Raw genomic sequence first — 57,671 nt, 5'->3', positions numbered from 1 at the left:
GAGCGGACCCTGCTGGCCGCCGAGGACACCTCGGACATTCTGCTCGCCGTCGACGACGTGAAGTCGCTGGCGGACGAGGAGATGAAGGTCACACTGGAGGACGGCCGGCTGAAGCGGATCACCAAGCTGATGGACCCGGCCGAGGCGTACGGCGAGTACATCGGCGCCACGCTGATCCGGCCGGGCGCGGCGGAGCGGCTCGCCGACGCGCTGAAGGCCACGTTCGAGCGCGACCCGCAGCTCTACTACGAGGACGGCTACCAGGAGATGGTCGAGCGCGGCGAGAAGATCGCCGTGGCGCCGATCGGCAAGGTCGAGTGGGTCGAGGTGGACAACCACGACGACCTCGCGAAGGCCCGTGAGATCGCATGTCGTTACTGATTTCCGCGGTCTTCTGAGGAGTTCGCATGCCGATTCTGGCAAGGATGCTCCCCGCGCCTCTCACGATGGAGGTGCGGCGGGGCGCGATCGCGCAGCTCGGCACCCTGCTGGCCGACAGCAGGGTGGCCACCTCCGGCCGGGTCGCGGTCGCGGTCGGCGTCGGGCAGGGCGACCGCATCGCGGAGGTCATCGCGCCGTCGCTGGGTGAGGCCAAGGTGCTCCGGGTGGCGGACGGCACCGTGGACGCGGCCGTGTCACTCGGCGCGGACCTGCGCAAGGGCAACTACGAGGCGGTGGTCGGCGTCGGCGGCGGCAGGACGATCGACGCCACCAAGTACGCCGCGTCGCTCGCCGGCATTCCCATGGTCGCCGTCGCCACCAACCTGTCGCACGACGGCATCTGCTCGCCGGTGGCCTCGCTGCTGTACGAGGGCGGCAAGGGCTCGTTCGGCGTCCCCATGCCGCTGGCGATCATGGTGGACCTCGAGTTCGTCCACGACGCCCCGCCCTCGCTCGTCCGGTCCGGGATCGGCGACGTGCTCAGCAACCTGTCGGCCATCGAGGACTGGCAGCTCGGCAACACCGAGCGGGGCGAGCCCATCGACGGGCTGGCGATCTCCATGTCGCGCACCGCGGCCGAGGCCGTGCTAGGCCGGCCGGACTCGATCGAGTCGGACGCGTTCCTGACCGTGCTCGCCGAGGCGCTGATCCTGTCGGGGATGTCGATGGTCATCGCGGGGTCAAGCCGTCCGGCGAGTGGCGGCGATCATGAGATCCTTCATGCTGTGGACCAGCTTTTCCCCGGCACTTCCAATCACGGTGAGCTGGCCGGCATCGGTGCGGCGTTCTGCTACTTCCTCCGTGAGGACGCGCACAGGCTCGGCCAGGTGACCGGCTGCCTCGAACGGCACGGCCTGCCCGTCGTGCCCGGCGACGTCGGCCTGACGACCGAACAATTCACGGCCGCGGTGATGCTGGCCCCCAGCACCCGGCCCGGCCGCTACACCATCCTTGAGCACCTCCGGCTGTCGGAGCACGAGGTCCGGGAAAGAGTTGAGGACTATGTCCGCGCCGTCGGTCGCTGAGCTTCGCGCGGTCGCCCAGCCGCAGACCACCATGGACCGCCGCAGCGGCGAGCACTGGGCCGGCCTGCTGTACATGCGGCGCCTGTCCATCTACGCCACCTGGCTGCTGGCCAAGACCCCGATCTCACCGAACCAGGTCACCGGCCTGATGATCGTGTGCGGGGTGGCGGCGGGCGCCGTGCTCGCCCTCCCCGGCTTCTGGGCGGCGCTGGGCGCGGCCCTGCTCATCCAGGTCTACCTGCTGCTCGACTGCTCCGACGGGGAGCTGGCCCGGTGGACCGGCCGCACCTCGATCACCGGGGTCTACCTCGACCGGGTCGGGCACTACTTCGCCGAGGCGGCGCTGCTGATCGGGCTGGGCTTCCGGGCCTCGGAGACCCTGCCCGACTGGTACACCGTGATCGGCGTGGCGGCGGCGCTCGGCGCGATTCTGATCAAGTCGGAGACCGACCTGGTCGACGTCGCGCGCGCTCGGTCGGGCCTGGTGGCGACCACCGAGGCGGCGGCGCAGCAGTTCACCTCGCCGCGGCTCGCGCTGGCCCGCAGGGGCGCGGCGGCGCTGCGGTTCCACCGGGTGATCCAGGCCGTCGAGCTGTCGCTGATCGTCGTGGTCGCGGCGGTGCTCGACAACTGGTTCTCCGCCACCCGGATCCTCGTGGTCGCCTGCGTCGTCATCGCGGTGGTCCAGCTCTTGCTGCACCTGGTCAGCATCCTCGCCTCCCGGCGGCTGTCATGAGCGCGCCGGTTCCCGCGCGGCGTGCCGATCGGCCGTACATTCGCGGTTGGGTAGGGGTTTGGTGGCAGTTCCGATACCCTTATTCCACGGTAAACCAGGCAGATTCCGGATTGCCCGGCCATACAGACTCGGTGATCATGAAGTCGTGTGTAGTGCGCCCCACGTCGAGGCGATGACGCGGTGAAAATCTCCTGTGTCATCCTCACCATGGGCAACAGGATCGCCGAGCTCGACCGGGCCGTGGAATCCGCGCTCACGCAGACCGACGGCGACATCGAGGTGGTCATCGTCGGCAACGGCGCGGACGTGCCGGAGCTGACCGCCCAGCCGCTCCCCGGCTCCGCCGCGACGATCAAGACCGTACGGCTGGAGCACAACGCTGGCATCCCCGAGGGGCGCAACCGCGGCGTGCAGGAGTGCTCGGGCGACATCGTCCTGTTCCTTGACGACGACGGCTGGTACGCCAACTCCAAGGTCGCCGCGCACGTCCGCGAGCGGTTCACGCACGAGCCCGACCTCGCGGTGATCAGCTTCCGCGTGATGGACCCCGAGGGCGGCTCGGTGCAGCGGCGGCACGTGCCCCGCCTGCGGGCCGGCGACCCCGAGCGGTCCTCCCCGGTGACGACCTTCCTCGGCGGTGCCTGCGCGATCCGCAAGTCGGCGTTCCTGCAGGTCGGCGGGTTGCCCGAGCGGTTCTTCTACGCCCACGAGGAGACCGACCTCGCCTGGCGCCTGCTGGGCGAGGGCTACCGCATCGAGTACGACGCCGAGCCGGTCATGTACCATCCGCTGGTGCTGCCGTCCCGGCACACGGACTTCTATCGGCTGAACGCCCGCAACCGCGTCTGGCTGGCCCGGCGCAACCTGCCGTGGCCGCTCGCGATGTTCTACCTGCTCAACTGGGTCGTGCTCACGCTCGTACGCGAGCGGTCGATGCCCGCGATCAAGGCGTGGTTCCGCGGCTTCTTCGAAGGGCTGCGCGAGCCCGCGGGCGAGCGCCGTCCGATGGCCTGGCGCACCGCCTGGCGCATGCTCCGCCTCGGCCGCCCTCCCATCGTCTAGCGATTCGCCGTTCTCGCCCCGGCGACGGCCGGCGCGGGCCGGCGCCGGCGTACGCGGTGACCGGGGCACGCGGCCGGAGCGCTGGGGTGCCGACACCTAGGGCAACCGTAGCCAGCCCCAAACTGTAGGATTTCGGGCGTTTGCTCTGCCTGATCTTCTGGGGTGTGGGTTTGCCCGTTTTTCATCGCGAACGGCTCCGCGTCTTCGTCGACTCTCCGGTCTTCCAACGTGCGGTCATCGCCGTCATCGCGCTGAACGGGATCGCGCTCGGGCTGGAGACGTCGCCGGAACTGGCCGACCGCCACGCGACGGCCTTTCTCGTGATCGACCGGGTCATCCTCGCCGTTTTCGTCGTCGAGATCCTCCTGCGGATCGTCGCGCACGGCAAGGCGTTCTTCCGCGACCCCTGGAGCTGGTTCGACCTGGTCATCGTCGCCGTGGCCCTCGTGCCGGCCTCGGAGTCGTTGTCGATCCTGCGGCTCTTCCGGTTCTTGCGCGTCCTGCGGCTGATCTCCGTGGTGCCGGGCATGCGACGGGTGGTCTCGGCGCTGTTCGCCGCGATTCCGGGACTGGCCTCGGCAGTGGTCCTCCTGCTGCTGTCGCTCTACACGGCGTCCGTGATCGGCGAACAGCTCTTCCGCGAAGCGGCCCCGCAGTACTTCGGAGATCTCGGGAAGTCGCTGTTCACCATGTTCACGGTGCTCACGGTCGAGAACTGGCCGCAGGTGGCCGAGGACGTGATGGCCAAGGAGCCGCTGGCGTGGATCTTCTTCGCCACGTTCATCGTGATCACGGCGTTCTTCGTCCTCAACCTGCTCATCGGTGTGATCGTCTCCGCGATGGAGGCGGAGGTCAACGCCCAGCGGTGGAAGGAGGACCAGGAGTTGGAGCTGGAGCAGCACACCGCGGTCATGAACGAGATCAGGGCGCTGAGCGAGAAGGTCGACCGGCTGGCGGCCGGCCCGCCGGTGCCCGTGGAGCGGCCAAGATCCGTGACAGGCCGGGCGCACGCCCGATATGTACGAACGTACACGTGGGGCCGTGGTGGACTACTTCGCAGGCGACCCCCGTACAAACCGCGAGCGGATGCTCGCCGGTGACCTCTACATCGCCGACGACCCCGAGAGCGCCAGGCGCGCGGGCCGCCGCGGCCGAGGCGATCGTCGCGTTGATCCACGGGGACCTGCAGCGGTTCCGGACCCTGACACGAGCCGCCGTCGCCCGTCTCGTGTGCGACGGCTGAGCGTGATCACGCCGCGTCAGCGGGCCGCGTGACGGGCGGTGCGGACCGCCAGGGCGGCGAAGAGCAGGGCCGCGGCGAGGCCGGCCACGGCGAGCGGGGACGGACCGGCGGTCAGCCCCTCCACACGGACCGCGCCCATGTAGTCGACGGCCGCCGTCCCGTTGACGGCGAGGTACCACAGGCCGAGGTAGACGACCTGGAAGACCCGGTGCGTACGGCAGGCCGCGCCGAGCGCCAGGGCGAGCGAGGGCACCAGGAGCGCGCCGCCCGCCCATGACCCCACTCCGGGCCAGTCGGCGGCGACCGCCATGCGGACGAGGGGTCCCACGCCCGTCACGGCCGTGAGGACGACCCCGGCCGCCCACTCCGCGAGCAGCCCGCGCCAGGGTGCGGGATAGGCGCCGAGCAGCCCCTCCACGCCGTACTCCACCCGCTGGGTTCCCAGCCGCGACCAGACCAGCACCGGCCATATCCAGGCGAACGGGAGCATGGTCGCGGGGTCCGGCGTGGCGAAGGCGGCCGCCGTCACCCCGGCGGCCACGAGCCACCACAAGCGCGAGACGCCCTGGAGGAGGATGCGCAGCTCACCGGAGAGAAGCCGCCGCAACGCCCGGCCCGGACGCGGCGCGACCCGGGGCGCGGTCCGGAGGGTCGTCAGGAAGGCCGGTCGCCTGCCCTCGGCGGTGACGCCCGGCTCGTACGGCGTGACGGCCGGGGCGGTGAGCCGGCGCGCCGGGTCGAACCGGGCGAACCAGAGGCACGGCAGCAGCGCCAGGACGACCGCCATTAGGACCACCAGGAGCCGCCCGCCGAGGAACGCGCCGGCGACGGAGAAACCGTCCCAGTGGAAGGTGCGCAGCGGCCTGGCGACGGAGGTCAGGCCGAGGCTGAACTCCCGGCCGTGCACGTCGACGCCTTGGGCGGCGAGGGCGGCGCGCATCGAGTCGGCGGCCCCCTGAGTAGCAGCGTGAACCCCGAGCCCGCCGAGAGGCGCCCTCCGCGACTGTCCGCCGATCAGGAGGACCAGGGAGACGACGAACCAGACCACGTTTCCCACGCCGCCCCGAAGCAGCGGCACGGTCTCGAACAGCACCGCGGCCGCGGCCGTCAGCGCCAGCGGGGGCAGTGTGATCGTCACGAAGGGCAGCAGGAGCGCGACCGGGTCCACGGCTCCGGACTCGCCGCGGGCGAGCTGCATGATGAGCGCGGTCACCGCGAGCACGCCGGCCATCGAGGCGAGCACCAGGAAGTCGCTGAGGAACTTTCCCAGCAGGTAGGCGGACGTGCGCAGTGGCGTGGCGGCGACGAGCTGGCCCACGCGGGTGCGCTCATCCCGGCCGATCGCGTCGCGTACCAGGTAGAACCCGCCCAGAGTGAGCCAGAGGGCACCGGCGAGCGCGGTCGCCGTCCCGACCCAGGCGCTGGTGTAGACGCCGCGGTAGCCTCCGACGTCGAGGATCACCCACCGGGAGTCCGCGGGCGGGACGGCCAGCCGGGCAAGGCCGACAGCCGCCAGCAGGATCACGGCGTACGCGGGCCGCCGGACCCGCTCCCGGAAGTCGGCGACGGCGAGCGCGATCGTCGCCCGCGCCGTGACACGTGCCGTCATCGGGCCGCCTCCCGGACGCCGCCGCCCACGACGGCGAGGTACAGGTCCTCCAGGTCGGGGGGCACCCGTACGGCGCCGGCGACCGGCGGCGTGTCCGACAGGAGCCGCAGGCGGACGCCGTCCACCGTGCGGATCACGCGGCTGACCGGGTGGCGCTCCCGCAGGGCGGCGGCCTCGGAGGGCCCGGCGACCGTCTCCCAGACGTGGCCGTCGACCTCAGCGAGCAGCGCCTCGGGGGTGCCGCGCCGCAACAGCCGTCCCGCGGTCACGACGGCGACGTCGGACGCGACGGACTCGATGTCGGACACGATGTGCGTGGACAGCAGGACCACCCGGTCCTCCGCCAGGTCGGCGAGCATGGCGCGGAACCGCACCCGCTCCTCGGGGTCGAGCCCCGCCGTCGGCTCGTCCACGATCAGCACCCTCGGGTCGGCCAGCAGGGCCTGGGCGATGCCGACCCGGCGCAGCATGCCGCCGGAGTATTTGCCGAGGGGCGTGCGGACCGCCTCCGTGAGGTTGACCAGTTCGAGCAGCTCGTCGATGCGCGCCCGTGCCGCACGCGCCGCCAGCCCCTTGAGCGCGGCGAGGTAGGAGAGGAACTCCCGCGCGGTCAGGTGCGGGTAGACGCCGAAGTCCTGCGGGAGGTAGCCGAGGACCCCGCGCAGCGCGTCGGGCCGGGACACCACGTCGGTCCCGTCGAACAGGACCCTGCCGCTGGTCGGCCGGGTGACCGTCGCGCAGATGCGCATCAGCGTCGACTTCCCCGCGCCGTTCGGGCCGAGCAGGGCGAGCAGTCCCGGGCCGCACCGCAGGGTGACGCCGTCGACCGCGCGCTTGCCGCCCTTGTAGGTCTTGGTGACGTCCACCAGTTCGAGGGCCGGAGTATCGATCATCTCGTTCCTCACCCGGGCAGCCCGCGCAGATCGGTCGTGCGTCCGTCGCGCAGCACCCTGACCTCGCGGGGCACCTCGACCCTGAACCGGGCCGAGCAGTCGGCCCACCCGGAGCATCCGGCGTTGAGATCGAGCGTGTTCCCGTCGAGGGTCTGGCTGGAATGGGGGTTGGTGCCGTGCACGTCGAACCACAGGGTGACCTTGATGTCCTTCCTGTCCGTCGCGACGAGGTCGGCCGGGGTGTCGTGTGCCCGTACGTTCAGCGTCCTGCCGCTGAACGAGAAGGTCTGGGACACCGGTGTGGCCTTCGACGCGTCCGCGCAGCCGCTCAGAACCGCCGCCGCGAGCACCGTCAAGGCACACCACACCGTCTTGCGCGTAGTCATCGGATCCTCCGGGGTGAAACCGTCCCGAGCAGGATCCGCTGTGGGCGGCCGGGCGGGCATCTGCCGTTCGGCAGATATCCGGGGCCCGATGACGCGCCGCTCAGCGGCCGGCGCGGCTCGTTCCCCGGGTGCCCACCGGAACGGGGAGGACGGCGCTGACTTGCCACCCCGCCGCCTGGCGCCCGGCGTTGAGCGCGCCCCCGAGCGCCCGCACCCGCTCGGCCAGGCCGATCAGGCCGGTGCCTCCGCCGTGCCGGTCGTCTCCCGCGAGGCCGTTCGGACGGGCGCCGCCGCCGTCGTCGGTGACCGACACCCGCAAGGCCGCACCGTCGACCGCGCCCTCGACGGGAGCGACCGCGACCATCACGCGGGTCGCGGAGGAGGCGTGCCGCCGCACGTTGGTCAGCGCCTCGAGCACGACGGCGTACGCCGTGCTCCCGATCTCGGGGGCCACCGGGAGGACGAGGTCGCCCGGCATGTCGAGCCTGGCCGGGATCCTTCCGGTGGCCGAGAAACGGCCGACGAGGTCGGGCAGGTCGGCCAGGCCGTAGACGCGGGTCGGCGGCGGCTCCTCCGCCGCCCGCTCGTCCGGGTCGCGCAGCGCGCTCACCATGCGGTCCATGGACGCCAGCGCGCGCAGCCCCGCCTCCTCGACGCGTGCGGCGAGCTCGCGCGCCTGCCGCGGATCGAGCTCGCCGAGCTGCGCCGCCTGCGCCTCCAGGACGATCCCTGTGACCTCGTGGGCGACGAAGTCATGCAGGTCGCGGGCCGTCTCCAGCCGCTGGGCCCGCCGCGCGTCCGCCACCGCGCGCACCCGACGGTCGTCCAGCGACCTGAGGTACAGCGCGACGGCGGCCACGGCGACCACGGCGATGAACGACAGGAGGCAGGCGATGACCGAGGCCTCCGCCGTCGGGCGGGGCATGCGCAGCGTCAGCCGCAACGGCAGCGCGACGGCCGCCGCGACCCCGAGCGCCGTCCCGATGAGCGCCGCCCGCCGCCCCGGCAGCCGCCGTACGACCCGTCCGAACAGGAGCAGCAGTGCCCCCGTCTCGACGGGCAGCCACAGCCCGGCGAACTGGTGCCGCCCCTGGTAGGCGAACGTGACCGCGTAGGAGACCAGCACGACGACGGTCGCCGCCGTGTCGAGGCCGATCCGCCGGTAGGGCCAGCGGGTCAGCGCGACGGCGACGGCCAGGGCGGCCGACAGGGCGACGACGAGCGCGTGCGGGGGAGCGAGGATCGCCGGCGCCGGCACCGTCACCACGACCACGGCGCACAGGAAGGCGCGCATCCGGGACCTCGTCATGCCACCGAGGGTACGCACGCGGCGGAGACCGTCACCGCGCCCTGTTCACCGCGCCGTGTTCACCGCGCCCTGTTCACCGCGCCCTGGCGTACCCCAGCTCCCAGGCGCGTACGGCGATGCCGACCCGGTTGCGCACGCCGAACTTGCGCTGGATGCTCGCCACGTGGGTCTTGACCGTGCCCGGCGAGATGAACAGCTCGGCGGCGATGTCGGCGTTGGTCTTCCCCTCGGCCACCTGGCCGGCGATCTCGATCTCGCGCTCGGTCAGCGGTTCCGGCGGCGGCGTGTGCCGGGGACCGTCGCCCGTGACGTGCTTCAGCAGCCGCACCGTGACCGAGGGACTGATCAGAGTGTCGCCGGCCACGGCGGCCCGGACCGCCTCGACCAGGAGCGCGGGGCCAGAGCGCTTGACCAGGAACCCGGACGCGCCGTGCCGCAGCGCCGGGTAGACGTACTCGTCCAGGTCGAAGGTCGTCACCACCACGACCTTCGTCGGCACCGATGCGCCGGGGCCGGCGAGAGCCCGGGTCACCTCGAGCCCGTCCATTCTGGGCATGCGGACGTCGACGAGAGCCACGTCCGGCTGGAAGCGCCGGGCCATCTCCACCGCGGCGACTCCGTCGGCGGCCTCGCAGACGACCTGGATGTCCGGCTGGCTCTCCAGGATGCGGCGCAGGCCCCGCCGCACCATCTCCTGGTCGTCGGCGATCAGGACACGAATCACCCGCCGATTCTTCCAGCCCCGCCGGGAGCGGCTCGCGGCGGCGTCACGCCCGTCCCGGCTCCTCGAACGTCATCGACACGTGCTCGGCCGCGGCCGACATCAGGGCCCGCCGGGGCAGGCCGAGCTCGCTCAGCTCCTTGGCGATCGGGTGGTTGCCGAGACGGATGAGCGCGCCGCCCGGCCGCCAGCGGATGCCCCGGGCCCGCACCGTCCAGGGGATGCGGCGGGTGACCCCGTCCAGATGGGCGTAGGCGTCCGGCACGGGCAGCGCCCCGCCGAGCAGCGGCGCGGGCGCCGCCGGGATGCCCGGCCTGATCAGCAGGTCGACGACCATCCGGCCGTCCCTGCGCAGCAGACACCGCTTGTACGGCGAGCCCAGCCGCAGATCCACGTCGGCCAGCTCCTTGGGGAAGCCCCAGATGGCCCGCCCGGCCTCCAGTGTGAACGCCTGGTCGACCGGCAGCCAGTGGACGAAGGCGCCCGACCCCGCCCCGCGCAGATCCTTCAGCCCGGCCAGCGGCCCGCGCCTCGGCGGGGGGCCCGCGTCGGCCGGCCGTACGAGGAAGGTGACCCCGAACTCGTTGTAGGAGCCCAGGTCGGAGTCGTGGTAACGCACGAACACCAGCGAGCACAGGGCCTTGCCCGGCAGGACCTCGGTGACGTCCATCCTGGAGTACGCGAGGACCGCGCGGGCGGCGTCGGCCCGCACCAGGTAGGCGGCGAGGCAGACCGAGGCGTCGCGGACCTCCACCGGCGTCTCGACCCTGCGACCCTGGACGACGTGGCTTGCCATGTTTCCAGTACAGCAAGCCCGGCGGCCGGGCGACAGCCGTACGGCGGCAAGGTTGTCCCACACCTGCTTTCCGGCGGATGTCGATATCCGGGGCGGCCGTTCGTGTAGAGGGTGGGAGGGCCCGCGCCGGGCGGGCCTGGCCGAGGAGGTGTACGAGACCATGAGGCACTATCTGCTCAGCATCCAGCAGCCCGACGGCGGGACGCCCCCGCCGGAGGTCCTGGAGCCGATCATGCGGGACCTGGCGGTCCTCAACGAGGAACTGCGCGCCGCGGGCGCGTGGGTCTTCTCCGGCGGGCTGCACGATCCGGGCACGGCGACCGTGGTGCGGGTGCGCGACGGGGAGGAGCTCGTCACCGACGGCCCGTACACCGAGGGCAAGGAGCACGTCGGCGGGCTGACGATCATCAAGGCGCCCGACCTCGACGCGGCGCTCGAGTGGGGTCGCAGGCTCGCCCGCGCGACCACGCTCCCGGTGGAGGTGCGCCCCTTCGCGGGCGTCGTGGAGGGCGATGACGACCGGCGGTAGGGACCCCGACGTCGAGCGGGTGTTCCGCGAGGAGTACGGCAGGGCCGTCGCGGTCCTGGTCCGCCACTTCGGCGACATCGACGTCGCCGAGGAGGCGGTCCAGGACGCGTTCGCCGAGGCGGTGCGGCGCTGGCCGCGCGACGGGACGCCGCCGAGCCCGGCCGGCTGGATCATCACGACCGCCCGCAACCGGGTGATCGACCGCCACCGGCGGGAGTCCCTGCGTGCGGACCGGCACGCGCGGGCGGCCCTGCTGCACGCCCCTGACGACGCTGACGACGAACCGGCCGAGGAGGGTCCCGTGCACGACGACCGGCTCCGCCTGATCTTCACCTGCTGCCATCCCGCGCTCGCCCCGGCCGCCCGGGTCGCGCTGACGCTGCGCCTGCTCGGCGGCCTCACCACGGCCGAGATCGCGCGGGCGTTCCTGGTCCCCGAGCCGACCATGGCCCAGCGGCTGGTCAGGGCCAAGGCCAAGATCCGCGATGCGGGGATCCCGTACCGCGTTCCGCGGGAGGCCGACCTGCCGGACCGCCTCAGGGCCGTGCTGGCCGTCGTCTACCTGATCTTCACCGAGGGGCACACGGCGAGCGCGGGCGACCGGCTGGCCCGCGACGACCTGTGCGCGGAGGCCGTCAGGCTCGGCCGCCTGCTGGCCGCGCTGATGCCAGACGAGCCGGAGGTGATGGGGCTGCTCGCGCTCATGCTGCTCGTCCACGCGCGGCGCGACGCCCGCACCACCCCGGCCGGCGACCTCGTGCCGCTGCCGGAGCAGGACCGCGACCGGTGGGACCGCGCGCTCGTCGCCGAGGGCCAGGACATCGTGCGCGCGTGCCTGCGGCGCGGCCGGCCCGGGCCCTACCAGATCCAGGCGGCGATCAACGCGGTCCACGCCGACGCGCCGATCGCCGCCGCCACCGACTGGAGGCAGATCCTGAGCCTGTACGACCACCTGCTCGCCCTCGCCCCGAACCCGGTCGTCGCGTTGAACCGGGCCGTCGCGGTGGCCGAGGTGGACGGGCCGGAGGCCGCGCTCGCCCTCCTGGACGATCTCCGTCTGGACGGCTACCACCTGTTCCACGCGGTCAGGGCCGACCTGCTGCGGCGGCTCGGCCGGGCCGGGGAGGCCGCGCGGGCGTACGAGGCGGCGATCGCCCGCACCAGGAACGCCTCCGAGCGGGCCTTCCTCGACCGCCGCCTGCGTCAGGTGCGGGAATCGAGGTAGAGCAGGACGGCCAGCACGCGGCGGTGGTCCTCCTCCGTGCCGGGCAGGCCGAGCTCGGCGGGGGTCCTCTCGCGGACTAAGCGGCGGTCGTCGACGGCGCCCAGAGCGACACGTCGGCCGTCTGGGTGTTCCTGCTCTTCGTGCTCGGCAACCTGGTCGGCACGCTGCTGCCCGGGCCGGCCCTGCTCCGCGCCCGCGTGGTGCCGATCTGGGCCGCCGCCGGGATCACGGCATGGCCGCCGCTGCACGTGATCGGGCTCGTGGCCGGCACGGGTCGCTAGACGTTCTGCCCCGACAGGTTGGTCAGGCGGCCGGCGGGAGAGCGGTCCGTCAGGGCGGCGACGGAGCTCGGAGCCTGGGCCCACCGCTCGAGCAGGGCGACGAACTCCCCGGCCACGGCGGGCCAGTGGTAGTGGTTCAGCGCCTCGACGTAACCCCGCGCGCCCATCGCGGCACGCCGTTCGGCGTCCTCGCGCAGGCGGAGCACGCACTGCACGACCGCGTCGGCAACCGCGCCGGCCTCGCCGAACGGGACGATCGTCCCGCAGTCGACCCGCCCGACCAGGGACGCCGCCCTCGGCAGCGGGGTCGTGACGACGGGGATGCCGCGGGCCATGTATTCGATGACCTTCGTGGGCGTCGATTCGCGATAGTTGGGCACGTCGTGCAGCAGGGACAGCCCGGCCAGGGCCCCTTCGGCCATCCGCAGCGCGTGGTTGTTGGGGACGTACCCGAACCAGTCGAGCAGCCCCGCGCGCTGCGCGTCGCGCAGCATCGGCCGCACCGCGGCGTCGGCTGGTCCGATGAGATCCAGGCGGATGCCGTACGGCCGGAGCCGCCGGGCGATCTCCACCATCTCGGCCGCGCCGCGCGCGAGGGAGATGTGGCCCACGTAGACGACCCGGTGGTCCCCCGGCGGCGCGGGCGGCGTCTGCGGCACGTACGTGTGGTTGGGCACCACGGGATGCGCGCCGGGGAAGCGCTCCCGGTAGGACTCCTCGGCGAGGATGAGGTGGAGGCGCCGCTCCGCCCGGCCCTCGACCGCGCGGATCAGCGGCGGCAGGACGCTCCGCACCGGCCCCGGCAGGTACGTCTTGGCGTTCAGCGCGCCGATCGTGTCCTCGTGCACGTCCCAGACCGTGGGCGGCCGTTTGCGCGGCAGCGCGAGCAGCAGCTCGATGTCGTGCACGAGCAGCAGGTCGGCGTCTCGCGCCGCCGTGCGCAGGGCGGAGGTGGCGGCCCGCAGCGCCTTGCCGCGGTGCAGCCCCACGGCCCTCGGCACGTCGACGGCCCGGATGCCCGGCCGCGGCGTCACGTTGCAGTGCGTGAACGGCGCGACGAAGGTGACCTCGTGCCCGGCGTCGAGCAGCGCCCGGATCTGCCGGTGGGTGATCCGGGCGTCCTCGGGGTGATGGACTGTCGTGCCGACGCATACCCTCATATGGGGAGGCTGACCGCACCGTCCGAAATGACCGGATGCGCCGGGTGAATGCCCCTCGAAATGCCGCTTAACTTCCGGTGCTCGCCGGCTGCGGCGTCCGCCCGCTCGGCCTCCGGTACAACCAGGTCAGCCGGGGCTCGAGCAGCCACTTGAACGCCGTACGGGTGATCGGCAGGCACAGCACGATGGCCAGCGCGAAGCAGGAGCACGCGATGGCCGCCACGCCGAGCGGGCCGTACAGCCAGGAGAAGCTGAGCCAGCCCATCTCCTTGGCGATCATCACCGGCACGCCGTGCAGCAGGTAGCAGTAGAGCGTGCGGGTGCCGAGGTCGGTGAACCAGGTCTGCCGCCGGGGGATCAGCGACATCACGGCCGCCGACATGGCCAGCGCGGCCACCAGCAGGCCTGTCCGCAGCAGCATGCCCTTCCACCAGACCAGGTGGAGGTCCTTGTAGCTGTCCTTGTAGTAGATCGGGCCGAGCTTGATCGAGTAGTTCTTCACCAGGAAGATCGCCACACCCGCGGCGCCCACCAGGACGACCGCCGACAGCACCATCACCCAGCGCTGCTTGAGGAAGTCGAAGACCTCCGGCTTGAGCACGAGGCCGAGGACGAAGAACGGCATCAGGCCGAAGAAGCGGTCCATGCTGAAGTCGCCGGACAACTCGGAGAACCCGGCGAACAGGTATACGGCGACCGAGATGACGAACGGGTACTTCATTCGCTTCCACACGGGTGTGGACAGTCGCCAGAACAGCAGCGCGAGCAGATACCAGTTCAACCAGGCGGGATCTGTGATCGTGATGCTGAACTTGTGTCCGAAGGCGGTGCGCAACAAGGCGTACCCCAGCTCGACGATCACGTACGGCACGAGGAACGTGTCGACCAGTTTGTTGGTCTTCGCGTTGGAGTTCCAGAAGTTCCTGGACAGGTAGCCGCTGATGATGACGAACAGCGGCATGTGGAAGACGTAGATGAACAGGTACGCCGCCCGCGAGGAGTCGGCCGCCAGCGTCGGGACCAGCGAGTGCCCGATCGGCACCAGGGCGATGCCGACGAACTTCACGTTGTCCAGGTAGGGGTCACGCGGCTTCTTGGCCCGGGGCGCGGGCTCCTGCTCGGGCTCCTCCTCCAGGCCGTCATGCTGCCCCGTACCCCTGGCGAACGGGTCGTCCGGCCGGACGGGCACCTCGGCCCAGGCGGGCAGCGGAGCGCGCAGCGGCCTGCCGAGCGGACCGGTCTGGCGGGGGTCGGTCGCGCCGCCGGGGCCTTCCTGGGAGCGCCGCCAGGGGTCCCACTGGGCGGGGTCGCCGGCCTCCTGGCCGGGCCACGCGGGAGCCGGCGCCTCCGGCGCGGGGCTGAAGGCCGCGTTCGGAGCGGCCCCGGAGAAGGCGTCCGGCAGGCCCCGCCCGCCGCGCGGGCCGTGGGTGGTCTCGGGGAACGGCGCGCCGCCGAAGGGGTCGTCCGGTGTGAAGGCGGGGCCGGCGCCGGACGGGGGAGTGTCGAGGAAGGGGTTCGCCGTCCTGCCGGCGGCCGCCGGCGGCTCCGGGAAGCCCGGGGGTTCGGAAAAGCCTGGAGGTTCGGGGAAGCCGGAGAATCGCGTCCCGAGCGGCTCCGGCCCGGCGCCGAAGGCGGGGGTGGGGAAGGCCGGTGACTCGCCGAAGGGAGGCGTGGGGACGTCGGAGCCGTCCTGCGGGCTGGGGGCGGACGACCGCCGGGTGGCGCCGGGGAAGGCGTCCGCGAGGTTGCGGGGACCGTGCTCGGGGAACGTCTGCGGCCACGCGGGGGCGTCGGCGTCGCTCGCGTTCACTGCGGGACGCTCTGCGCCCAGACGATCTTTGTCCTTACGATCCGGGCCCCGGCCGGCGGAGAAGTAGTCGAAGCCCTCCGGCTGCGGGGCGGACGCGGGCGGCATGCCCAGGCGGGAGGCGCCCGGCTGGCGCGGCTTCCGTACGGGCAGGGGCTGCTTCTCGTACGGCGAGGCGCCTGCGGGCGCGGAACCGGTCGGCGCGGCGCTGCTCGACGAGATACCGGGCGCCCCGGCGCTGCGCGGCTTGCGCACGGGCAGGGGCTGCTTCTCGTACGGCGAGGCGCCTGCGGACGCGGAACCGGTCGGCGCGGCGCTGCTGGGCGCGGCGCTGGGGCCCTCGGAGCTCCCCGCTTCGGCGGCCGCGCCTGCCGCGCTCCCCGAGCCTGTCGTGCTGCCCGGGGCCGTCTCGCCGTTCTCGTGGCGCCCGTGCGCCGGTGCGATCGCGCCCTCGTCGCCGGGAGCCGGAAGACTCCCCTCGTGGCGCCCGTGCTCGTGCCGCTCGTGGGGCTGGGAGCCGGGCCGGCCCGCGCCCTGCTCCGTCTCCGGACCGCCCGCGGTCTTCGGCTCCCGCCGCGGCAGACCGCCGTCCGGAGCGGGCCAGTCTCCGGTGATGCGGCCTATCACTCCGGTGGGAGCCTCTTCGGCATCGGGGTCGTTGCCTTGCGGAGATCCGGGAACCGGGGGGTGATGGCGGGTGTCACTCACGGGAGAAACGCTCAGCTATCTGTTGGAGGCTCGGGGGAACGGCCACGCCTGGCGTAGCGTCGCCGCGTCCTTTCGGACACTAGCGAAGGCGCCCCGGCGCATCAGCCCGAACGGGCGAACAGGGCGCGTTCGCCAGGTGTTCACCCTAACGTTCTTGGACGCTGATGTCGCCTCTGAGGCCGAACGTTACTCCTGTGACACTGTCGGTTCTGTTGTCAGACCGCCGGAGACGGGCCGGGCCGGGGCCCTCCGTCCTCATAGGACGGTTCGGGAGCCCCGGCCAGGTTGCGGGCAGGATGCGGGCAAAGTGTGCCGCGGGTCAGCTCGCGCAGATGTTGGTCTCGGAGGTCACCGCGTTGTCCCCGACCTGCAGGGGGACGCGCACGCCCTTCCAGTCAGCGCCGACGACGAGCTGGATGATCGGCCCGCGCACCTTGCCCTTGGGCGCGTCCGGCGGGGGCGAGGACGGCGTGAACGGCGTGACCGGGCCGCTCGCCGCCTTGCCGGTCTCCGGGCTGACAGGGTTGAGCAGCTTGCCGACCAGGATCTTCGAGTAGTTCCAGCCCTGACCGGTGTAGCGGACCATGGTCTTCGGCTGGTCGGTGCCGTCGGGCTTCCTGGCGTCGCCGACGCCGACGACGTTGAAGCCGAGACCGGTCAGCTCATCGGCGACCTCCTTGGCCCGCCCGGGGGTGTTGGTGCCGTTGAACACCTGCACCTTGACCTGCTGCGGCTTGGTGACCACTGGCCCGGTCGGCGAAGCGGCCGCGCTCGGGGCGGCGCTGGCGGTGGGGGTCACCTCGGTGTCGTTGGCGATGGCCCTGAAGAGGTTGCCCGCGGCCGGCTGCTTCCACTGCACGCGGTTCTTGTCGGCGACGTACGGCTCCCACGGCACGGTGGTGGCCTTGAAGCCCTTCGCCGAGAGCTTCTGCGCGCTCTGCGCGATCTTGATGAGCTCCTCGGTGTTGAGCGCGTCGTCCATCGTGACGGACTTGGCCGCGGCGGCGATGAAGTTCTGCAGCTTGCCGACGTCGGTGAGCAGGGCGCTGCTGGTCGCCTTCTTCACGACCTGTGAGATGAAGACCTGCTGGCGCTTGATGCGGGAGATGTCGCTGCCGTCGCCGAGGCCGTAACGCAGCCGCACGTAGCCGAGCGCCGCCTCGCCCTTCACGATCTGCTTGCCCGCAGGCAGCGTGAGCTTCGACTTCTTGTCGTTGACGGCCTGCGGCAGACAGATCTCGATGCCGCCCAGCGCGTTCACGATGTTCTTGAAGCCGGTGAAGTCCACCTTCACGTAGTGCTGGACGCGGATCCCGGTGAGGCTCTCGATGGTCCGGCGCGTGCAGATCATCCCGCCGTCGGAGAACGCGGAGTTGATCATCCCGAGGTGCGCCGGGATGAGCGTCCTGTTCCTGTTGTAACAGGCGGGGATCATCACCATGGAGTCGCGGGGGAAGCTGAGTAGTGTCGCCCCGTCGCGGTTGGGCGACACGTGCAGCAGCATGATCGTGTCGGTGCGCTCACCATCGTTGACCAGGTGCTGGCCGTACTTCTTGTTGTCTCCCGCGCGGGTGTCGGAGCCCACGAGCAGCACGTTGATCGCGCCGGTCTCGTTGACGGGGCGGTTCTTGTCGAGGTCGTCGGTCGACGCGCCTCTGTTGATCAGCCCGATCGTGCTCCGGTAGACCTTGTAGGCCGTCAGCGTGCCGATGACCAGCACGCACGTGAGCACGACGCTGATCCAGCCGCCGATCCCCAGCCCGGACCGGCCGCCGCCCCCGCTGCGCCGGCGGGGCGGCCTGCCGTCCGGAGGGAGGTCGCCGCCGCCTCCGGACGCGCGGCTGGGAGCGGTGGGGGGGCGCGCCGTAGCCGCTCTCCTCGTCGTCACCGCCGCGCCTGCGGCCGCGCCGCCGCGGCGGCTCCTCCTCATAGAGGGGTTCGGGCGGCCCGCTCGGCTCGGCGCGCCGCCCGCCTCGGCGGCGTCCCTCGTCGTACGTTTCCGGCGGGTAGTCGTCTCTGGGCGGTCGCTGCCCGCCTCGTCTCCCCGGCATCTCCGCGTAGCCCGCGGGGCGGTGGCCACCGGCATGTCGGCGTACCCGGCGGGCGCGGGAGCCCCTCTGCGGCCCCGGGGAGGCTCGAAGGCGCCGTCGTACGCGCCGTCTTCCCGGGGACCCCAGACCCTCTGGTCGGCCGGAGCCTGCGGAGGGCTGGAACGCGCGGCGACGCGCCTGCGCTCGCTCACCGCACGCCTGCCCGGCGAGCGGCGGCCGTACGGCACGGTGTGGCGGCCGGACGAGTGGGCGAGAGGCCGGAATGATTACTGGTTCGCTCGCACACTTGTCCTCCTTGCCTGGCGATCACATGTCGCGCTCCGAGGGTAGGTCACTGGAGCGTCTGCGGGCGCCGCGATTGGGGGGATCCGGGCCGCGATCATGCCGTGCCACGTCCCCCTGATCCAGGGGCAGAGCATACTAAACACCGACATTTTGGGTATGGGATTGAGTTTCCCTTTACCTGGATTTGATGTTTCGAGGGCCGTTTGGCCAGGTCAGCCGGTCATATCCGTCGGCGGAACCCCAGACGGACAGAGCGGCGGCCAGGCAGGCAAGGGGCACCACGGGCAGGACGTAGCGGTAATCGAACTGGGCCGTGGCGGGTGGGACGAGCAGCAGCGCCCAGGCCGTCGCCCAGGCGATGCCCCAATTCGAGGGGGTCCGGTTCGAGGGGGCCCGTCTCCCGGGCGGCCGTCGTGTCCGCGCCGACCGTGCCCGCACGGCCCAGACGGTCGGGGGCACCAGGAGGATCACCAGCAGCGCCGTCCCCGGCAGCCGTGCGACGTCCTGGTAGGCCCGCACCAGGCCGGCGAACGGCTCGGAGATGCGCAGCGTGAGGGACCCGTGATCGTAACGCTGCGCGAACTCCTTGCCCACCACGGCGGGGTTCCGCCCGGGCGGCGGCGGCACGGTGTCCGGAAACTCGTAGTACCCGTACGTCTCAGCGTCCGGATAGACGGGCCGCCCGAGCGTGAACGACCTGCCGAGCTCGGTCAGCGTGCTCCGGAGATAGTCGAGCGGCTGGCTGCGGATCGCGAGCGAGGCGAACCTCCCGGCCAGGGTGTCGGTCTCCTTGGTGAACGTGATGCCGGGCAGCCGGACCAGCGGAGATTCGGCGTTCCAGATGTACTCCTGGGACGCCGGCCGGGACGTGGGAGGCCGGGAGTCGCACAACACGGCGAGGTCGGCCGGCGGCTTCATTACCGAACAGTCGGCGAACGCCATCGTGCGGGCGTAGAGAAAGACGCCGTTCGAGCCGACCAGCCCGACGCGCTGGTAGGTCGCGTAGAACCAGCCCGCGTAACCCGCGACCGGCAGGAGCGCGGCCACCAGGAAGGGCACGGTGAGCCTGGCCGCCGCCCGCCCCGGGCGGCCCGCCCCGCTCGCGCCACGCACGCCGTACGCGAGCAGGACGAGCGCGAAGACGGCGATCAGCGGCAGCCCGACGGTCCTGGTCAGCGTGGCGGCGGCCAGCACGAGGCCGAGTGCGGCGGCCGAGCGCGGCGTCAGCGGGCGGCGCATCGCCAGGCACGCCGCTCCCACGACCAGGAACGTGAACAGCGAGTCGGAGACGAGCAGATGCTCCAGCTCGATCTGGTACGCGTCGAGCAGCACCGGGACGCAGGCCAGGACGGCCGCCCACGAAGGACCGCCGCGCCGCAGGACGGTCACGTAGACCATCACGCCCACGAGCAGCCCCAGCACGTGCTGCACGGTCACGACCAGGGCGAAGCTGTGGAACGCCTCCAGGAGCCTCAGGAACATCGAGTAGCCCGCCGGGCGGACGAGGTCGGGCCTCGGCCGCATGGCCGTCACGACGTACGTGTAGGAGTCGGGGAACCACAGCGCGGGCCGGTAGCCGAGGGCGGTGACCAGCCGCAGGAGCGCCCCCAGCCCGAAGACCACGAGGAACCACCGATGCCTGCGCGCCCACCCGGGGAGATCCGCACGCGCCCAGGCCACCGGATGAAACGGATCGCGAGGCGCCAGACGCCCACGGACCCGGTTCGCGAGCCGTCCCTCCCCAGGTGCCGGGGACGGCGGCTCGCCGGGCCGGGCGGGTCCCGGCCGTGCGTGCGGGTGACCGTCCCCCTCCGGCCAGGGCGCCGCGCCCGGGCTGTCCGACACCCTCATGTACCCCCCTGCCTGCCTCCCGGCGTACGCTACCGGCTCCTCACGACCCCTGTGCGGGGACCGCACGCGCCTGTGGACAACCGCGACGCGCGCAGCGGGCGGGCTCCCCGATGAAGGCGGGGCGCTGGGGTGGGCCGCTAGTCTCGGGTGCATTCCAGTGCACAGATCCGGCCGCTCACGTGGCCGCACACGGCTGCCGTCGGAGCAGGAGGCGGCGGGCAGGACGCTCGCGGCCGTCTCCGTCGTGCCCGCGCTCGCGCTGAGCGGCTGGCTGCTCGCCGGGCTGCCGCTGCTGCTGCTCGGGTGGTTCCGGCCGCTGCCCATGGCGCTGCTCGGCGGCGCCGCCGCCCTCCTGCTGTGCGCGGCGGGCCTGCGCCGCCTGCCCGCGACCGTCACACCGCACCGCTGGGCGACGGCGGCCACACTCGCCGTGGCACTCGGTTCGGGAGTGTTCAACGGGCTCCTGCACGGCGAGCAGCTGATCGTCCGGCGTGACCCGTCGACCTACGCGCAGTACGCCGTCTGGCTCGCCCGGCACGGGTCGCTGCCGATCCCGGTGGGGGACTTCGGCGGTCCCGACCCCGCGCTCCGCTTCGACAGCATGGGCGTCTACATGACCGGCGGCGGGATCGTCCCCCAGTTCATGGCCGGGCCGCCGATGACCTACGCGATCGGCCACTGGCTGGGCGGCGTCCCGGGCCTGCTGCTCGTGCCGCCCGTGCTGGGCGCGCTCGCGGTGCTCACCGTCGCAGGGACCGCCGCGCGGCTCGCGGGCGCGCGCTGGGCGCCCCTGGCCGCCCTCGTGTTCGCGGTCAGCCTGCCGATCCTCTACACGTCGCGGACGACGTTCAGCGAGATCCCTTCGCTGATCCTGCTGTTCGGCGCGATGAACCTGCTGCTCGACGCCCGGGCCCGGCTCAGGGCGGCACTGCCCGGCGCGGGCTTCCCGTCCGCCGCGCTCGCGGGGCTGTCGTTCGGGCTGGCGCTGCTGGTGCGCATCGACGGCCTGCGCGACGTGCTGCCCGTGCTGGCATTCTCCGGGGCGCTCATTGCGCTCCGGCGGATCCCCCGCGCGAGGCCCTTCCCCGAGGGGCGGCTGGGCGTTCCTCTGCTGACCGGACTGGTCGTGGGCGGCCTGTGGGGGTTCGCCGGCGGCTACGTCCTCGCCCGGCCATACCTGGAGTATCTGTCGGGCTCACTCATGCCCCTGCTCGCGATCTGCGCGCTCGTCGTGGCGCTCACGGTCGCCGGCACGGCTCTCGCGCCCTGGATCGCCGTCCGCGCGCGCCGGCTCCTCACGGGAGCCGGGTGGCTGCCGAACGCCGCCGCGGCCCTGGTCGTGCTGGTCATGGCGGGCTTCGCCGTACGGCCCTGGGTGCAGACCGTGCGTCGCTACGCGGTCACGCCCGAGGACAGGCTCACGGCCGACTTCATCGAGAAGACGCAGGTCGCGAACGGCCTTGCCAAGGACATGTCCCGGCTGTACTACGAGCACTCCCTCGACTGGGTCTTCTGGTACGTCGGGATCCCCGCCGTCGTGCTGGCGACCGTGGCGGCGGCCGTGCTCGCCCGCCGCCTGGCCAGGGGCGGGGAGTTCGGGTGGCTGCTGCCGCTGGCCGTGATCGGGTGGACGACGGTGACGACGCTCTGGCGCCCCGCGATCACCCCCGACCACCCCTTCGCCTCCCGCAGGCTGGTGCCGATCGTCATCCCCGGGCTGGTGCTGCTCGCCGTCTGGGGGCTGCGGTGGCTCTCGCGGCGTCTCGCGCGTACGCGCTGGTTCGCCGCCCGCCGGGGACGCTCGCGGGCCGCCGTCGCGGCGGGGGCGCTGCTGCTGGCGGTCCCGCCCGCGATCACCTCGATCGGCACCGCGTTCACGCCGGTCAACAGGGGAGAGGCCGCGGCGGTGGCGGGCCTGTGCCGGGCGATCCCGGCGAACGCCGCCGTGCTCATCGCCGAACGCGTCACGGGCGACCGGCTCACGCAGGTCGTCCGCGGCCAGTGCGGGCTGCCGACGGCCCGGGTGGTGAACCCCCCGCGCCGCGACGTGCCGCGCCGGGCCGACGTCCTGCGTCTGGTCGAGGCCGTCCGGCGCACCGGCCGCGTGCCCGTGCTGCTCGCCGCCGAGCCCGAGCAGCTCATGGCGTACGGCCCGGCGACCCGGGTGATGAGCCTGCACACCCGGCAGGACGAACGCTCGCTGGTGGACCCGCCCAACGGCACCTGGTCGCTCAACATCGACGTCTGGATGGCCGAACCCACGCGATAAATCTAGGGTTCGGCGTGTGAATTCTCCTGCGATGGAGGAATTGTCCTTCGGCGACGATCGGCAGGAGCCGGAATCCGGGAGGGGCCCTCTCCGGAAATCGCTGGTCATCGGCGGGCTGGTGGTCGTGCTCCTCGCCGGACTCGGGGTCGCCGCGTGGCCGTTCTACGAGCACTCCCGCTGGCCGCTGCCCCCGCCCGTAACCTCCGCCCCGCCCACCGGGAGGATGTCGGTCTTCCTGTGCGCGGACGGTTCGGACGAGTACGCGCCGAACTGCCTGTACGGCGCCGCTACCGCCGATGACAGGCGGAAGATCGAGGCCGTGCTCAGGTCGCTCCCGGAGCTTCGCGGTCTCTCCTTCGAGACGAAGGAACAGGCGTACGAGAAATTCCGGAAGAGTGCCCGTGATGACCCGGCGGGCCTGGAGTTCGTGCGGAAAACGAGAGCCGACGAGATGCTCGACTCCTACCAAGGCGCCCTCGGTCCCGGGGACTGGGAGGCGATCCGGCTCCGCATCGACGACTTGCGAGGCGTCTTGGCCACAGGGATCTACGGCGACAGCCTCTGGAGAGGGGTCGCCGACATCGGGATCGCGCTCTGTCCGGAGATCGGCAGCGACTTTCCACGGTGCCTGGGACGAGAAAGGGTCTCAGAAGAGGAAAAGGCGGCCGTGCTCGACCGCATCAGGGACCTCGACGGGGTCAAGGCCGTCTACTTCGAGGACGCCGCCCACGCGCGCGTGAACAGGCGGCGGATCTACTGGGAGGCGGACGCGAAGGACCTCGACCCGCGCACTCTGCCCGAGGCGTTCTACGTCGCGTTCGACCGTCCACCGGCTAAGGCCGAGATGGAGAAGATCTTCGGCCGGGTGCCCGGCGTCGCCCAGGTGGTGTCGGTCTCGTGACCCTTCCCGGGGCTGCCAGGTGACTCCTCCCGCCGCCCGTGGACGCGGCCCGCGCGGTCCGGTGAGGTGAGGAGAAGTCGAAGTGAGACCGCGATTTGGCGGGGCAGAGTACCCTAGCCGGACGTGACCTCGCCCGAGACCTCTGGAAGCGCCGTGACTCCCGCTGAAACCCCGTACGTCACGATAGTCCTGCCGTGTTACAACGAGCAGGACCACGTCATCGACGAGGTCGAGCGCATCTGCGCGGCCATGGACGCCAGCGGGTACACCTACGAACTGCTGGCCGTGGACGACTGCTCCACCGACGAGACGCTCGCGCGCCTGCAGGAGGCCGCGCCGCGCTTCCCGCACATGCGGATCAGGGCGTTCCACCGCAACGGCGGTTCGGGCACCGTACGCAGGATCGGCAGCCAGGAGGCCCGCGGCGAGATCGTCGTGTGGACCGACGCCGACATGAGCTACCCGAACGAGCGCATCCCCGAGCTGGTCCAGATCCTGGAGAAGGACCAGACGATCGACCAGGTCGTGGGCGCGCGCACCACCGAGGAGGGCTCGCACAAGGTCCTGCGGGTGCCGGCGAAGTGGTTCATCCGCAAGGTGGCGGAGCGGCTGGCCGGGCAGAAGATCCCCGACCTCAACTCCGGCCTGCGGGCCTTCCGCAAGTCGGTCGCCAAGCCGTACCTGCGGCTGCTGCCCCCCGGCTTCTCCTGCGTCACGACGATCACGCTGGCGTTCATGTCGAACCAGCACGACGTCTACTACCTGCCGATCGAGTACTCCAAGCGGGCCGGGAAGTCGAAGTTCAACTTCGTCTCCGACGCCTACCGCTACATCCTGCAGGTGCTGCGGATGGTCATGTACTTCAACCCGCTCAAGGTGCTCATGCCGCCCGCGCTCTGGCTGGTCGGCATCGGTTTCGTCAAGGGCCTGTACGACGTGATCCGCTACGGCTTCTACCTCACCAGCAACGCCATCGTGATCTTCATATCCGGCATGCTGATCGGGGCCGTGGCCCTGCTGGCCGACCTGATCGTGCGATCCAGAGGTGATGTGTGAGGATCGCGATCGTCGGCCCGACGTATCCGTACAAGGGCGGCGGGGCGCAGCACACGACCGAGCTGGCCCACCGGCTGCGGGCGCGGGGCCACGACGTGGTCATCGAGTCGTGGCGGGCGCAGTATCCCTCGTTCCTGTACCCCGGGCAGCAGACGATCGACAGCCCCGAGGGCGAGCCCTACCCGGACACCCGCCGCGACCTCGACTGGCGGCGGCCGGACGGCTGGGTGGCCTGCGGGCGGCGGCTGCGCGGGGCCGACCTCGTCGTGCTCGCCGTGCTCAGCCCGGTGCAGGTGCCCGCGTACCTCGGCATCCTGTACGGCATGCGCCGTGAGGCGCGTGTGGTGGCACTGTGCCACAACGTGCTGCCGCACGAGACCAAGCCGTACGACAGGCCGCTGATGAAGGCGCTGCTGCGCCGGGTGGACGGTGTGCTCGCCCATTCGGAGCAGCAGGCGGACCTCGCCCGCGCGCTCACCGATGCGCCGGTGCGGGTGGCCGCCCTCGCGCCGCACCTGCCCGTGCGCGGCGCGCGGGAGACGGCGGACCGGGGGCCCCTGGGCAGGTTGCTGTTCTTCGGCATCGTCCGGCCCTACAAGGGGCTCGACCTGCTGCTTGAGGCGCTCGCGCAGGTGCCCGACGTACGGCTGACGGTCGCGGGCGAGTTCTGGGGCGGCCTGGAGGACACCCACGCCCTGATCACCCGGCTCGGCCTGGCCGATCGGGTGGAGATCCGGCCGGGATACGTGGCGGCCGAGGACGTGCCCGGGCTGTTCGCCGGGGCCGACGCGCTGGTGCTGCCCTACCGGTCGGCGACCGCGAGCCAGAACGTGTGGCTCGGTCACGAGCACGGCGTGCCGGTGATCGCCACCCGGGTCGGGGCGCTGCCCGACAACGTACGCGACGACGTGGACGGCCTCCTGGTGGAGCCGGGCTCGGCCGGCGCGCTGGCGGAGGCGATCAAGCGGTTCTACGAGCCGGGGACGCCGGAGCGGCTGCGGGCGGGCGTCGCGCCCGTCGATCCCGAGCCGCACTGGGCCGTCTACGTGGACACGTTGCTGGCCGCGTCGGTGAGCTGACCGGCCGGAGCGGTGCGGCCACGGGCGAGCAGGAAGCCGAGCCCGGCCCAGGCGGCGTCGGCGACGGTGAACATCACGCGGGACACCACGGCGATGGCCAGCGCCCTCGGCGTGTCGAGCACCGGCGCCAGCGCCACGACCATCGCGCCCTCCCGCACGCCGATCCCGGCGGGGACCACGACCGTGAGGATGCCGGTGGCCCAGGCCAGCGCGTACGCCCCGGCCGCGACGGCGTACAGGGACGGGCCCGCCGGGCGCACGCCGCCGACGAGGACCCACAGGTGAACGCCGTACACCAGCCAGCCGGCCATCGTCCAGGCGGCGGCCTTGGCCATCTCCGCGCCGCTGAGCACCCGGTCGAGCGGCTCCTTGCGTGCGACGCGCAGGGCGAGGTTGAGCCCCCAGGTCATCACCCGTGGGTGAAGGCCGACGAGGATGATCGGTACCAGCGCGAGCAGCCACCACGCCTGCCGCGCGATCTGTTGCGACAGCGTGGCCGCGGCGAGGGCGAGAGCGCAGCCCAGGGAGGTCACCAGACCGAGAGCGGTGGCGCTGAACGTCCGCCGCGGCGGCGCGCCGTGGTCGCGGGCCAGCTCGATCATCGCGGCGAACGCCCAGACCGAGCCGGGGATGTACTTGCCGAGCTGGCCGACGAACAGCACCCGCGCGGCCACGCGCAGCGGCAGGGGCGAGCCGAGCCCGGCGAGGATGTCGCGCCAGGCGACCAGCATGAACCCCAGTCCGGCGAGCACGGCCAGGAACGAGGTCCCGAGCGACCACCACGACAGCCGTGACAGGGCGGCCGAGGTCTCCGTCCAGTTCCGGGCCAGGCCGTACGTCAGGAAGGCGAGCGCGACCAGGGCCAGCAGCACCCGCAGCAGCGGGCTGGAGCGCAGACGGTTCAGCAGGCGCGGCACGCGCCCCAGAGTAAAGCGTGAAGCTACTGATCGGTAGGTCCGCCGCGCGGGTTATCCACAGGGTCGGCTGATCGGGAGACGGGGGCGGGGCGGGCACGGGTACTGTTGGGCAGCGTGAAGACGAGGGTGAGCGGAGGACGAGGGTGAGCGGAGGACGAGGGTGAGCGCGGAACGCGCGGCCCAGCTCGAATACTCCGAGTTCCAGGCCGCGATGCTCGACGAGGACAAGCGCAGGCGCAAGGCCGCGAAGATCATCGCCGTGCTCGCGCACTTCCTGGGCAGGGACGCGGCCAAGCCCGGTGAGGTGCTGTCGGGGCTGACGGTCGGCGACGTCGGGTGCTCGGCCGGGTTCATCGCGGACGAGCTCGCCGCCGCGGGCGCGCGCCACACGCTCGGGCTCGACATCGACGTCCCGGGCCTGCGCAAGGCGTCCGACCGCTTCGGCGGGCGGGTCGGGTTCGTCTGCGCCGACGGCTCCCGCCTGCCGTTCCCCGACGGCTCGGTCGACGTGCTGGTCTTCAACCACATCTACGAGCACGTGGTGGACCCGGACGCCGTGATCGCCGACATGCACCGGGTGCTGTCCGACGACGGCGTGCTCTACCTGGGGCTGGGCAACAGGCTCGGGGTCATCGAGCCGCACTACAAGCTGCCCTTCCTGTCCTACCTGCCGCCCGCCGCGGCCGACCGGTACGTGCGGGCGTTCGGCCGGGCCGACCACTACTACGAGCGCTTCCGCACCCGGCCGGGGCTGCGGCGGATGCTGGCGGACTTCCACGTGTGGGACTACACGTTCCCGGTGCTGGCCGCGCCCGAGCGGTTCGCCGGGGGCGAGCTGTTCCCCGGCGCGGCGGGCCGCGCCGCCAAGGCCACGCTGGAGCGGACCCCGCGCCCGGCCCTGCGGGCGCTGCTGCCGGTCGTCCCTACCTACCTGTGGGTCGCCACCAAGACGCCCCGCCGTCCCCTCGGCGCGCCGCTCCCGCAGCCGCCCGAGCCGGTCCGTACGGCCCGATGAGCCGGCGCAAGGCCGTTCGCGCGCTGTTCCTGCTTGTGGCGCTGGGGTTCGGCGTCTGGGCGGTGGCGAGCCAGTGGACCGCCGTGACGGACGGGTTCGCCCGCCTGTCGTGGGCCGAGCTCGCCGGCTCCCTGGTGGCGGTGCTCGGCGCGCTGCTGTCGGGGATGCTCATGTGGCGGGCGCTGCTGACCGACCTGGGTTCCCCGCTGGCGTTCACCGACGCGTCCAAGATCTTCTTCGTGGGCCAGCTCGGCAAGTACATCCCCGGCTCTGTGTGGCCGATGCTCGCGCAGATGGAGATGGGCCGCGACCACGGCATCCCCCGGCCGCGCAGCGCCGCCGCCTTCTTCCTGACCTATCCGATCTACCTCGGCACCGGCCTGCTGGTCGCCGTCGTCACGCTGCCGGTGCTCGCCGGGCAGTCGGTCGTGAGATACGCCTGGCTGCTGCTGCTCGTGCCCGTGGTCGCCGCCGCCCTGCATCCGAAGGTGGTCAACGGCGTCATCGCGTTCGGGCTGCGCATACTGCGCCGCCCGCCGCTCGAACGGCCGCTCACCCGGCGCGGCGTGCTCGTCGCGTGCGGCTGGGCCCTGGTGGGCTGGGCGGCCTACGGCGTGCACCTGGCGCTGATCGTGCACGGCCTCGGGGCGAGCGGGCCCTCGGCCGTGATCCTCAGCTTCGGCGCGTTCGCGCTCGCCTGGTGCCTGGGGTTCGTGTTCGTGATCGCCCCGGCGGGCGCGGGCGTGCGGGAGGTCGCGATGGTGGCCGCGCTCGCCCCTGTGCTCGACCGGCCCGCCGCCATCGCCGCCGCGCTGTGCTCCCGGCTCATCGTGTCCGTCGGCGATCTGGTGTGCGCCGGCGTCGCCGGTCTGGCCTCCCGGCGCGCGGTCCGTACGCGGGAGGAACCCGTAGCACGGGCCTGAATCCGTGGAATCGGCCCGGGTCGCCCACCCTGAGAGGTGATCCTCACGTGATATCGCTCACGTTTCGGGGGACGTCGGAAATAGAGTGACAGGGAGGGATGCGGGGGAAGGCGTCAGTTCGTGGCGCGGGGCCCCTGGCCCCTGCCGGAACACCGCCGGAACCAGCGGGACCGCGCGGGCGGGGAGCGATCCTCCCGGCCGTGTGCGGGCCCAGTGAGGGGAGCGATTCACTTGACACCCCGGGTGCTCGTCGACGCCGCCGCGGTCCCCGCCGATCGCGGCGCCCTGATCAGGTATGTCGATGGACTGGTCGCGGCCCTGCACGAAGCGGGCGCGGACATCGCTGTGGTCTGCCAGCGCGCGGACGCCGAGCGGTACGCCGCCCTCGCCCCCTCGGCGCGGATCCTCTCCGGACCGCCCGCGATCACCAACCGGAACAAACGGCTGGCCTGGGAGCAGACCGGGCTGCCGGTCCTGGCCCGGCACGCCGGCGCCCAGGTGATCCACGCCCCCTACTACTCGATCCCGCTGGGCTCGGGCCTGCCCACGGTGGCCACCGTCCACGACGTCACCTCGTTCACCGACCCCGACCAGCACGACCCCGTCAGAGCCTCGTTCTTCCGGTCGGCCACCCGCACCGCCGTACGCCACGCCAACCGGGTGATCGTCCCGTCGAAGGCCACCATGGACGAGCTGGTCCGGGTGCTCGAGGCCGACCCCACCCGGATCGACGTCGCCTACCACGGAGTGGATCCCACGTTGTTCCACCCGCCGGCGCCCGAGGAGGTGCGCCGGGTGGCGGGGCGCATGGGCCTGCACGGCCGGCCGTACGTCGCCTATCTGGGCGCGCTGGAGCCGCGCAAGAACGTGCCGAACCTGGTGACCGGCTTCGGCCGGGCGGTCGGGCATCTGTCCTCGCCGCCCGCGCTGGTGCTGGCGGGCGGCCCTGCCTGGGACGAGGAGGTCGACGCCGCCATCACCGCGCTGCCGCCCCGGGTGAAGGTCGTGCGTCCCGGCTTCCTGCCCTTCGCCGACCTGCCGGGCTTCCTCGGCGGCGCGCTCGTGGTCGCCTCACCGTCGCGGTGCGAGGGGTTCGGGCTGCCGGTGCTGGAGGCGATGGCCTGCGGAGCGCCCGTGCTGACCACCCACCGTGCCTCGCTGCCTGAGGTGGGCGGCGACGCGGTGGCCTACACCGAGCCCGACACCGACAGCATCGCGCGGGCGCTGCGCACCCTGCTGGAGTCACCCGAGCGGCGCGAGTCGCTGGCTGCCGCCGGGGTCACCCGGTCACGCGAGTTCACCTGGCGGCATTCCGCCGAGGCCCACCTCGTCGCCTACCAACGGGCCGTCGAAGGCTGAGGAGGCAACGCCACAGGCCGGTTTTCGGGCACCCGTTTTCGCTGCTCATGTTGAGGCGAAATCGGCCCGCTTATCGCGGCCGCACAACGGTCGGCGGCGGCGAGCCATGCGGAGGGCCCGGCTAGGCTACCCTCGCGGCTGTGAGGGAGAGTTCTGTGCGGTCGCCGGACGGTCTTGAGGCGATCCTTCTCGTGGGCGGCCAGGGCACGCGTCTGCGACCGCTGACGCTCAGCACGCCCAAGCCGCTGCTTCCGACGGCGGGGGTGCCCTTCCTCGCGCACCAGCTGGCCAAGGCGCGGGCGTACGGGGTGCGCCGGGTGGTCTTCGCCACGTCCTACCGGGCCTCCATGTTCGGCGAGGCGTTCGGCGACGGGTCGGGCTTCGGCCTGGAGATCGTCTACATGACCGAGGACACCCCGCTCGGCACCGGCGGCGCGATCCGCAACGCCGCGCGGGCGCTGTCCTGCCCGCCCGAGGCGCCGGTGCTCGTGCTGAACGGCGACATCCTGTCGGGTCACGACATCGCGGCGCAGGTGGACCTGCACGTTTCACGGGGGGCCGCGGTGACCCTCCATCTCACGGAGGTGGACGACCCGTCGAGGTTCGGCTGCGTGCCGACCGACGACGACGGCCGGGTCAGCGCCTTCCTGGAGAAGACGCCCAATCCCGTGACGAACCGGATCAACGCCGGCTGTTACGTGTTCCAGCGCTCGGTCATCGACACGATCCCCGAGGGCCAGGTGGTGTCGGTGGAGCGGGAGACCTTCCCCGGGCTGATCGCGGCCGGCGAGCTGGTGCTCGGCTACGCCGACACGTCGTACTGGCTGGACGTGGGCACGCCGGCGGCGTTCGTGCAGGGCTCGGCCGACCTGGTGCTGGGCAAGCTCGGCTCGCCCGCGCTGCCGGGTCCTGTGGGCGAGAGCCTGCTGCTGGACGGGGCCGTCGTGTCGCCCGAGGCCAAGGTCACCGGTGGCACGGTCGTCTGCGCCCGGGCCACGGTCGAGGCCGGCGCGAGCGTACGCGGCAGCGTGCTGTCCGAGGACTGCCACGTCGCGTCCGGCGCGACCGTCGTGGACTCGGTCGTCGGCGTCGGCGCCCGCGTCGCCTCCGGCGCCGTGCTGCGCCAGGTCGTCGTCGGCGACGGCGCGCTCATCGGCCCCGGCAACGAGCTCACGTCCGGTATGCGCGTCTGGCCCGGGGTAAATCTGCCCGAGTGTGCGGTCCGCTTCTCCAGCGACGTCTGAAATGATCCGTACGGCTTCCACCGGACGGCGAAGCGAGCGGCACTGGCGGCCGTCCGCGCCGTTCGACCTCGCCCTGACGCTGTCGCCGCACCGGCGCGGGGGAGGCGACCCGGCCTGGCGGCGTACCCCGGACGGGGCGATCTGGCGCACCTCGCGCACCCCCGAAGGGCCCGGCACCCTGCGCGTGACGGTGAGCGGCGGCGAGGTCCTCGCGCAGGCGTGGGGGCCGGGTGCGGACTGGCTGCTGGAGACGCTTCCGTCGCTGCTGGGCGCCGACGACGACGTGGCCGGCTTCGCCACGATGCTCGCGCGGCTCACCCGTTCGGGCGATCCGCGGCAGGCCCGCGCGGCGGCGTTCGTCGCGAGCCTGGCCGATCGTGCCGCAGGGCTGCGGATCGGGCGCTCCCTGCGGGTCTTCGAGGCGCTCGCGCCCGCCGTGCTGGAGCAGAAGGTGGTCGGCAGGGAGGCGTGGCGGGCCTGGCGGTTCCTCATCGCCCGGTACGGCGAGCCGGCCCCCGGCCCGGCCCCCGAGGACATGTACGTGATCCCGCCGCCGGAGGTGTGGCGGGCGATCCCGTCGTGGGACTGGCACCGGGCGGGCGCGGAGGCCGTACGGGCCAGGACGATCGTCAACGCGGCCCGGCACGCCGAGAAGCTGGAGCGCACCACGGTGGCGCCGGCGGAGGCGTCCGTGGTGGCCTCTGCGGAGGCGGACCGCCTGCTGCGGGCGCTGCCGGGCATCGGCGTGTGGACCTCCGCCGAGGTGCGCCAGCGGGCCCACGGCGACCCGGACGCCCCGAGCGTGGGGGACTTCCACATCCCCGGCATCGTCGGCTACGCGCTGACCGGCAGGAAGACCGACGACGACGGCATGCTCGAACTGCTCGATCCGTTCCGGGGGCACCGCCACCGCGTGGTCAGGCTGATCGAGCTCAGCGGCGTCAGGCCGCCGGCGCGCGGCCCGCGCATGGCCCCGCGCGACTACCGGGCCTTCTGACCACGGCCGGCGCGTCGCGCGCCGCCGGCCTCGCCCGTCTTCAGATCCTGGTTGATCCCGCAGTGCTCGACCCCCGCGTGGCACCTGCCGCTGAGAGTGTTGGTGAAGAAGCTGACGCTCGCCTCCTGCTGGAGGCCGGCGAACGCGAGGCCGTTGTTGCCCGCGGGGGCGTTCACGTTGCGGCTGCCCGTGGACACCTGCCGGGGTGCGCTGGCGATCGCGGGCGTGTTGGCCGTGTTGCGGCCGTCCGTGACCTGCTTGGCGTGGCCCTTGCCCGATCCGCCGCCGTGTCCGGCGTACGGCGCCGCGAACGCCTCGGCCGCCGGCGCCGACAACCCGATGACGATCGTCGCGACGGCCAGCGACCGGACCCCCGAAGCTAGACAAAACGCACCATTCGCCCTGATAGCGGCCATCAATTCCCCGCCCGTTGTCGACTCCGTCTCCTCGCTCATACCCTGCGGCCGCAAACTGCCCGGCGGGCGCACGCCATGACTTCCTCCGTACGGACGGCCGGGGGCTGGGTGCGCCGGACGGACCCACGCCTCATAGGGTGCGGCGTATGACGGCGAAGCGACACCCGAACGTCAGCTCCGACAGCGGCACCCGCCGGGCACTCGCGCGGGCCAGGGACGGCAAGACCCTCGACCTCGCCGAGGCGGCGATCCTGCTGCGCGCCCGCGGCGACGACCTGGACGCCCTGCTCGCGCACGCCTCGCGGGTAAGGGACGCGGGACTGGAGGCCGCCGGACGGCCCGGCGTCATCACCTACAGCCGCAAGGTGTTCATCCCGCTGACCCGGCTGTGCCGGGACAGATGCGGCTACTGCACGTTCGCCACCGCGCCGCACAAGCTGCCCGACGCCTTCCTGTCCCCGGACGAGGTGCTGGAGATCGCCCGCCAGGGCGCGGCGATGGGCTGCAAGGAGGCGCTGTTCACGCTCGGCGACCGGCCGGAGGACCGGTGGCACCAGGCGCGTGAGTGGCTCGACGCCCACGGGTACGACGACACGCTGTCGTATGTACGGGCGATGGCGATCCGGGTGCTGGAGGAGACGGGGTTGCTGCCCCACCTCAACCCCGGCGTGCTGACCTGGAAGGACCTGCAGCGGCTCAAGCCGGTCGCGCCCTCCATGGGCATGATGCTGGAGACCACCTCACGGCGGCTGTTCACCGAGAAGGGCGAGGCCCACTACGGCTCTCCCGACAAGGACCCGGACGTGCGGCTGCGCGTGCTGGAGGACGCCGGCCGCTCCAGCGTGCCGTTCACGACGGGCCTGCTGATCGGCATCGGCGAGACGATCGAGGAGCGGGCCGAGTCGATCTTCGCGATCCGCCGGGTGGCCAGGGAGTACGGCGGCATCCAGGAGGTCATCGTCCAGAACTTCCGCGCCAAGCCCGACACGGCCATGCGCGGCATGCCCGACGCCGACCTGCACGAGCTGGCCGCGACGATCGCGGTGACGCGGCTCGTGCTCGGCCCGAAGGTCCGCGTGCAGGCGCCGCCCAACCTGATCGGCGAGGAGTACACGCTGATGCTGCGGGCGGGCATCGACGACTGGGGCGGGGTGTCCCCGCTCACGCCCGACCACGTCAACCCCGAGCGCCCGTGGCCGCAGATCGACGACCTGGCGGCGCGGACCGCCGCCGCCGGGTTCACGCTGCGCGAGCGCCTCACGATCTATCCGGAGTATGTGCTCGCGGGGGAGCCGTGGCTCGACCCCCGGCTCACCGAGCACGTCGCGGCGCTGGCCGACCCCGCTACCGGGCTCGCGCGTGAGGACGCCGTGCTTCAGGGCCGTCCGTGGCAGGAGCCCGACGGCGGCCTCGTCACCGGTGGACGGGCCGACCTGCACACGGCCGTCGACGCCGAGGGCCGGACGGGCGACCGCCGCGCCGACTTCGACAGCGTGTACGGCGACTGGGACGCCCTGCGCGAGCGCCTGCCCAGCGGCGGACGGGACGGGTCCGTCAGGGATCACACTGTCAGGGCGGACGTGCGGGAGGCGCTGCGGCAGGCCGAGGCGGACCCGGCGCGGCTGACCGACGAGCAGGCGCTGACGCTGCTCGACCTCGCCGGGGACCAGTCGGGGGCGGGCGCCGACGACGCCGGCCTGGAGGAGCTGTGCCGCATCGCCGACGGGTTGCGCCGCGAGGCGGTGGGCGACGACGTCACCTACGTCGTCAACCGGAACATCAACTTCACCAACGTCTGCTACACCGGCTGCCGGTTCTGCGCGTTCGCCCAGCGGCGCACCGACGCCGACGCCTACACCCTGTCGCTGAGCGAGGTGGCCGACCGGGCGCAGGAGGCGTGGGAGGCCGGGGCGACCGAGGTGTGCATGCAGGGCGGCATCCACCCGGACCTGCCTGGCACGGCCTACTTCGACATCGCCCGGGCGGTGAAGGAGCGCCGCCCCGAGATGCACGTGCACGCGTTCTCGCCGATGGAGGTCGTCAACGGTGCGAGCCGTACGAACCTGTCGGTCGAGGAGTGGCTGCACGCGGCGCGGGAGGCGGGGGTCGACTCGCTGCCCGGCACGGCCGCCGAGATCCTCGACGACGACGTGCGGTGGGTGCTGACCAAGGGCAAGCTGCCCGCCCGGGAGTGGATCGAGGTCATCACCACCGCCCACCGGGTCGGCATCCCCACGACCTCGACCATGATGTACGGCCACGTGGACACCCACGAGCACTGGGTGCGCCACATCCGGCTGATCCGGTCGATCCAGGAGGAGACGGGCGGGTTCAGCGAGTTCGTGCTGCTGCCGTTCGTGCACCACAGCGCCCCGATCTACCTGGCGGGGATCGCCAGGCCGGGGCCGACCGCGCGGGAGAACCGGGCCGTCCACGCGCTGGCGCGGATCATGCTGCACGGCGCGATCCGCAACATCCAGTGCTCCTGGGTGAAGCTGCGCGACGACCTGTGCCGGGACGTGCTCGCCGGTGGGGTGAACGACCTCGGCGGCACGCTCATGGAGGAGACGATCAGCCGGATGGCCGGCTCGGAGAACGGCTCCTACAAGACGATCAGCGAGATCGCGGCCATGGTCGCGCCGACCGGCCGTCCGCTGCGCCAGCGCACCACGTCGTACGGCCGGCCGAGCGAGGAGCGGGCCGAGGCGGCCCGGCGCAGCGACGGGGTGTGCCAGTCGGTCCGCGGGCCGCTGCTCACGGTCTCGCCCGTCGTGCGCAGGGAGTAGCCGGACGCAGAGTAGTCGGACGCGGAGTAATTGGACGCGGAGTAATTGGACGCGCTGTATATAACAAGTTCTATTTCGCTCTTGCGCCGCACGCGGGGGAGATGGGCAGAATCGCAGTGCCTCTGGCACCCAGAATCACAGTGCCTCTCGCCCAGAGTCACAGTGCCGCTGCACCGGTCATGAGAACTGGGAAGGACCCGCACCGTGCCGTCCGGTCGTCACCGCGCCGCCTTCGCCGTCGAGCGGCGCCGCAGGCAGGCCAGGTGGAAGGGCGTGGTCGCGGCCCTGGCGGCCGTCGCGATCGTCGCGGCGGGGGGAGTCCTCTTCCTCACGCGCTCGACGGGAACGTGTTCCGCCCGGGATCCGATCCTCGTGAGCGTCGCGGCCGCCGTGGACGTCGCGCCGCCGGTGATGGACGCGGCCGAGCGGTTCAACGCCTCAGGCGCGGGGGTGGAGGGGCGGTGCGTCCAGGTCCAGGTGGCCGAGCAGCCCCCGGCGCCGGTGCTCCGCACGCTGATCGGCGACCGGGCCGGCGTCCTGCCCGGCCGTCCGGACGGATGGATCGCCGACTCCTCCGTGTGGGTGCGGCTGGCCCGAAAGCAGGGCGGGCAGGACATCGCCGCGGACGAGACCGTGGTCGCGACCTCCCCGCTGGTCTTCGCCACCCGGCGCTCCCTCGCCGAGCGGTTCGCCGCCGGGGGGACGGCCATGAGCTGGGACATGGTCTTCCCCGCCACCGTGCGGGGACGTCTCCAGCCCACCGAGCACGAGCCCGACATCGTGCGCATCCCCGACCCGTCGGTGTCGGGGGCGGGGATCGCGACCGTCGCAGCGGCCCGTGACATCGTCGGCACGGGAGAGAAGGCCGACCGCGATCTCACGGCGTTCGTGCGCATGGCGCAGTCGGGCTCGGCCCCCGACTACCGCAGCATGCTCGGCGCGGTGGACGCCCCCGGATTCTGGTCGCGTCCCGTGGTGATCGTCCCCGAGCAGTCGGTGTGGGCGCACAACCGCGAGAGCGGCGCCGAGCCCGTGGTCGCCCTCCAGCCCAAGGAGGGCACGATCAACCTCGACTATCCGTACGTCGTGACGGCCGCGGACCCCGACCGGGCGGCGGCCTCGCGGCTGTTCGCGGCGTGGCTGCGGTCGGCGGCGACGCAGGAGGCCGTGCGGAAGGCCGGGTTCCGCGGCGCCGACGGGCAGCCGCCGTTCGACGGCGGTGCGGGCATCTCGACCGAGCTGCCGCGCCCGCGGCCATCGATCACGGCCGAGGTGATCGACGAGGCGCTGGAGGCGTGGAGCAGGCTGGCCCCGCCGAGCCGGATCCTCGTGCTGGCCGACGTGTCGAAGGAGAACGCCGAGCCGATCGACGGCCCGAAGGGCGCGGGCGGGAAGACCCGGCTGGACGTCGCGGTCGAGGCGGCCAAGCTCGGTCTGCAGCTGTTCCCGAACGAGACCCACATGGGTCTGTGGGAGTTCGCCCGCGACCTGAGGGGCGGCGCGGACCATCGCGAACTCATCGGCCTCGGCCCGATCACCAAGCCCGACGACGGCCAGGAGGAGATCCGCAGGACCGCCCTGTTCCGGGAGGCCGACGGCATCAGGGCGCTCGGCGACCGCGGCAGCTCGCTGTACGACGCGATCGACGCGGGCTTCCGATCGGTGTCGAAGGGCTACGACCCGCTCATGAGCAACGCCTTGCTGGTGCTCACGGCGGGCGTGGACGACGGGAAGGGCGTGTCGCGGCGCGCGCTCGTCGACACGCTGCGCAAGGAGTGGGACCCGGACAAGCCGGTGCAGATCATCGTGGTCGCGTTCGGCAAGGCCGCCGACCGGCCGGCGCTCGGCGAGATCGTCTCGGCCACCAACGGGCAGCTCTACGTGGCCCAGGAGCCGGGCCAGATCATCGACGTGTTCCTGTCGGCGCTGGCCCGGCGGCTGTGCCACCCCACGTGTACCCAGAAGTGACGGTCACCTCGTGACGTAGAAGTCGGCCGGGTCGCGCGGCGGCCGGTCCTTCGGCGGCGCGGCGGGATGGCCGATGGCCACGGCGCCCATGGGGTCCCAGTTCTGCGGCAGGTCGAGCACCTTGCGCACCACGTCACGGCAGAACATCGTGGACGACACCCACGCAGACCCCAGCCCCTGCACGGCGAGCTGGACCAGGAAGTTCTGCACTCCGGCGCCGGTGGCCACCACGAACATCTCCCGCTCGGCGGCGTTCCTGCGCTCGTCCCTGTAGGTGTGCGAGCCGTCCATCACCAGGCACGGCACCGACAGGTAGGGCGCGTTCCTCAGCACGTCGCCGCGCCGGATCCGCCGGGCGATCGACTCCTCGGAGAAGCCGTCGGAGCGCAGGTCCTCGATCCAGGCGTCCCGCATCGCGTCGAGCAGTTCCGTACGCGCCCGCGGGGTCTCCAGCAGCACGAACCGCCACGGCGTGGTGTGGTGCGGGGCTGGCGCGGCGACGGCGGCGGCCACGGCCCGCCGTACGGCCGCGGGGTCCACCTCGGCGGCGGAGAACTCCCGGATCGTCCGGCGGGCGAAGACGACGTCGGCCGAGCCGAACCGGAACATGTCCTCGTCGGCGGGGCGGACGAGGACCCGCCCGCCCGGGCCGTCCTCGTCGGTCACCAGCTCGCCCAGCCCTCGGACGACGGCCACCGGAACGCCGGACAGCTTGCCCTTCGCCAGGTCGCCCGCCGCCGCGATCTCGTCGGCCAGCGCCGTGACGGTGGCGTTGAGCGGGTTGCCGTAGCCGTCGGTGCCGCCGCGCAGGTCCTCCAGGGGCCGCACGCCGGCCGCGCCGATGGCGACGTCGGTCAGGCCGTGCCGCCAGGGCCGGCCGAAGGTGTCGGACACGATCACCCCGGCCCGCACGCCGAGCCGCTCGCGCAGGCCCCGGCGGATCCGGTCCGCCGAGGCGTCCGGATCCTCCGGCAGCAGCAGCACGGTGCCGGGGGAGGTGTTGGAGGCGTCGACGCCGGCCGCGGCCATCACGAACCCGTGCCGCGTCTGCGCGATGACCGTGTCCCCGCGCCGCGCGACCACGCGCTCGGTCTCCTCCTCGATCGCGGCCGTACGGCTGCCGTCCTGGCGGACGCGGCCTTCGGCCTTGCTCACGATCTTGGAGGTCACGACCAGGATGTCGCCGTCCCGGAGGTCGGGTGCGGCCTGCGCCACGAGCAGGGCGATGTCGTCGCCGGGCCGCACCTCGGGCAGGCCGGGCACGCCGCTGACGGTGATCTGGGGCATGTGCTCCTCTGACATCTGTGTTCAGGACTTGAGTGATTGGGCCAGGGCGAGGGCCGCGGCGGCGATGTCCCGCGTGGCCTGGGGGTCGCCCATCAGGAGCGGGCGGGCCTCCACCACCACGCCGTCGAGCGCCACGCCCTTGTCCTCCTCGGCGACGAGCCAGCCGTCGAGCAGCGCGGAGCCGTACAGCTCCAGGACGGCCTGGGCGCTCGTCTCGACGCCGATCGCCGTCAGGCAGGCGTCGGCCATGCCGCGAACCGGCGCGCCGCCGATGATGGGGGAGACGCCGACGACCGTCTTGTCCTCCAGGGCCGCCCGGATGCCGGGGATCTGGAGGATCGTGCCGATGCTGACGACCGGGTTCGACGGCGGGAGGATGACGACGTCCGCCGCAGCGATGGCGTCGAGCACGCCGGGCGCGGGACGTGCCTCGTCCGCGCCGACGAGCACGATCTGCTCGGCAGGCACGGAGGCGCGCAGGCGCACCCACCACTCCTGGAAGTGGACGGCTCTCCTGCCGGCATCGTCGGAGACGACCACGTGAGTCTCGGTGCGGTCGTCCGACATCGGCAGCAGCCGCACCCCGGGCCGCCACCGGTCGCACAGGGCCTCGGTCACCTGGGAGAGCGGATAACCGGCCGCCAGCATCTGGCTGCGGATGATGTGGGTGGCGAAGTCCCGGTCGCCGAGGCCGAACCACTGCGGTTCCATGCCGTACGCGGCGAGCTCCTCCTTCACGGTGAACGTTTCAGCGGCCCGTCCCCAGCCCTGTTCCTCGTTGATGCCGCCGCCCAGCGTGTACATGACCGTGTCAAGGTCCGGGCACACGCGCAGGCCGAAAAGGGTGATGTCGTCGCCGGTGTTGCCGATCACGGTGATCTCGGAATCGGGGGCCGCCGCCTTGAGACCTCGGAGGAACCGGGCGCCGCCGATTCCTCCGGCGAGGGACACGATGCGCATGCCGCCAGTCTTCCACCGGCCGCCCGCGGGATCGCCGACACCCACCCCCGGGAACGGGATGAACTGCGATATGTAGGGTGTGTTCGGCTTGTGAGGTTCTTGGGTCTGCCGACGCTTAAGTCAGTCATGTGCAAAACTTCCCCGAGTGCCGTTTGGACCGATGGGGGTAGTCGTGCTCAAGGTCGATACCGGCCGGCTCCGGGAGCCGGCCGCGTGGACGATGCTCGCGGTGGTGATCACCACCGTCCTCGTCAGCATCGCGCGCATGCTGATCGGCTCCTCGTTGAGCAGCACGTTCGGCGTCCGCGCGGCGGCGAGCCTGTACTCCCTCGTGTCCCCGGTCTCGACCGCGCTCACCTTCGGCGCCGTGCTGCTCGTCGCCAAGGCAGGCGCGCCCACCCCCCGGGCCCGCCTGGTGGCGCTCGGCGCGGCCGGATCGCTCGGTCTCGGCATCGTCTTCGGCCTGATCGCTGTGCTGGGCGTGCTCGTCGGCGACCTGGCCACGTTCCGCGACCGCTTCGAACACCTGATCACCGGACTGCCGATGATCGCGCTCGCCGTCATCGGCGCGCTGTTCGCGCTGAGCACCGCCTCGGCGCTCCAGCCCGTCAGGGAACCGGCGGGCGACTACTTCGGCAGGCGCGAGGACGCCTACCCGCCCCAGTCGTACGCTCCGGCGCTGCCGCAGAACCCGCAAGGCCCTCAGGGCCCGCAGGGCCCTCAGGCGCCGCAGGGGTACGGCGAGGTTCCTGTATCGGCAGGTGCGGGCGTGCCGGCTCACGCCCCCAGCCCCGGCCCGATGCCCGCTCAGCAGGTCCCCGCTCAGCAGGTCCCCGCTCAGCAGCAGTTCGGCCACCCCGCCCCGGGCGACCCGCAGAACGTCCCCCAGACCCCGCCGCAGAACGTCCCGCACCCCGGCCAGTACGACGCCCCCCACCAGGGCCAGTCGCAGGGCCAGTCGCAGGGCCAGCCGCAGGGGCCCGCGTACGGGCAGAGCGCGCCGGCGCCGGTCCACCCCCAGCTGCCGCCCGCTGAGCACCGCTACGCCGAGCACCAGCAGTACGCCCAGGACCAGTACGCACAGGACCAGTACGGCCAGGATCGGGGCCAGGGGGCCTTCGGCCAGGAGCGGCCCCAGGACGTCTACGGCCAGGAATACGAGCCGCAGCCCTCCTACGCACCCGCCCCGACCGCCCCGCAGCCCCCGCCGTTCGGGCAGCCCGGCGCGCCGGCTCCCGCCCCGGCTTCCGCTCCGGTTTCCTCCCAGGGCCCCGGCCACGGACAGGCGCAGCAGCAGCCCGGGCCGTCGCTGCATGACGTCCAGACCGGCGCGCACTACTCCGACTACGGCCCGTACGGCGCGCAGCCCGAGGCGGCGGCGCCCCAGCGGCCCGACTACTCCCCGCCGCCGCAGGGCCCGGTGTTCGACCAGTACGGCTACGCGGGCCAGCAGACGGACTCCGGTGGCTACGGGCAGTTCCCGAGCGCTCCTCCCGCCGCGCCCAATGCCCCCGGCGCCCCCGACCCCCGCGGTTACGGTCAGCACTCCTCCTACAGCCCGGCCCCCGAGGCCAGGCCGTACGAGCAGGAGCAGCCGTACGGACAGGGCTCGCCGTTCTCCGGCTACTCCGGCCAGGCGTTCGCCCGCCAGGCCGCCGAGCACACGGCCGGCGGCCCGGCCTTCGACGCTCCCCCCGCGTACGAAGGCCCGGCCGACCCGAGGGAGCAGCAGCTCGCGCAGGCCTACCAGCAGGCGCAGAGCTACCAGAAGGGCGCCCTGCCCGATCACCCCACCGGTCCGCAGGACATGCCGGAGTACTACGACAACCCGCTCGGCCACCCCCAGTCCGAGCCCGCGCCGTTCCAGCCCCCGGTGCCCGGCCCCGCCGACCAGACGCTCCGCTTCGACCCCTCCGGCTACCAGGGAGACCCGCTCAGCGACCCCCTGCGCAGGGAGGAGCCGCTCGATCCGACGGCCATCTACACGCCGGATCGGTCGCAGGCAAAGTATGAGGAAGGTTCCGCCCCCGATCAGGCAGGCCTCGGAACCGACCCCAACCTCCCTTGGTATGGTTCCGAACGCTGATAGGACCGTAGATCGGGGCGTACGAACCGGGGCGAGCAGGTCTTTCCCCGGGTATCGTTATGCCGCTTGACGCCACACACGCCACGCGCGTGTAATTACAGACATGTTGTTACGCCTTCCCGAGGGTGGGTATAGGGCAGGCGTTTTTATGGGGGGCTCCATGTGGGCGGGCGAGCGACAGGGAGGTGTGCAATGACCGATCTGGTCATGGCACAGGCGCTCGATGGTGAAGATCTTGGGTGGCAGGAGCGCGCTTTGTGTGCGCAGACCGATCCTGAGGCGTTCTTTCCTGAAAAGGGCGGTTCCACCAGGGAAGCAAAGAAGGTGTGCCGTTCGTGTGAGGTGCGCGCCGAGTGCCTTGAATACGCGCTTCAGCATGATGAGCGTTTCGGCATCTGGGGCGGCCTGTCCGAGCGGGAAAGGCGCAAGATCAAGCGCCAGGCTGTCTAGGTCGTGTCCCTGACACCGATGTGAGTGGGGCCGTGCGTTCGGCGCGCGGCCCCGCACTCATGTCTGGGTTGCTGCTGTCATCCTGTTTCGCCTGGATGTGATCGGGTGAGTCCGGGTTGCCGTATCGTGGTCGGCGCTCAGCCGTACGACCCCCCTAGGACTCGACGTGCACTCGGTGACCGCGATCGTCGTCGCCCACGACGGCGCCCGCTGGCTCAAGGAGACGCTGGCGGCGGTGTTGCGCCAGACCCGGCCTCTCGACCGTGTCGTCGGCGTCGACAACGGCAGCCGTGACGGCAGCGGGGCGCTGCTGACCGAGGCGTTCGGCTCGGGTAACGTGCTGACCCTGCCCCGGTCCACCGGGTTCGGCGAGGCCGTCCACGAGGTGCTGCGGCGGCTGCCGCCCGCGCCCGGCCAGGAATGGGTCTGGCTGCTCCACGACGACTGCGTGCCCGACACGCACGCGCTGCAGGCCCTGCTGTGGGCCGCCGATCAGGATCCCAAGGCCGCCATCCTCGGCCCCAAGCTGCGCGACTGGCTCGACCGGCGGGTGCTGCTCGAGATGGGCGTGACCGTCAGCAGGTCGGGACGGCGCGACACCGGCCTGGAGCCGAGGGAGTACGACCAGGGCCAGCACGACGGGATCGCCGACGTCCTGTCGGTCTCCACGGCCGGCATGCTCATCCGCAGGGACGTCTGGGACGAGTTGTCCGGCCTCGACACCGCGCTGCCGCTGTTCCGCGACGACCTCGACCTGTGCTGGCGGGCCCGTACGGCCGGGCACCGCGTGCTCAACGTGAGCGACGCGGTGGCCTGGCACGCCGAGGCGTCGGCGCGGCGGCGCCGCAGGATCGCCACCAGCGAGGAGCACCCGCGCAGGCTCGACCGGCGCAACGGCCTGTTCGTCCTGATGGCGAACGTGCCGTTCGGCGCGCTCGTGCGGTCGGTGCTGCGCAACGTCTTCGCGTCCGTGCTGCGGGCCGTGCTGTTCCTGCTGGCCAAGCAGCCGGCCAACGCCCTCGACGAACTGGCCGCGCTCGGCTCGGTCATCGGTCATCCGCTGCGCCTGCGGCGGGCCCGCAAGGCCAGGAAGCAGGGCAGGAAGCAGGGCTGGCCCGCGATCCGGCGCAAGCTCAGCCCGCCGGGCGCCGCGCTGCGGCGGCTGGCCGACATGGTGCAGGGCTTCCTCGCCGGAGCCGGCCCGGTGGACTCGGCGGGCCGCCACCACGCGGCCGCGGACCGCGCCCAGGAGGACGACGGCGACGAACTGCTGACCGACTCGGGCGGCGTGCAGCGCGTGTTCAGCAGCCCGGGCGTGGTGCTCTGCCTGATCCTGGCGGTGATCACGCTGGCTGCCGAAAGGACGCTGCTGTCCGGGCTCCTGTCCTCCGACGGGCACCTGGGCGGCGGGGCTCTGGTGCCGGTCACCGGGGGCGCGTCCGACCTGTGGCGGCTCTACATCGAAGACCACCACGCCGCCGGGCTCGGCTCGCAGACCTGGGCCCCGCCGTACGTCGCCGTGCTGGCCGGGCTGTCGGCGATCGCGCTGGGCAAGACGTGGCTGGCCGTGGCCGTGGTGCTGCTCGGCTGCGTGCCGTTGGCCGGGATCTCGGCGTACGCGGCGACCAAGCGGATGATCTCGTACACGCCCGCGCGGTTCTGGCTGGCCGCCACCTACGCCCTGCTGCCGGTCACGACGGGGGTGGTGGCGGGTGGGCGGCTCGGCACCGCGATCGTGATCGTGCTGCTGCCCGTCTACGCGGCGCTAGCCACGCGGGTGATCGCCGGGTCGCGGCGGGCGGCCTGGGGCTTCGGCCTGCTCCTGACCGTGGGCACGGCCTTCGTCCCGCTCGTGTACGTGCTGGTGGCGATCCTCGGCGGGCTCGCCGCGGTGTCGTTCGGCGGCATTCGCAAGGGCGTCAGGCGGTCGCTCGTGATCGGCCTCGGCACCCCGGTCGTCCTGCTGTTCCCGTGGCTGGTGGAGATCGTCAGGGAGCCGGGCCGCATCCTGCTCGAGTCCGGCCTTCACGATGGGCGCCTCACGACCCCCCGCCTCGGCGCCGACTCCCTGCTCATGCTGAGCCCCGGCGGGCCGGGGGTGCCGCCCGTGTGGGCGACGGCGGGCCTGATCGCGGTCGCGCTGGCCGCGCTGCTGCTGCGGCGCCACCAGATGGTCGTCGCCATCGGCTGGGGCGTCATGCTCTTCGGGCTCCTGGTGGCGATCGTGGTCAGCCGGGTCGACGACGGGGCGTGGCCGGGGGTGCCGCTGGCGTTCGCGGCGACGGGACTGCTGGTGGCCGCGGGGCACCAGGCGCATCGGATCGCCGAGTTCCGCGCCGCCGGCGGGCTGCGCCGCCTGGGCGCGATGCTGATCGTCGTGGTCGCCTTCGCGACCCCGCTCGCCGCCGCCGCGCTGTGGGTGACCAGAGGCGCGGACGACCCGCTGCGAGGCGACCTGAGCGACCCCGTGCCGGTGCTCGCCGAGCTCCAGTCGGCGCCCGGCGAGGGCACGCTCCTGCTCCGTCCCAGGGACGGCAGGGTCGGCTACACGCTGTTGCGCGGCCGGGGCCCGCTGATCGGCGAGTCCGACCTCGAACCGCCCAGGGAGGCGACGGACCGCTTCACGACCGCGGTCGCCGGGCTCGCCTCGGGCCGGGGCAGCACGTACGTCCAGACGCTCGCGTCGTCCGGCGTCCGCTTCGTGACGGTGCCGGGCACCGTCGACCCCGCCCTGCAACGGGCGCTCGACTCGCAGCCCGCCCTGGTCAGGGTGAGCCTCTCGGAGACGGGCGGCCTGTGGCGCGTGGCCGGTCAGGTGACGGTGCCCCCGCCGCCGGCGACCGCGGGCGCGCTGCATCGGGGCTGGCTGTGGGCCCAGGGCGCGCTGCTCGTGCTCGTGCTGATCCTGGCCTCGCCCGGGGCCCGTACGAAGGAGCCGGACGTCGACTACGCCGACGCGCCCGTCGAGGAGGGGCCGCGGGGCCGCCGCCGGGCGAAGGAAGACAAGGGCAGGAAAGATCGGGTGCCCGCGTGAGGAGACTGATCGAGAACCGCTTCGGCCTGCTCGCCCTGGTGCTGGTCGCGCTGGGTGCGTTGTACGGCGTGGCCTTCGTCAGCAGGCCCGCACCGGCCGCGCAGGCGCGTCCGCAGGCCTTCAGGGCGCCGGTGGAGTCGGTGACCGCCGTGTGCCCCGCTCCGTCCGGCAGCCGGGTGAGCGTGGTGACCCCGGCGGACCCCGAGCGTGCCCAGACCCCCGGGAGCGCCACCCTGTCGGCGATCAGGACGCCGGAGGAGAAGGCCGGCGGCAAGGACGACATGATCGACCGGCCGGGCCTGCTCTGGCAGCGCGAGATCGCCGCCGGGGGCGGCCCGCTCGTGGTCGACGCCACCGGTTCGATGGCCGCCGGGCTGGAGAGCGCCCAGACGGCCAGGGAGACGTCGGGCACCCAGCGGGGGCTCGCCGGGGTGCGGTGCGTCGAGCCGGGCGCGGAGAGCTGGTTCGTCGGGCCGGGTCCGGCCGCGGCGGAGATGACCCTCTACCTCGCCAACCCCGACGCCGCCCCGGCCAACGTCTCGTTCATGGTCTACTCCGGGGAAGGCCCGGTGCTGAGCGATCGCGGCAACGGCGTCGTCGTCAAGCCCGGCCAGCACCGCGTGATCAGGCTGCGCGACCTCGCGCCCTCCCCGCTGATCATGGCCCTGCAGGTGAGCACGCGCAGCGGCCGGGTGGCCGCCGCGGTGAAGGCCGTTCTGGGTGAGGGCAGGGGCGTCGACTGGCTGCCCGTCGCCGCCGCCCCCGCCACCCGGGTCGTCGTCCCCGGCATCCCCGGCACCGCCGGGCAGCGGGAGCTGTACGTCGCCACGCCGGGGGAGCGGGACACGGTCGTGCGGATCAGAGCAGTGCTGGAGGACGGCTCCTACGCGCTGAAGAACAAGGAGACGATCGAGGTGCCGGCCGGATCGGCGGCCTCGCTCGACCTGTCCACCGGGATCGGCGGGCAGCCGGCCGCGCTGGTGCTGGAGTCCGACGTCCCGATCGTGGCGGGCCTCAAGATCACCGGGACGGGGGCCAGGCAGGACGTCGCCTTCACGGCCGGCGCCGCCTCCGTCGACCTCGGCAGCGTCGTCGCGGACGGCCGGGCGGAGGGCAAGCAGACCTCCTGGCTGGTGCTGTCGGCGCCCTTCTCCGCGGCCGCCGTGGAGGTTCGGCTGGTGCCCTCGAAGGGTGAGGCGCCGGCCCCGGTCGAGGTGAAGCTGCCCGCCGCCCGCACCAAGGAGCTCAGGCTCGCGCCGCCGAAGGGAAGCAAGGGCGGCTTCAGCGTGGTCGTACGGCCGATGCCGGGCTCGGGGCCCGTGTACGGCGGGCGCGTCCTCGACGAGGGGGCCAAAGACGGCCAGATGGTCACCGCGCAGCCGCTGGCCATGGCCAGGATCTGGGCGCTGGTGCCGCCGACCGCCGACATGCCGGGCGCCGTGCTGCCCTGAAGTGCCCTGAAGCCTCAGTGGCGGTCGTCGTAGCCGGGGTCGATTGTCTCCGGCGTGAGGCCCAGCAGACTGGCCACCTGCTCGACGACCACGTCGAGGACCAGCGTGCCGAGCTGGTCGCGGTCGCGGGCCCGGGCCTCCAGCGGGCGGCGGTACAGCACGACGGTGGCGGGCTCGTCCCCCGAGGCCGACTCCGCCCGTCCCAGCGGGATCGGGTCGGAGGACAACCGGGCGGGACCGTCCACCAGCTCCGCGGCCGGCGGCACCTCCTCGACCGCGAACTCGACCGACGCGAGCTGGGTGCCCCACCGCGGCTTGAGCCGGTCGACCGCGTCGAGCACCAGGTCGTCGAACCGCTCGCCGCGGGACTTGGCGATGGGGACGTGCGAGGGCGCGAGGGGGCCGCGCATCCCGCGGCCGTGCCGGTCACGCCGGCGCACCCGCCGCCCTCGATCCGGCCTGTCACCGCTCCGATCGCTCACGCAGTCAGCTTAAAGCCCGGCCCACCGATGCGGTGGCTCCCGTGGGTCGTGTCCGCTTTGCCCACGAACGTCATGTCGACTTCAGAGATCGCGGAATTGTGGCGACACGTTCAATAAGAGCGGCGGGGTGGTGGCAATGTGAACGCGGACCGGATACGGTCCCTCCGTGAGCCCCGTCCGCAGCTGTTCCCGTACCGCCTGCAGGCAGCCTGCCGTCTTCACACTCACGTATGTCTACGCCGACTCGACCGCCGTACTCGGCCCCCTGGCGACGTACGTCGAGCCACACTGTTACGACCTGTGCGCGGAGCACGCGGAACGGCTCACCGCACCCAGGGGGTGGGAGGTCGTGCGCCTCCCGTCCGAGTCCGTCACCCCCAGCGGAGACGACCTGGAGGCCCTGGCGAACGCGGTCCGCGAGGCCGCGCGCCCCGCTCCCGCCGCCGGCGAGCCCGTCGGCCAGGCGGTCGAGGTGGGCCGCCGGGGTCACCTGCGGGTGCTCAAGTCCGCCCAGCCCAACAGGGAGCGATGAGCCCTAGGCGAAATGGCGCGTTGGAGGGCTCATTGTGTGGGCAATCAGGCGCTATAGGCTCAGGTGCGAAGACTTAACGACTTTTAGGGGCGTGCAGTGGCCGACCTCAGCAGGATCTTCAAGGCGTACGACGTGCGCGGCGTGGTGCCGGACGAGCTCGACGAGGAGATCGCACAGGCCGTCGGGGCGGCCTTCGTCGAGCTGACCGGCGCGTCCTCGGTGGTGATGGCGCACGACATGCGCACCTCGTCCGGCCCGCTGGCCGCGGCGTTCGCGCGGGGCGCGACCTCTCGCGGCGCCGACGTGATCAACGCCGGGCTCGGCTCGACCGACATGCTCTACTACGCCAGCGGCAGTCTCGACCTGCCGGGTGTCATGTTCACCGCGAGCCACAACCCGGCCAAGTACAACGGCATGAAGATGTGCCGGGCGGGCGCCGTGCCGGTGGGCACCGACACCGGCCTGCTGCAGATCCGCGACCGCGCGGCCGAACTGCTCGACGAGGGCCTGGGCGGCACGCCGGGCCAGGGCACGGTGACCGAGCGGAACCTGCTGGAAGGCTACGCCGCCCACTTGAAGACGCTGGTCGACCTGTCGGGCATCCGGCCGCTGAAGGTGGTCGTGGACGCCGGCAACGGCATGGGCGGCTACACCGTCCCGGAGGTCTTCAAGGGCCTGCCGATCGAGCTGACCCCGCTCTACTTCGAGCTCGACGGCAGCTTCCCCAACCACGAGGCCAACCCGATCGAGCCGGAGAACCTGCGCGACCTGCAGAAGGCGGTCGTCTCGCAGGGCGCGGACATCGGCATCGCCTTCGACGGCGACGCCGACCGATGCTGGGTCATCGACGAGCGGGGCGAGTCGGTCCCGCCGTCCACGATCACGGCACTGGTCGCGGTGCGGGAACTGGCCAAGAACCCCGGCGCCACGATCATCCACAACCTGATCACCTCCAAGGGCGTGCCGGAGATCGTCGGCGAGCACGGCGGCAAGCCCGTCCGCACCCGCGTCGGCCACTCGTTCATCAAGGCGGAGATGGCCCGCACCGGCGCCGTCTTCGGCGGTGAGCACTCGGCCCACTACTACTTCCGCGACTTCTGGTTCGCCGACTCGGGCATGCTGGCCGCCCTGCACGTGCTCGCCGCGCTGGGCGAGCAGGACCGGCCGCTGTCGGAGGTGCTGTCCCAGTACTCGCGCTACGCCGCGTCCGGGGAGATCAACAGCAGGGTCGAGGACCAGGCCGCCGCCCTGGCCCGGGTACGCGAGACCTTCGCGGGCCGGGAGGGTGTTACCTTCGACGAGCTGGACGGACTCACCGTCAGCGGTCCGGACTGGTGGTTCAACCTGCGTCCGTCCAACACCGAGCCGCTGCTCCGGCTCAATGCGGAGGCCGCCGACGAGGAGAAGGTCGCCGCAGTTCGAGACGAAGTGCTCGCCGTTGTAAGGAGCTGACGAGTTGAAGATCGACGACTGGCTGCTGGACATCCTCGCCTGCCCGGCGTGCAAGTCCCCGCTCCGCGCCGTGCCCGACGCGGACGAGCTGGCGTGCACCTCGGAGTCGTGCGGGCTGGTCTATCCGGTGCGTGACGACATCCCGGTGCTCCTCGTCGACGAGGCACGTAAGGCATGAGCGGTGCCGGAGGGGCCCGGTTCGAGCCCGACCGGCTCGATGACCAGGCATATCTGGTGGAGGGCGACCCCTCCGGCATGCTCCGCTCCGTCGCGTCGGCGGCCGCCCAGGTGCGGGCGGCCTACCGATCGGCGGTGGAGAACGGCGTGGCCCGGGTCGGCCGGGACGGCCGCCCCCGCGCGATCGTCGTGGCCGGTATGGGCGCCTCCGCCCTCGTGGGCGACGTGCTCGAGGCGCTGTGCCGGTATGGCTCCCCGGTCCCGGTGGTGACGGTGCGCGGCCACCGGCTGCCCGGCTGGGTCGGCGCCGCCGACCTCGTCATCGCGGTCTCCCGCTCCGGCAGGACCGAGGAGACCGTCGCCGTGACCGCCGAGGCCGTACGGCGCGGGTGCGCGCTCGTGGGCGCGGGCGCGCCCGACACGCCGCTGTCCGCCCTGGTCGAGCGGGCGGGCGGGCCGTACGTGCCGGTGGGCGGGGCGACCGGGGTGGCCGGGCAGCCGAGGGCCACGCTGTGGTCGCTCATGGTGCCGCCGATCCTGGCGGCGGCCGCGCTCGGGCTGGTCCCGGCCGGGGAGAGCGAGTTCGAGTCGGTGGCCAAGCGGCTGGAGGACCTGGCCCATCGGTGCCGCCCGTCGAGCGAGTCGTTCATCAACCCCGGCAAGACGCTGGCGATGGACCTGGCCGGGACGCTTCCGGTCATCTGGGGCACCTCGCCGCTGGCCGCGGTGGCGGCCCACCGCCTGGCCGCCCGGCTGAGCGAGGACGCGGGCTACCCGGCGATCTGGGGGGAGCTGCCCGAGGCCGCCCACAACCAGATCGTGACGTTGGACGGTCCCCTCGCCGGGCGGGACATCTTCGCCGATCCGTTCGCCGACGAGCCGGGTGAGGGCACGCGCCTGCGCCTGTTCCTGCTGCGCGACGTGGAGGAGCACCCGCAGGTGACCAGGTCCCGCACGGCCGCCGTACGGATGGCCGAGGACCGGGGGGTTCCGGTGTCAGAGATCCCGGCCGAGGGCGTGCATCCGCTGGACCGGTTCGCCGCTCTGGTCGGCCTGTGCGACTACGCGAGTGTCTACCTCGCTCTCGGGTACGGGACGGACCCGGCATCGGCCGCGGCGGCGACGGAACTCCAGGCCAGGATTTCCCAATAGGATCGCCTCGGCCGATTGAATTGAGGAGTTCATCGTGAGTGCGGGTGGCGGTACCAAGGCGATCCTCGCGGCGCTCGGCGCCAATCTGGCGATCGCTGTGGCGAAGTTCGTGGCGTTCCTGTTCACCGGGTCGTCCTCGATGCTCGCCGAGTCGGTCCACTCCGTGGCCGACTCCGGCAACCAGGCGTTGCTGATGCTCGGCGGCAAGCGCGCCGCCAAGGGAAGGACCCGCAAGCACCCCTTCGGCTACGGCCGGGAGCGCTACTTCTACGCGTTCGTGGTGGCCGTGGTGCTGTTCACGATCGGCGCTCTGTTCTCCCTGTACGAGGGCTGGCACAAGATCGCCGACCCGCAGCCCGTGGAGTCGCCGGTCTGGGCCTTCGCGGTGCTGGTCTTCGCGATCGTCGCCGAGGGCTTCTCGTTCCGTACGGCCATCAAGGAGTCGAGCGCGATCAAGGGCGACCACTCCTGGGTGGCGTTCATCCGCAGGGCGAAGGCCCCCGAACTTCCGGTCGTGCTGCTGGAGGACTTCGGCGCGCTGATCGGCCTGGTCTTCGCGTTGTTCGGCGTGACGATGGCCGTGGTCACCGACAACGGCGCGTGGGACGGCGTGGGCAGCCTCGCCATCGGCCTGCTGCTCGCCGTGATCGCGATCATCCTGGCGGCCGAGACCAAGTCGCTGCTGATCGGCGAGAGCGCGACGCCCGAGGTGGAGGAAAAGATCTGCGCAGCCCTGGAGTCCGCCCCCGAGGTCAGCCGGGTCATCCACCTGCGCACCCTGCACCTCGGCCCGGAGGAGCTGCTGGTCGCCGCGAAGATCGCGGTGGAGCACGACGACACCGCCAGCGAGGTGGCGCGGGGCATCGATGAGGCCGAACGGCGCATCCGCGAGGCGGTGCCGATGGCCCGGGTGATCTACCTGGAGCCGGACCTCTACCGGGCGGACGCGGCCTCGGAGCAGCGCGCCGGCGCATAACCCTCGTTACGGGCAGCCGCATTTACTCGCGCACCGTAATTGAAATGTGATGCACAGTCACTTCAATGCTGGCGGTACCGGTCGGTAACTTTACCTTTACATTACGGCTGGTTTACCCCGGAGGTGACTCATGATTCAGGGACGCGTGCGGTGGAAACGATTCGCCCTCGTCTTCGTGCCCGCGCTCGCGGTCGCCTCCGTGCTGGTCGGCGCGACCGCCGAGGGGGCGATCGGCGCGTCGTTCGTGGTCTCGGGTGACACGTTCAAGGTCTCCGCGGACACGCTGCAGGGCCAGGGCTTCGTGCAGTACGGCAGCACGGTCGAGAACAAGAAGGGCCAGAAGATCCCGGTCGCCGTCTCCGGCATCCGGAAGGCCACCCTGACCAACATGTGTCAGACGGTGCTGGTGAAGTCGCCCGTCGGCGCCGTGACCATCCGGATCACCGCCGGCACCGGCAAGGACCCGGTGACCGCCGAGAACATGATCGTCGACGCCACCCAGATCGAGGGCAACGCGGTCTTCACGAAGCTGGAGGCGGGCCGCGACGCGAGCTCTCTCGACCAGGTGCCTGACGGCCAGGGCGCGGCGGGCATGTTCGGCCAGCAGGCCGCCGGTGTCACCATCAAGGACTTCCGGCAGGTCTCCTGGGCGGTCAACGCGGCCACGTTCAAGCTGCCCGGGCTGAAGCTGGCCGTGGAGCCGGGCGAGCACGAGTGCTTCTGATGGAGCGGCCGGTGAAATGGCGGCGGTCACGGCCGTTCTGGGGCGGCCTGCTGGTGCTCGCGGCCGGCCTGGAGTTGCTGAGCATCCCGTTCGCGACCCAGGCCCTGCCGCTCGTCATCCAGTCGGGCACGGTCGGCGCCACCTACCTGATCGCGCTGGTGCTGATCATCCTGGGCCTGATGCTCTGGCTCCAGCCCGGCCAGCGGGCCTTCCTCGGCGTGGTCGCCGTACTGGTCTCGATCGCGTCGTTCGTCTACGCCAACCTGGGCGGCTTCCTGATCGGCATGCTGCTCGGCCTGGTCGGAGGCGCGCTCGCGGTGGCCTGGGCGCCCGCGGAGACCACCGAGGCCGGTGCGGTGCCGATCGAGCCCGCCGCGCCGCCCGCGCCGGCGGAGGGGGGAATCACCTTCACCGAGCGGCGGGTGGTCAGCGGCGACGAGCGCCTGGAGGCCACCCGGCCGCAGCAGTCGGCCGAGCCCGTGGACGAAAGCCCGCGCGTCCTGGTCGCCCGCGTCCGCCGCGAGGCCGATCCTGCGCCCGATCCCGCCTCCGATCCCGCTTCCTCCGACCCCGACGACCCCGGTGAGGATGCCGGTGAGGATCCCGGCGACGGGGGCGTACGTCCGGACGGCGGCGGGCGCGGAGACACGGGCCCGGGTCCCGCGGCCAAGGCGCTGGCCATCGCCGTGCTGCCCGTCATCCTGGCGGCCGGGACGGGCATGGCACGAGAGGACCCGGGAACGGGCGGGCAGGGCGGCTCCCTCCTGCCCGGTGCCATCCCGAGCGCCGTTCCCAGCGGCCTGTCCGACGTCCTCGACGGCGTCCTGCCCAGCGCGGTCCCCACGGCCGTGCCCACGAGTCTGAAGGACGCCGTGGGGTCGCTCACCGGGAGGAAAAGCCCCTCGCCGTCTCCTGGGGACGACGGCGAGGACGAGCCGGGGGTCTCCTCCACGACGGGAGCGGTCCGGGTCGCGACGGAGACGGCCGCCGTCCGCGCGCCCTCGCTGACCATGACCGGCATGAAGTTCACCGGCGTGGTCGAGATGCCCACCGCGACAGGCAGGGTCAAGATGCTCCGCTTCACCATGGACAAGGCCGTGCTGGAGCAGCCCCAGCAGACGATGGGCCCGACGACGCTGACCGGCAGCACGTTCACCTTCGAGGGCAACGTGGTGATCTGCACGACGAAGATGACCGCCAAGCTCCTCGGCGTGCCTCAGGAGTTCACGGCCGATCACCCGAACCTGCTGGTCAGGGCGCTCAAACTGGTGCCGTCCCTGAACGTCCCGCTGACGATGACCGACATCGTCAGCGAGCAGCCGTACGTCACGGCCGACTCCCTCCGGGCGGACGATCTGCACCTCGTGGTCGGCGCCTGACTCACCGGTGCCGTAGCAGCCGCAGGGCCTTCTCCTTCTCGAAGTCCAGCGCCCGGCGCGGCGCCTGGATACGCCCGATGCGCACGCCGAGATCGCGTACGGCCTGGGCCACCGCGGGCTCGGACAGCGCCCGGAGCGCGAAGGCCAGTTCGGCCGGAGAGACGTCGAACCGCCGCTCCAGCTCCATTGCCTGGCGCACCGCCTCCAGTTCGTCGGGCCCGAAGCGCCGGTGGGCGCCCTTGTCCCGTACGGGCGGCAGCAGGCCGAGAGCCTCCCGGTAGCGCAACATCCGGGGGGACATGCCGAGCCGCCTGGCCGCCTCGGTGATGCGCATCGTGCCTCCGGTCCCCGTTCCTGGGGTCCACGCTAGACAGTCCAGCGGCCCTCCGGCACCCGTCAGCGAGGGAATCTCACATTCTTGTGTCAGGTTCGCGGGGCTGCGTATGCGTTCCTGCGTCCGCGACGCCTAAACTCGCACCGACGGACAACGGAGGAGACACTCATGGACTTCAAGGTCGCCGACCTTACGCTTGCGGAATTCGGCCGCAAAGAGATCCGCCTCGCGGAGCACGAGATGCCGGGCCTCATGGCGACCCGCAAGGAGTACGCCGCGGCCCAGCCGCTGCGCGGCGCGAAGATCATGGGCTCGCTGCACATGACGATCCAGACCGCCGTGCTGATCGAGACGCTGGTCGCGCTCGGTGCCGACGTCCGCTGGGTGAGCTGCAACATCTTCTCCACGCAGGACCACGCCGCCGCCGCGGTCGTCGTCGGCCCGGACGGCACGGTGGACAACCCCTCCGGTGTCCCGGTCTTCGCCTGGAAGGGCGAGACGCTGGAGGAGTACTGGTGGTGCACCGAGCAGGCCCTCCGCTGGCCCGACGGCTCCGGCCCCAACATGATCCTGGACGACGGCGGCGACGCGACGCTGCTCGTGCACAAGGGTGTGGAGTTCGAGAAGGCCGGCGCCGTGCCGGTCGCCGGTGAGGACGACCCCGAGGAGTGGGCGGTCATCCTCGACACGCTGCGCCGTACGGTCTCCGAGGACAAGTGGTGGACCCGCGTGGCCGAGGACATCAAGGGCGTCACCGAGGAGACCACGACCGGCGTGCACCGCCTCTACGAGATGCACAAGTCCGGCACGCTCCTCTTCCCGGCGATCAACGTCAACGACTCGGTGACCAAGTCGAAGTTCGACAACAAGTACGGCTGCCGCCACTCGGTGATCGACGGCCTCAACCGCGCCACCGACGTGCTGATCGGCGGCAAGGTCGCCGTGGTCTGCGGCTACGGCGACGTGGGCAAGGGCTGCGCCGACGCGCTGCGCGGTCAGGGCGCCCGGGTCATCGTCACCGAGATCGACCCGATCTGCGCGCTCCAGGCCGCCATGGACGGCTTCCAGGTCACCACCCTGGAGGAGGTCGTCGGCATCGCGGACATCTTCGTCACCTGCACCGGCAACTACGGCATCATCAGCGCCGAGCACATGTCGCAGATGAAGCACCAGGCGATCGTGTCCAACATCGGCCACTTCGACAACGAGATCGACATGGCCGGCCTGGGCCGCATCCCGGGCATCAAGAAGATCAACATCAAGCCGCAGGTCGACGAGTGGGTGTTCCCCGACGGGCACTCGATCATCGTGCTCGCCGAGGGCCGCCTGATGAACCTCGGCTGCGCCACCGGCCACCCGTCGTTCGTCATGTCGAACTCGTTCACCAACCAGGTCATCGCCCAGATCGAGCTGTTCACGAAGACCGACGAGTACCCGGTCGGCGTGTACGTGCTGCCCAAGCACCTCGACGAGAAGGTCGCCCGCCTCCACCTCGACGCGCTCGGCGTGAAGCTGACCACGCTGAGCAAGAAGCAGGCGGAGTACATCGGCGTCGACGTCGAGGGCCCGTACAAGCCGGACCACTACCGCTACTGACGGCGATTCGCACGACGGGGGCGTGGGCCCGGCCCGCGCCCCTCGTCAGGAGGCAGACGGCGTGATTCAGCCGGACATCGCGGCGGACATCGCCGAGGCCGGAGAGCGGCGCATCGAGTGGGCGGCCCGGTCGATGCCGGTCCTCCAGGCGATCGGCGCCGGTTTCGGCGCCGACCGGCCGCTCGACGGCCTGCGCATCGCCGCCTGCATGCACGTGACCGCCGAGACGGCGGTGCTCCTCGGGGCGCTGCGGGAGGGCGGCGCCCAGATCGCCCTGGCCGCGTCCAACCCCCTGTCCACGCAGGACGACGTCGCCGAGGCGCTGAGAACGTACGGCATCGCCGTGCACGCCCGCGCCGGGGTGGACAAGGCGACCTACTACCGGCACATCCACCAGGCGCTCGACATCGCGCCGAACGTCGTGCTCGACGACGGATGCGACCTCGTCAACACCCTGCACACCGAGCGGGTCGAACTCCTCGACGGCGTCATCGGCGGCTGCGAGGAGACCACGACCGGGATCATCCGGCTACGTCAGATGGCCTCGGAGAACGCGCTGCGCTTCCCGATGGTCGCGGTGAACGACACCCGGACCAAGCGGATGTTCGACAACCGTTACGGCACCGGCCAGTCGACGCTCGACGGCATCATGCGGGCCACCAACGTCCTGCTGGCGGGCCGCACCGTGGTCGTGGCGGGCTTCGGCTTCTGCGGCCGGGGCGTCGCGGAGCGCGCCAAGGGCCTCGGCGCGCGGGTCATCGTCACCGAGATCGACCCGGTCAAGGCCCTCGACGCCGCCCTCCAGGGCTACGACGTACGGCCGATGAGCCAGGCAGCGAAGACCGGCGACGTGTTCGTGACCGTCACCGGCAACCGCGACGTCATCCGCGCCGAGCACCTGGCCCTGATGAAGGACGGCGCGATCCTCGCGAACGCGGGCCACTTCGACGTCGAGATCGACGTACGGGCGCTGGAGGAGATGGCGCGCGAGGTGCGCTTCGGTATCCGGCCCAACACCGACGAGTACGTCCTGGAGGGCGGCCGCAGGCTGCTGCTGCTCGCCGAGGGGCGCCTGGTGAACCTGACCGCCGCCGAGGGGCACCCGGCCGCGGTGATGGACATGTCGTTCTCCGCCCAGGCCCTCGCCGTCGCATGGCTGGTCCGGGAGTCGGTCCGGATGGCTCCCGGCGTGTACGACGTCCCGGCCGACATCGACACCGAGGTGGCCCGCCTGAAACTCGCCGCCGCCGGGATCTCGATCGACGCGCTCACCGACGAGCAGGAGGAGTATCTCCACTCCTGGCGCCTCGGGTCCTGACACCCTCACTTGCGTAGCCGCCGCGCTCTGATGGGGTTGTGGTAGGTGAAGGTCCAGCGGTCGGTGCCGGTTTTGTGGCGGGTGTAGCGGTCGGGGTGGCGGTAGCGGTCGCGGTTGTGGAACTGGCAGGCGGGGCCGAGCAGTTTGAGGTTGGTGAGGCCGCCGGTGCTCCAGTTGTCGGCGTGGTCGATCTGGCACATGGTTGCCGGGAGTGGGCAGCCGTCGATCCAGCAGGTGGCGTAGCGGGCGTAGATGGCTCTGCGTTGGGCGGGGGTGGCCAGGCGGACCTTGCGGCCCATGTCGAGCACCTGCCCGTCGGCGTCCATGACCAGCCGCACCAGACTGCTGGTGCGGGCAAGCCGGTGCACGCTGGAGACCGGCAGCACCTGCCCGGTCGCCAGCAACAACCCCGGCACCGTCCCCAGCACCGCCCCCGGCACCGTTCCCGGTGGCCTCCCCAGCTCCGGTTCCGCCGCGCCCGGCGCCGTTCCTGGCGTCCCGGGCGTCGCTGGCGTCCTCGTCGCACGCGAGCACCGCGTCTCGCCGCCGCACCCGCACACGCCCTGGCCATCCGCCGCGTCCTGCTGAGCCCGGCCCTGCTCATCGCTGCCTTGCTCGCCGCCGCCCGGCTGATGGCGGCGCTGTCCACGGCGCACGTCGTTGTGGCCTTCGGGCGTGCCCTGCGCATGCCGGCAGTCCCCCGCAGGCCGATGCCCGGCGTGGGCGTGATGCGTGGCGGCGTCCTCGGGAGGAGGATCCGGCCGCGCTGTTTGTGAAGGTGAACCGGCATCTGCCCCGGCGTCCCCGCAGTCGGCAGGGTCGGCAGGATGACACAGGCCCTCATCCTGGGCAGGTGCGGTGTCGGTGCCGCCCACACCGCCGGGGTCGCCCATCTCGCCAGGGGCACTGGTGTTGTCGGCGTCGCCGGTGGCGATGTCGCTGGGGTTGGTGTCTTCGACGTCGCTGTCTTCCACGCCGCGGGGGTCGTCGGCGCTTGCGGTGTCGCCGGGGGCTCTGGTGTCCTCGACACCCTCCGCGCCCTCCGCGCCCTCGGCATCCTGAGGGTCCTCGGCGTCGGCGGAGTGGTCGGTGCCGGGGGCAGCGGATTGAGGGTCAGTGGGGTCGGGATCGGTGGGGAGGGATTCGGCGTTGACCAGGACGAGGAGTTCGGTGGCGATCTTCTCCTCCAGCAGCGCGATGAACGCATCCGCGTTACGCACTCGCAGCGGCCGG

49 protein-coding genes (1 of these 49 running past the window's edge) are annotated in these 57,671 nt (G+C 72.2%); 32 read left to right on the top strand and 17 right to left on the bottom strand.

Going from position 1 to position 57,671, the window contains the following annotated elements:
* The 5 genes from FLW16_RS19820 to FLW16_RS19800 all read left to right on the top strand — a co-directional run.
* Nucleotides 1–381 carry the 3' portion of a sugar phosphate nucleotidyltransferase gene (locus FLW16_RS19820; RefSeq protein ID WP_142561593.1) on the top strand. Its footprint begins 351 nt before the window's first position, so 381 of the gene's 732 nt are visible here — the last part of the coding sequence; its start codon lies off the left edge, out of view; its stop codon occupies nucleotides 379–381.
* A gap of 44 nt (nucleotides 382–425) precedes the next feature.
* The gene (locus FLW16_RS19815) at nucleotides 426–1,466 is read left to right on the top strand and encodes an iron-containing alcohol dehydrogenase family protein (RefSeq protein ID WP_185949517.1); all 1,041 of its coding nucleotides are present in this window, start codon (nucleotides 426–428) and stop codon (nucleotides 1,464–1,466) included.
* Nucleotides 1,444–2,202 carry a CDP-alcohol phosphatidyltransferase family protein gene (locus FLW16_RS19810; protein WP_142561591.1) on the top strand — a complete coding sequence of 253 codons (759 nt, stop codon included), beginning with the start codon at nucleotides 1,444–1,446 and terminating at the stop codon, nucleotides 2,200–2,202. The genes FLW16_RS19815 and FLW16_RS19810 overlap by 23 nt, the downstream gene beginning before the upstream one ends.
* Nucleotides 2,203–2,382: 180 nt before the next feature.
* Entirely contained in the window at nucleotides 2,383–3,264 is an 882-nt protein-coding gene (locus tag FLW16_RS19805) for a glycosyltransferase family 2 protein (RefSeq protein ID WP_142561590.1), read from the top strand.
* A 170-nt stretch (nucleotides 3,265–3,434) separates the two neighbouring features.
* Nucleotides 3,435–4,364 (top strand): ion transporter, encoded by a 930-nt coding sequence (locus tag FLW16_RS19800; RefSeq protein WP_142561589.1) that lies wholly within the window; start codon nucleotides 3,435–3,437, stop codon nucleotides 4,362–4,364.
* Nucleotides 4,365–4,523: 159 nt separating this feature from the next.
* On the opposite strand, the gene FLW16_RS19790 is transcribed toward FLW16_RS19800, so the two are convergent.
* The 6 genes from FLW16_RS19790 to FLW16_RS19765 form a co-directional block, all read right to left on the bottom strand.
* Nucleotides 4,524–6,116, bottom strand: a complete 1,593-nt coding sequence (locus tag FLW16_RS19790; RefSeq protein WP_142561587.1) for an ABC transporter permease — start codon at nucleotides 6,114–6,116, stop codon at nucleotides 4,524–4,526.
* Entirely contained in the window at nucleotides 6,113–7,009 is an 897-nt protein-coding gene (locus FLW16_RS19785; RefSeq protein WP_142561586.1) for an ABC transporter ATP-binding protein, read from the bottom strand. Before FLW16_RS19785 ends, FLW16_RS19790 begins: the two co-directional genes overlap by 4 nt.
* Before the next feature lie 8 nt (nucleotides 7,010–7,017).
* Nucleotides 7,018–7,395 (bottom strand): hypothetical protein, encoded by a 378-nt coding sequence (locus FLW16_RS19780; protein ID WP_142561585.1) that lies wholly within the window; start codon nucleotides 7,393–7,395, stop codon nucleotides 7,018–7,020.
* A gap of 100 nt (nucleotides 7,396–7,495) precedes the next feature.
* Nucleotides 7,496–8,704 carry a sensor histidine kinase gene (locus tag FLW16_RS19775; protein WP_221891170.1) on the bottom strand — a complete coding sequence of 403 codons (1,209 nt, stop codon included), beginning with the start codon at nucleotides 8,702–8,704 and terminating at the stop codon, nucleotides 7,496–7,498.
* 73 nt (nucleotides 8,705–8,777) lie between these two features.
* Nucleotides 8,778–9,428, bottom strand: a complete 651-nt coding sequence (locus tag FLW16_RS19770) for a response regulator transcription factor (RefSeq protein ID WP_260615400.1) — start codon at nucleotides 9,426–9,428, stop codon at nucleotides 8,778–8,780.
* Between the two features lie 43 nt (nucleotides 9,429–9,471).
* Nucleotides 9,472–10,221: an acetoacetate decarboxylase family protein gene (locus FLW16_RS19765; RefSeq protein WP_142561584.1), complete on the bottom strand. Its 750-nt coding sequence runs from the start codon at nucleotides 10,219–10,221 to the stop codon at nucleotides 9,472–9,474.
* A 160-nt stretch (nucleotides 10,222–10,381) separates the two neighbouring features.
* On the opposite strand from FLW16_RS19765, the gene FLW16_RS19760 reads away from it, so the two are divergent.
* The 3 genes from FLW16_RS19760 (at nucleotide 10,382) to FLW16_RS43805 (ending at nucleotide 12,256) form a co-directional block, all read left to right on the top strand.
* Nucleotides 10,382–10,750, top strand: a complete 369-nt coding sequence (locus tag FLW16_RS19760; protein WP_142561583.1) for a YciI family protein — start codon at nucleotides 10,382–10,384, stop codon at nucleotides 10,748–10,750.
* On the top strand, nucleotides 10,734–11,975 hold the full coding sequence (locus FLW16_RS19755; RefSeq protein WP_142561582.1) for an RNA polymerase sigma factor: 1,242 nt from the start codon (nucleotides 10,734–10,736) through the stop codon (nucleotides 11,973–11,975). Before FLW16_RS19760 ends, FLW16_RS19755 begins: the two co-directional genes overlap by 17 nt.
* A gap of 125 nt (nucleotides 11,976–12,100) precedes the next feature.
* Nucleotides 12,101–12,256: a hypothetical protein gene (locus FLW16_RS43805; RefSeq protein ID WP_185949502.1), complete on the top strand. Its 156-nt coding sequence runs from the start codon at nucleotides 12,101–12,103 to the stop codon at nucleotides 12,254–12,256.
* Here the strand turns inward: FLW16_RS43805 and FLW16_RS19750 are convergent.
* The 4 genes from FLW16_RS19750 to FLW16_RS43800 all read right to left on the bottom strand — a co-directional run bounded on the left by FLW16_RS19750 (nucleotide 12,253) and on the right by FLW16_RS43800 (nucleotide 19,947).
* Nucleotides 12,253–13,416 carry a glycosyltransferase gene (locus FLW16_RS19750; RefSeq protein WP_142561581.1) on the bottom strand — a complete coding sequence of 388 codons (1,164 nt, stop codon included), beginning with the start codon at nucleotides 13,414–13,416 and terminating at the stop codon, nucleotides 12,253–12,255. The two genes, FLW16_RS43805 and FLW16_RS19750, sit on opposite strands and share 4 nt — an antisense overlap.
* 67 nt (nucleotides 13,417–13,483) lie before the next feature.
* On the bottom strand, nucleotides 13,484–15,931 hold the full coding sequence (locus FLW16_RS19745) for an acyltransferase family protein (protein ID WP_142561580.1): 2,448 nt from the start codon (nucleotides 15,929–15,931) through the stop codon (nucleotides 13,484–13,486).
* 319 nt (nucleotides 15,932–16,250) lie between these two features.
* A complete protein-coding gene (locus FLW16_RS19740; RefSeq protein WP_185949501.1) occupies nucleotides 16,251–17,819 on the bottom strand; it encodes an LCP family protein in 1,569 nt (522 codons plus the stop codon).
* 622 nt (nucleotides 17,820–18,441) lie between these two features.
* Complete coding sequence (locus tag FLW16_RS43800; protein ID WP_185949500.1) at nucleotides 18,442–19,947, bottom strand: hypothetical protein; 1,506 nt, start codon at nucleotides 19,945–19,947, stop codon at nucleotides 18,442–18,444.
* 328 nt (nucleotides 19,948–20,275) lie between these two features.
* Between FLW16_RS43800 and FLW16_RS19730 the strand changes: the two genes are divergently transcribed.
* From FLW16_RS19730 to FLW16_RS19715, 4 genes are all read left to right on the top strand, one after another.
* The gene (locus FLW16_RS19730; RefSeq protein ID WP_260615399.1) at nucleotides 20,276–22,387 is read left to right on the top strand and encodes a glycosyltransferase family 39 protein; all 2,112 of its coding nucleotides are present in this window, start codon (nucleotides 20,276–20,278) and stop codon (nucleotides 22,385–22,387) included.
* Nucleotides 22,388–22,427: 40 nt separating this feature from the next.
* On the top strand, nucleotides 22,428–23,288 hold the full coding sequence (locus tag FLW16_RS19725) for a permease-like cell division protein FtsX (RefSeq protein WP_142561578.1): 861 nt from the start codon (nucleotides 22,428–22,430) through the stop codon (nucleotides 23,286–23,288).
* Between the two features lie 123 nt (nucleotides 23,289–23,411).
* Nucleotides 23,412–24,344, top strand: coding sequence for a glycosyltransferase family 2 protein (locus FLW16_RS19720; RefSeq protein WP_396686608.1), 933 nt, complete (start codon nucleotides 23,412–23,414; stop codon nucleotides 24,342–24,344).
* Nucleotides 24,341–25,423 (top strand): glycosyltransferase family 4 protein, encoded by a 1,083-nt coding sequence (locus FLW16_RS19715; protein ID WP_142561576.1) that lies wholly within the window; start codon nucleotides 24,341–24,343, stop codon nucleotides 25,421–25,423. The genes FLW16_RS19720 and FLW16_RS19715 overlap by 4 nt, the downstream gene beginning before the upstream one ends.
* Here the strand turns inward: FLW16_RS19715 and FLW16_RS19710 are convergent.
* Nucleotides 25,387–26,340, bottom strand: coding sequence for a lysylphosphatidylglycerol synthase domain-containing protein (locus FLW16_RS19710; protein ID WP_312847147.1), 954 nt, complete (start codon nucleotides 26,338–26,340; stop codon nucleotides 25,387–25,389). The genes FLW16_RS19715 and FLW16_RS19710 overlap by 37 nt on opposite strands.
* Nucleotides 26,341–26,500: 160 nt before the next feature.
* Between FLW16_RS19710 and FLW16_RS19705 the strand changes: the two genes are divergently transcribed.
* The 5 genes from FLW16_RS19705 to FLW16_RS19685 all read left to right on the top strand — a co-directional run bounded on the left by FLW16_RS19705 (nucleotide 26,501) and on the right by FLW16_RS19685 (nucleotide 31,878).
* Nucleotides 26,501–27,355: a class I SAM-dependent methyltransferase gene (locus FLW16_RS19705; RefSeq protein ID WP_260615398.1), complete on the top strand. Its 855-nt coding sequence runs from the start codon at nucleotides 26,501–26,503 to the stop codon at nucleotides 27,353–27,355.
* Entirely contained in the window at nucleotides 27,352–28,278 is a 927-nt protein-coding gene (locus FLW16_RS19700) for a lysylphosphatidylglycerol synthase transmembrane domain-containing protein (protein ID WP_142561575.1), read from the top strand. The genes FLW16_RS19705 and FLW16_RS19700 overlap by 4 nt, the downstream gene beginning before the upstream one ends.
* Nucleotides 28,279–28,509: 231 nt before the next feature.
* On the top strand, nucleotides 28,510–29,637 hold the full coding sequence (locus FLW16_RS19695) for a glycosyltransferase family 1 protein (protein ID WP_142561574.1): 1,128 nt from the start codon (nucleotides 28,510–28,512) through the stop codon (nucleotides 29,635–29,637).
* 140 nt (nucleotides 29,638–29,777) lie between these two features.
* Nucleotides 29,778–30,881 carry an NDP-sugar synthase gene (locus FLW16_RS19690; protein ID WP_260615397.1) on the top strand — a complete coding sequence of 368 codons (1,104 nt, stop codon included), beginning with the start codon at nucleotides 29,778–29,780 and terminating at the stop codon, nucleotides 30,879–30,881.
* A gap of 1 nt (nucleotide 30,882) precedes the next feature.
* Nucleotides 30,883–31,878 (top strand): DNA-3-methyladenine glycosylase, encoded by a 996-nt coding sequence (locus FLW16_RS19685; RefSeq protein ID WP_142561573.1) that lies wholly within the window; start codon nucleotides 30,883–30,885, stop codon nucleotides 31,876–31,878.
* On the opposite strand, the gene FLW16_RS19680 is transcribed toward FLW16_RS19685, so the two are convergent.
* Nucleotides 31,863–32,213, bottom strand: coding sequence for a hypothetical protein (locus FLW16_RS19680; RefSeq protein ID WP_142561572.1), 351 nt, complete (start codon nucleotides 32,211–32,213; stop codon nucleotides 31,863–31,865). The two genes, FLW16_RS19685 and FLW16_RS19680, sit on opposite strands and share 16 nt — an antisense overlap.
* A gap of 227 nt (nucleotides 32,214–32,440) precedes the next feature.
* Here FLW16_RS19680 and FLW16_RS19675 point away from each other — a divergent pair, with 227 nt between their 5' ends.
* Both FLW16_RS19675 and FLW16_RS19670 read left to right on the top strand, forming a co-directional pair.
* Nucleotides 32,441–35,080, top strand: a complete 2,640-nt coding sequence (locus FLW16_RS19675; RefSeq protein ID WP_142561571.1) for a bifunctional FO biosynthesis protein CofGH — start codon at nucleotides 32,441–32,443, stop codon at nucleotides 35,078–35,080.
* Between the two features lie 204 nt (nucleotides 35,081–35,284).
* The gene (locus FLW16_RS19670) at nucleotides 35,285–37,048 is read left to right on the top strand and encodes a substrate-binding domain-containing protein (RefSeq protein ID WP_142561570.1); all 1,764 of its coding nucleotides are present in this window, start codon (nucleotides 35,285–35,287) and stop codon (nucleotides 37,046–37,048) included.
* Nucleotides 37,049–37,051: 3 nt separating this feature from the next.
* On the opposite strand, the gene FLW16_RS19665 is transcribed toward FLW16_RS19670, so the two are convergent.
* Nucleotides 37,052–38,335, bottom strand: coding sequence for a coenzyme F420-0:L-glutamate ligase (locus tag FLW16_RS19665; RefSeq protein WP_142561569.1), 1,284 nt, complete (start codon nucleotides 38,333–38,335; stop codon nucleotides 37,052–37,054).
* Between the two features lie 21 nt (nucleotides 38,336–38,356).
* Nucleotides 38,357–39,295, bottom strand: a complete 939-nt coding sequence (gene cofD, locus FLW16_RS19660; RefSeq protein ID WP_142561568.1) for a 2-phospho-L-lactate transferase — start codon at nucleotides 39,293–39,295, stop codon at nucleotides 38,357–38,359.
* Between the two features lie 172 nt (nucleotides 39,296–39,467).
* Between cofD and FLW16_RS45960 the strand changes: the two genes are divergently transcribed.
* The 4 genes from FLW16_RS45960 to FLW16_RS19640 all read left to right on the top strand — a co-directional run bounded on the left by FLW16_RS45960 (nucleotide 39,468) and on the right by FLW16_RS19640 (nucleotide 46,316).
* Nucleotides 39,468–41,381 (top strand): hypothetical protein, encoded by a 1,914-nt coding sequence (locus FLW16_RS45960; protein ID WP_142561567.1) that lies wholly within the window; start codon nucleotides 39,468–39,470, stop codon nucleotides 41,379–41,381.
* A gap of 192 nt (nucleotides 41,382–41,573) precedes the next feature.
* Nucleotides 41,574–41,831, top strand: a complete 258-nt coding sequence (locus FLW16_RS19650; RefSeq protein WP_079313297.1) for a WhiB family transcriptional regulator — start codon at nucleotides 41,574–41,576, stop codon at nucleotides 41,829–41,831.
* A 166-nt stretch (nucleotides 41,832–41,997) separates the two neighbouring features.
* Entirely contained in the window at nucleotides 41,998–44,865 is a 2,868-nt protein-coding gene (locus FLW16_RS19645) for a glycosyltransferase family 2 protein (protein WP_142561566.1), read from the top strand.
* Nucleotides 44,862–46,316, top strand: a complete 1,455-nt coding sequence (locus FLW16_RS19640; protein ID WP_142561565.1) for a DUF5719 family protein — start codon at nucleotides 44,862–44,864, stop codon at nucleotides 46,314–46,316. Before FLW16_RS19645 ends, FLW16_RS19640 begins: the two co-directional genes overlap by 4 nt.
* A gap of 14 nt (nucleotides 46,317–46,330) precedes the next feature.
* Here FLW16_RS19640 and FLW16_RS19635 read toward each other — a convergent pair whose 3' ends face one another.
* Entirely contained in the window at nucleotides 46,331–46,798 is a 468-nt protein-coding gene (locus FLW16_RS19635; protein ID WP_142561564.1) for a metallopeptidase family protein, read from the bottom strand.
* A 166-nt stretch (nucleotides 46,799–46,964) separates the two neighbouring features.
* Here FLW16_RS19635 and FLW16_RS19630 point away from each other — a divergent pair, with 166 nt between their 5' ends.
* From FLW16_RS19630 to FLW16_RS19600, 7 genes are all read left to right on the top strand, one after another.
* Entirely contained in the window at nucleotides 46,965–47,330 is a 366-nt protein-coding gene (locus FLW16_RS19630; protein WP_142561563.1) for a DUF3499 domain-containing protein, read from the top strand.
* A gap of 96 nt (nucleotides 47,331–47,426) precedes the next feature.
* The gene (locus FLW16_RS19625; protein WP_142561562.1) at nucleotides 47,427–48,782 is read left to right on the top strand and encodes a phosphomannomutase/phosphoglucomutase; all 1,356 of its coding nucleotides are present in this window, start codon (nucleotides 47,427–47,429) and stop codon (nucleotides 48,780–48,782) included.
* 4 nt (nucleotides 48,783–48,786) lie between these two features.
* Nucleotides 48,787–48,960: a Trm112 family protein gene (locus tag FLW16_RS19620; RefSeq protein ID WP_076432865.1), complete on the top strand. Its 174-nt coding sequence runs from the start codon at nucleotides 48,787–48,789 to the stop codon at nucleotides 48,958–48,960.
* Entirely contained in the window at nucleotides 48,957–50,111 is a 1,155-nt protein-coding gene (locus FLW16_RS19615) for an SIS domain-containing protein (protein WP_142561561.1), read from the top strand. The genes FLW16_RS19620 and FLW16_RS19615 overlap by 4 nt, the downstream gene beginning before the upstream one ends.
* Nucleotides 50,112–50,145: 34 nt before the next feature.
* Entirely contained in the window at nucleotides 50,146–51,087 is a 942-nt protein-coding gene (locus FLW16_RS19610) for a cation diffusion facilitator family transporter (RefSeq protein ID WP_142561560.1), read from the top strand.
* Nucleotides 51,088–51,232: 145 nt separating this feature from the next.
* Nucleotides 51,233–51,811, top strand: coding sequence for a DUF6230 family protein (locus tag FLW16_RS19605; protein ID WP_260615396.1), 579 nt, complete (start codon nucleotides 51,233–51,235; stop codon nucleotides 51,809–51,811).
* Nucleotides 51,812–51,822: 11 nt separating this feature from the next.
* Nucleotides 51,823–53,190, top strand: a complete 1,368-nt coding sequence (locus FLW16_RS19600) for a DUF6114 domain-containing protein (RefSeq protein ID WP_142561558.1) — start codon at nucleotides 51,823–51,825, stop codon at nucleotides 53,188–53,190.
* Between the two features lies 1 nt (nucleotide 53,191).
* On the opposite strand, the gene FLW16_RS19595 is transcribed toward FLW16_RS19600, so the two are convergent.
* Nucleotides 53,192–53,524 carry a MerR family transcriptional regulator gene (locus FLW16_RS19595; protein WP_079313289.1) on the bottom strand — a complete coding sequence of 111 codons (333 nt, stop codon included), beginning with the start codon at nucleotides 53,522–53,524 and terminating at the stop codon, nucleotides 53,192–53,194.
* A 168-nt stretch (nucleotides 53,525–53,692) separates the two neighbouring features.
* Between FLW16_RS19595 and ahcY the strand changes: the two genes are divergently transcribed.
* Together ahcY and FLW16_RS19585 are read left to right on the top strand one after the other, a co-directional pair.
* Nucleotides 53,693–55,120, top strand: a complete 1,428-nt coding sequence (gene ahcY, locus FLW16_RS19590) for an adenosylhomocysteinase (protein ID WP_142561557.1) — start codon at nucleotides 53,693–53,695, stop codon at nucleotides 55,118–55,120.
* A gap of 61 nt (nucleotides 55,121–55,181) precedes the next feature.
* Nucleotides 55,182–56,438 carry an adenosylhomocysteinase gene (locus tag FLW16_RS19585; protein ID WP_142561556.1) on the top strand — a complete coding sequence of 419 codons (1,257 nt, stop codon included), beginning with the start codon at nucleotides 55,182–55,184 and terminating at the stop codon, nucleotides 56,436–56,438.
* A 5-nt stretch (nucleotides 56,439–56,443) separates the two neighbouring features.
* Here the strand turns inward: FLW16_RS19585 and FLW16_RS19580 are convergent.
* A partial coding sequence (locus tag FLW16_RS19580) for a DUF222 domain-containing protein (protein ID WP_221891169.1) occupies nucleotides 56,444–57,671 on the bottom strand: 1,228 nt, incomplete at its 5' end.

The sequence above is a fragment of the Microbispora sp. KK1-11 genome, assembly GCF_006874435.1.
Taxonomy (GTDB): domain Bacteria; phylum Actinomycetota; class Actinomycetes; order Streptosporangiales; family Streptosporangiaceae; genus Microbispora; species Microbispora catharanthi.
The sequence above is the reverse complement of the archived record's forward strand: the minus strand, read 5'-3'. Positions and strand labels throughout refer to the sequence as shown.

Coding starts and splice junctions, on each gene's coding strand:
- FLW16_RS19815 (WP_185949517.1), top strand. CDS start 426: ATGCTCCCCGCGCCTCTCACGATGGAGGTGCGGCGGGGCGCGATCGCG.
- FLW16_RS19810 (WP_142561591.1), top strand. CDS start 1,444: ATGTCCGCGCCGTCGGTCGCTGAGCTTCGCGCGGTCGCCCAGCCGCAG.
- FLW16_RS19790 (WP_142561587.1), bottom strand. CDS start 6,116: ATGACGGCACGTGTCACGGCGCGGGCGACGATCGCGCTCGCCGTCGCC.
- FLW16_RS19785 (WP_142561586.1), bottom strand. CDS start 7,009: ATGATCGATACTCCGGCCCTCGAACTGGTGGACGTCACCAAGACCTAC.
- FLW16_RS19780 (WP_142561585.1), bottom strand. CDS start 7,395: ATGACTACGCGCAAGACGGTGTGGTGTGCCTTGACGGTGCTCGCGGCG.
- FLW16_RS19775 (WP_221891170.1), bottom strand. CDS start 8,704: ATGACGAGGTCCCGGATGCGCGCCTTCCTGTGCGCCGTGGTCGTGGTG.
- FLW16_RS19765 (WP_142561584.1), bottom strand. CDS start 10,221: ATGGCAAGCCACGTCGTCCAGGGTCGCAGGGTCGAGACGCCGGTGGAG.
- FLW16_RS19760 (WP_142561583.1), top strand. CDS start 10,382: ATGAGGCACTATCTGCTCAGCATCCAGCAGCCCGACGGCGGGACGCCC.
- FLW16_RS19755 (WP_142561582.1), top strand. CDS start 10,734: ATGACGACCGGCGGTAGGGACCCCGACGTCGAGCGGGTGTTCCGCGAG.
- FLW16_RS19750 (WP_142561581.1), bottom strand. CDS start 13,416: ATGAGGGTATGCGTCGGCACGACAGTCCATCACCCCGAGGACGCCCGG.
- FLW16_RS19700 (WP_142561575.1), top strand. CDS start 27,352: ATGAGCCGGCGCAAGGCCGTTCGCGCGCTGTTCCTGCTTGTGGCGCTG.
- FLW16_RS19685 (WP_142561573.1), top strand. CDS start 30,883: ATGATCCGTACGGCTTCCACCGGACGGCGAAGCGAGCGGCACTGGCGG.
- FLW16_RS19675 (WP_142561571.1), top strand. CDS start 32,441: ATGACGGCGAAGCGACACCCGAACGTCAGCTCCGACAGCGGCACCCGC.
- FLW16_RS19665 (WP_142561569.1), bottom strand. CDS start 38,335: ATGCCCCAGATCACCGTCAGCGGCGTGCCCGGCCTGCCCGAGGTGCGG.
- cofD (WP_142561568.1), bottom strand. CDS start 39,295: ATGCGCATCGTGTCCCTCGCCGGAGGAATCGGCGGCGCCCGGTTCCTC.
- FLW16_RS19650 (WP_079313297.1), top strand. CDS start 41,574: ATGACCGATCTGGTCATGGCACAGGCGCTCGATGGTGAAGATCTTGGG.
- FLW16_RS19615 (WP_142561561.1), top strand. CDS start 48,957: ATGAGCGGTGCCGGAGGGGCCCGGTTCGAGCCCGACCGGCTCGATGAC.
- FLW16_RS19595 (WP_079313289.1), bottom strand. CDS start 53,524: ATGCGCATCACCGAGGCGGCCAGGCGGCTCGGCATGTCCCCCCGGATG.
- ahcY (WP_142561557.1), top strand. CDS start 53,693: ATGGACTTCAAGGTCGCCGACCTTACGCTTGCGGAATTCGGCCGCAAA.